This is a genomic window from Microbacterium sp. Root53, from assembly GCF_001426925.1.
GTDB lineage: Bacteria > Actinomycetota > Actinomycetes > Actinomycetales > Microbacteriaceae > Microbacterium.
The window spans coordinates 1-55722 of the sequence record NZ_LMFR01000026.1 but is presented as its reverse complement, the minus strand read 5'-3'; the positions used below and the strand labels follow the sequence as shown (position 1 = coordinate 55722).

The 55722-nt window shown below is 73.1% G+C and carries 53 protein-coding genes, 3 tRNA genes and 1 other RNA gene (1 of these 57 only partly in view); 14 read left to right on the top strand and 43 right to left on the bottom strand.

Features of this window, described 5'->3' with window-relative positions:
• Positions 1-43, bottom strand: the 5' end (the start) of a protein-coding gene (locus ASD19_RS13625; RefSeq protein WP_055993777.1) for a DUF7882 family protein. The gene continues 260 nt to the left of window position 1, outside the view; only the first 43 of its 303 coding nucleotides appear in the window; its start codon is at positions 41-43; its stop codon lies off the left edge, out of view.
• A gap of 229 nt (positions 44-272) precedes the next feature.
• On the opposite strand from ASD19_RS13625, the gene ASD19_RS13620 reads away from it, so the two are divergent.
• Both ASD19_RS13620 and ASD19_RS13615 read left to right on the top strand, forming a co-directional pair.
• Positions 273-698 (top strand): YciI family protein, encoded by a 426-nt coding sequence (locus ASD19_RS13620; RefSeq protein WP_055993775.1) that lies wholly within the window; start codon positions 273-275, stop codon positions 696-698.
• The gene (locus tag ASD19_RS13615) at positions 662-1957 is read left to right on the top strand and encodes an RNA polymerase sigma factor (RefSeq protein WP_082543201.1); all 1296 of its coding nucleotides are present in this window, start codon (positions 662-664) and stop codon (positions 1955-1957) included. Before ASD19_RS13620 ends, ASD19_RS13615 begins: the two co-directional genes overlap by 37 nt.
• 8 nt (positions 1958-1965) lie before the next feature.
• Here ASD19_RS13615 and ASD19_RS13610 read toward each other — a convergent pair whose 3' ends face one another.
• Positions 1966-2778, bottom strand: coding sequence for a transglutaminase-like domain-containing protein (locus tag ASD19_RS13610; protein WP_055993772.1), 813 nt, complete (start codon positions 2776-2778; stop codon positions 1966-1968).
• Positions 2775-3365, bottom strand: a complete 591-nt coding sequence (locus ASD19_RS13605; RefSeq protein WP_055993769.1) for an isochorismatase family protein — start codon at positions 3363-3365, stop codon at positions 2775-2777. The genes ASD19_RS13610 and ASD19_RS13605 overlap by 4 nt, the downstream gene beginning before the upstream one ends.
• Before the next feature lie 107 nt (positions 3366-3472).
• On the opposite strand from ASD19_RS13605, the gene ASD19_RS13600 reads away from it, so the two are divergent.
• Positions 3473-4096 carry a GyrI-like domain-containing protein gene (locus ASD19_RS13600; RefSeq protein WP_055993766.1) on the top strand — a complete coding sequence of 208 codons (624 nt, stop codon included), beginning with the start codon at positions 3473-3475 and terminating at the stop codon, positions 4094-4096.
• On the opposite strand, the gene ASD19_RS13595 is transcribed toward ASD19_RS13600, so the two are convergent.
• Entirely contained in the window at positions 4097-4513 is a 417-nt protein-coding gene (locus ASD19_RS13595; RefSeq protein ID WP_055993763.1) for a hypothetical protein, read from the bottom strand.
• 153 nt (positions 4514-4666) lie between these two features.
• Here ASD19_RS13595 and ASD19_RS13590 point away from each other — a divergent pair, with 153 nt between their 5' ends.
• Positions 4667-5386: a DUF4230 domain-containing protein gene (locus ASD19_RS13590; RefSeq protein ID WP_055993760.1), complete on the top strand. Its 720-nt coding sequence runs from the start codon at positions 4667-4669 to the stop codon at positions 5384-5386.
• On the opposite strand, the gene ASD19_RS13585 is transcribed toward ASD19_RS13590, so the two are convergent.
• The 15 genes from ASD19_RS13585 to ASD19_RS13515 form a co-directional block, all read right to left on the bottom strand.
• Positions 5367-5807 carry a rhodanese-like domain-containing protein gene (locus tag ASD19_RS13585; protein ID WP_055993882.1) on the bottom strand — a complete coding sequence of 147 codons (441 nt, stop codon included), beginning with the start codon at positions 5805-5807 and terminating at the stop codon, positions 5367-5369. The two genes, ASD19_RS13590 and ASD19_RS13585, sit on opposite strands and share 20 nt — an antisense overlap.
• Positions 5808-5946: 139 nt before the next feature.
• Positions 5947-6019 (bottom strand) — tRNA-Thr (locus ASD19_RS13580).
• Positions 6020-6109: 90 nt separating this feature from the next.
• Positions 6110-7672 (bottom strand): alpha/beta hydrolase, encoded by a 1563-nt coding sequence (locus ASD19_RS13575; RefSeq protein ID WP_055993757.1) that lies wholly within the window; start codon positions 7670-7672, stop codon positions 6110-6112.
• Positions 7669-8823, bottom strand: coding sequence for a DNA polymerase III subunit delta' (locus tag ASD19_RS13570; protein WP_055993754.1), 1155 nt, complete (start codon positions 8821-8823; stop codon positions 7669-7671). Before ASD19_RS13570 ends, ASD19_RS13575 begins: the two co-directional genes overlap by 4 nt.
• A 207-nt stretch (positions 8824-9030) precedes the next feature.
• Positions 9031-9672 (bottom strand): dTMP kinase, encoded by a 642-nt coding sequence (gene tmk / locus ASD19_RS13565; protein ID WP_055993751.1) that lies wholly within the window; start codon positions 9670-9672, stop codon positions 9031-9033.
• Complete coding sequence (gene topA / locus ASD19_RS13560) at positions 9669-12515, bottom strand: type I DNA topoisomerase (RefSeq protein WP_055993748.1); 2847 nt, start codon at positions 12513-12515, stop codon at positions 9669-9671. Before topA ends, tmk begins: the two co-directional genes overlap by 4 nt.
• A 137-nt stretch (positions 12516-12652) precedes the next feature.
• Positions 12653-13513: a 3-methyl-2-oxobutanoate hydroxymethyltransferase gene (panB, locus tag ASD19_RS13555; protein WP_055993745.1), complete on the bottom strand. Its 861-nt coding sequence runs from the start codon at positions 13511-13513 to the stop codon at positions 12653-12655.
• A complete protein-coding gene (gene panD / locus ASD19_RS13550) occupies positions 13510-13899 on the bottom strand; it encodes an aspartate 1-decarboxylase (RefSeq protein WP_055993742.1) in 390 nt (129 codons plus the stop codon). Before panD ends, panB begins: the two co-directional genes overlap by 4 nt.
• Positions 13899-14750, bottom strand: a complete 852-nt coding sequence (gene panC / locus ASD19_RS13545; RefSeq protein WP_055993739.1) for a pantoate--beta-alanine ligase — start codon at positions 14748-14750, stop codon at positions 13899-13901. Before panC ends, panD begins: the two co-directional genes overlap by 1 nt.
• Entirely contained in the window at positions 14747-15499 is a 753-nt protein-coding gene (locus ASD19_RS13540; RefSeq protein ID WP_055993736.1) for a DUF2520 domain-containing protein, read from the bottom strand. The genes panC and ASD19_RS13540 overlap by 4 nt, the downstream gene beginning before the upstream one ends.
• Positions 15500-15577: 78 nt before the next feature.
• Positions 15578-15895 carry a hypothetical protein gene (locus ASD19_RS13535; RefSeq protein ID WP_055993733.1) on the bottom strand — a complete coding sequence of 106 codons (318 nt, stop codon included), beginning with the start codon at positions 15893-15895 and terminating at the stop codon, positions 15578-15580.
• 12 nt (positions 15896-15907) lie between these two features.
• Complete coding sequence (locus ASD19_RS13530; RefSeq protein ID WP_230667994.1) at positions 15908-16291, bottom strand: TadE family type IV pilus minor pilin; 384 nt, start codon at positions 16289-16291, stop codon at positions 15908-15910.
• Positions 16288-16488 carry a DUF4244 domain-containing protein gene (locus ASD19_RS13525; RefSeq protein WP_055993730.1) on the bottom strand — a complete coding sequence of 67 codons (201 nt, stop codon included), beginning with the start codon at positions 16486-16488 and terminating at the stop codon, positions 16288-16290. The genes ASD19_RS13530 and ASD19_RS13525 overlap by 4 nt, the downstream gene beginning before the upstream one ends.
• A gap of 35 nt (positions 16489-16523) precedes the next feature.
• On the bottom strand, positions 16524-17441 hold the full coding sequence (locus tag ASD19_RS13520) for a type II secretion system F family protein (protein ID WP_055993727.1): 918 nt from the start codon (positions 17439-17441) through the stop codon (positions 16524-16526).
• Entirely contained in the window at positions 17429-18451 is a 1023-nt protein-coding gene (locus ASD19_RS13515; RefSeq protein ID WP_055993724.1) for a TadA family conjugal transfer-associated ATPase, read from the bottom strand. Before ASD19_RS13515 ends, ASD19_RS13520 begins: the two co-directional genes overlap by 13 nt.
• 230 nt (positions 18452-18681) lie before the next feature.
• Between ASD19_RS13515 and acs the strand changes: the two genes are divergently transcribed.
• Positions 18682-20652 (top strand): acetate--CoA ligase, encoded by a 1971-nt coding sequence (acs, locus tag ASD19_RS13510; RefSeq protein ID WP_055993721.1) that lies wholly within the window; start codon positions 18682-18684, stop codon positions 20650-20652.
• Between the two features lie 146 nt (positions 20653-20798).
• Here acs and ASD19_RS13505 read toward each other — a convergent pair whose 3' ends face one another.
• Both ASD19_RS13505 and ASD19_RS13500 read right to left on the bottom strand, forming a co-directional pair.
• Positions 20799-21266 (bottom strand): RidA family protein, encoded by a 468-nt coding sequence (locus ASD19_RS13505; RefSeq protein WP_055993718.1) that lies wholly within the window; start codon positions 21264-21266, stop codon positions 20799-20801.
• On the bottom strand, positions 21263-21484 hold the full coding sequence (locus ASD19_RS13500; protein ID WP_055993715.1) for a DUF4177 domain-containing protein: 222 nt from the start codon (positions 21482-21484) through the stop codon (positions 21263-21265). The genes ASD19_RS13505 and ASD19_RS13500 overlap by 4 nt, the downstream gene beginning before the upstream one ends.
• Before the next feature lie 114 nt (positions 21485-21598).
• Between ASD19_RS13500 and ASD19_RS13495 the strand changes: the two genes are divergently transcribed.
• The 3 genes from ASD19_RS13495 to ASD19_RS13485 all read left to right on the top strand — a co-directional run bounded on the left by ASD19_RS13495 (position 21599) and on the right by ASD19_RS13485 (position 25797).
• Complete coding sequence (locus tag ASD19_RS13495; protein ID WP_055993713.1) at positions 21599-24223, top strand: transglycosylase domain-containing protein; 2625 nt, start codon at positions 21599-21601, stop codon at positions 24221-24223.
• Positions 24223-25143 (top strand): metallophosphoesterase, encoded by a 921-nt coding sequence (locus tag ASD19_RS13490; RefSeq protein WP_055993710.1) that lies wholly within the window; start codon positions 24223-24225, stop codon positions 25141-25143. The genes ASD19_RS13495 and ASD19_RS13490 overlap by 1 nt, the downstream gene beginning before the upstream one ends.
• Positions 25144-25218: 75 nt before the next feature.
• Positions 25219-25797: a hypothetical protein gene (locus ASD19_RS13485; RefSeq protein ID WP_055993707.1), complete on the top strand. Its 579-nt coding sequence runs from the start codon at positions 25219-25221 to the stop codon at positions 25795-25797.
• A gap of 60 nt (positions 25798-25857) precedes the next feature.
• Here the strand turns inward: ASD19_RS13485 and ASD19_RS13480 are convergent.
• Positions 25858-25934, bottom strand: a tRNA-Pro gene (locus ASD19_RS13480).
• Between the two features lie 112 nt (positions 25935-26046).
• Between ASD19_RS13480 and ASD19_RS13475 the strand changes: the two genes are divergently transcribed.
• Complete coding sequence (locus tag ASD19_RS13475; RefSeq protein WP_055993704.1) at positions 26047-26820, top strand: HAD-IIB family hydrolase; 774 nt, start codon at positions 26047-26049, stop codon at positions 26818-26820.
• A gap of 61 nt (positions 26821-26881) precedes the next feature.
• Here the strand turns inward: ASD19_RS13475 and ASD19_RS13470 are convergent, their stop codons facing one another.
• The 10 genes from ASD19_RS13470 to ASD19_RS13425 all read right to left on the bottom strand — a co-directional run bounded on the left by ASD19_RS13470 (position 26882) and on the right by ASD19_RS13425 (position 37043).
• Positions 26882-28327 carry an alpha-hydroxy acid oxidase gene (locus ASD19_RS13470; protein ID WP_082543200.1) on the bottom strand — a complete coding sequence of 482 codons (1446 nt, stop codon included), beginning with the start codon at positions 28325-28327 and terminating at the stop codon, positions 26882-26884.
• Between the two features lie 22 nt (positions 28328-28349).
• Entirely contained in the window at positions 28350-29096 is a 747-nt protein-coding gene (locus tag ASD19_RS13465; RefSeq protein ID WP_055993701.1) for a FadR/GntR family transcriptional regulator, read from the bottom strand.
• 103 nt (positions 29097-29199) lie between these two features.
• On the bottom strand, positions 29200-30219 hold the full coding sequence (gene galE, locus ASD19_RS13460) for a UDP-glucose 4-epimerase GalE (protein WP_055993698.1): 1020 nt from the start codon (positions 30217-30219) through the stop codon (positions 29200-29202).
• Between the two features lie 184 nt (positions 30220-30403).
• The gene (locus tag ASD19_RS13455; protein ID WP_055993696.1) at positions 30404-31066 is read right to left on the bottom strand and encodes a thymidine kinase; all 663 of its coding nucleotides are present in this window, start codon (positions 31064-31066) and stop codon (positions 30404-30406) included.
• A gap of 21 nt (positions 31067-31087) precedes the next feature.
• A complete protein-coding gene (locus ASD19_RS13450; RefSeq protein WP_055993693.1) occupies positions 31088-31720 on the bottom strand; it encodes a hypothetical protein in 633 nt (210 codons plus the stop codon).
• 79 nt (positions 31721-31799) lie between these two features.
• Positions 31800-32195, bottom strand: coding sequence for an NUDIX hydrolase (locus ASD19_RS13445; protein WP_055993690.1), 396 nt, complete (start codon positions 32193-32195; stop codon positions 31800-31802).
• A 2-nt stretch (positions 32196-32197) separates the two neighbouring features.
• Positions 32198-33604 (bottom strand): malate dehydrogenase (quinone), encoded by a 1407-nt coding sequence (gene mqo, locus ASD19_RS13440; protein WP_230668000.1) that lies wholly within the window; start codon positions 33602-33604, stop codon positions 32198-32200.
• A gap of 145 nt (positions 33605-33749) precedes the next feature.
• A complete protein-coding gene (locus tag ASD19_RS13435; RefSeq protein WP_055993684.1) occupies positions 33750-34826 on the bottom strand; it encodes an aspartate-semialdehyde dehydrogenase in 1077 nt (358 codons plus the stop codon).
• Between the two features lie 398 nt (positions 34827-35224).
• Positions 35225-35731: a GNAT family N-acetyltransferase gene (locus tag ASD19_RS13430; RefSeq protein WP_055993681.1), complete on the bottom strand. Its 507-nt coding sequence runs from the start codon at positions 35729-35731 to the stop codon at positions 35225-35227.
• 4 nt (positions 35732-35735) lie between these two features.
• Positions 35736-37043: an aspartate kinase gene (locus ASD19_RS13425; protein ID WP_055993678.1), complete on the bottom strand. Its 1308-nt coding sequence runs from the start codon at positions 37041-37043 to the stop codon at positions 35736-35738.
• Positions 37044-37251: 208 nt separating this feature from the next.
• Between ASD19_RS13425 and ASD19_RS13420 the strand changes: the two genes are divergently transcribed.
• Positions 37252-37686 carry a hypothetical protein gene (locus ASD19_RS13420; RefSeq protein ID WP_156377216.1) on the top strand — a complete coding sequence of 145 codons (435 nt, stop codon included), beginning with the start codon at positions 37252-37254 and terminating at the stop codon, positions 37684-37686.
• 12 nt (positions 37687-37698) lie between these two features.
• Here ASD19_RS13420 and ASD19_RS13415 read toward each other — a convergent pair whose 3' ends face one another.
• The 9 genes from ASD19_RS13415 to ffs form a co-directional block, all read right to left on the bottom strand.
• Positions 37699-38637 carry a DMT family transporter gene (locus ASD19_RS13415; protein WP_055993673.1) on the bottom strand — a complete coding sequence of 313 codons (939 nt, stop codon included), beginning with the start codon at positions 38635-38637 and terminating at the stop codon, positions 37699-37701.
• Between the two features lie 80 nt (positions 38638-38717).
• Positions 38718-39311: a recombination mediator RecR gene (recR, locus tag ASD19_RS13410; RefSeq protein WP_055993670.1), complete on the bottom strand. Its 594-nt coding sequence runs from the start codon at positions 39309-39311 to the stop codon at positions 38718-38720.
• 24 nt (positions 39312-39335) lie between these two features.
• A complete protein-coding gene (locus tag ASD19_RS13405) occupies positions 39336-41723 on the bottom strand; it encodes a DNA polymerase III subunit gamma and tau (protein WP_055993667.1) in 2388 nt (795 codons plus the stop codon).
• 58 nt (positions 41724-41781) lie between these two features.
• The gene (locus ASD19_RS13400; RefSeq protein ID WP_055993665.1) at positions 41782-42615 is read right to left on the bottom strand and encodes a sulfurtransferase; all 834 of its coding nucleotides are present in this window, start codon (positions 42613-42615) and stop codon (positions 41782-41784) included.
• Complete coding sequence (locus ASD19_RS13395) at positions 42608-45145, bottom strand: glycoside hydrolase family 65 protein (protein WP_055993663.1); 2538 nt, start codon at positions 45143-45145, stop codon at positions 42608-42610. Before ASD19_RS13395 ends, ASD19_RS13400 begins: the two co-directional genes overlap by 8 nt.
• A 124-nt stretch (positions 45146-45269) precedes the next feature.
• A complete protein-coding gene (locus ASD19_RS13390; RefSeq protein ID WP_055993659.1) occupies positions 45270-46016 on the bottom strand; it encodes an HAD family hydrolase in 747 nt (248 codons plus the stop codon).
• A 40-nt stretch (positions 46017-46056) separates the two neighbouring features.
• A complete protein-coding gene (locus ASD19_RS13385; RefSeq protein ID WP_055993655.1) occupies positions 46057-47280 on the bottom strand; it encodes an acetate/propionate family kinase in 1224 nt (407 codons plus the stop codon).
• A 154-nt stretch (positions 47281-47434) separates the two neighbouring features.
• Positions 47435-49543 carry a phosphate acetyltransferase gene (gene pta, locus ASD19_RS13380; RefSeq protein ID WP_055993651.1) on the bottom strand — a complete coding sequence of 703 codons (2109 nt, stop codon included), beginning with the start codon at positions 49541-49543 and terminating at the stop codon, positions 47435-47437.
• Between the two features lie 249 nt (positions 49544-49792).
• An RNA gene (ffs, locus tag ASD19_RS14160) (signal recognition particle sRNA small type) lies at positions 49793-49889 on the bottom strand.
• A 49-nt stretch (positions 49890-49938) separates the two neighbouring features.
• On the opposite strand from ffs, the gene ASD19_RS13375 reads away from it, so the two are divergent.
• Genes ASD19_RS13375 through ASD19_RS13365 form a run of 3 tightly spaced genes read left to right on the top strand, consistent with a single transcriptional unit; the run spans position 49939 to position 54551 of the window.
• Positions 49939-50898 (top strand): AAA family ATPase, encoded by a 960-nt coding sequence (locus ASD19_RS13375; RefSeq protein ID WP_055993876.1) that lies wholly within the window; start codon positions 49939-49941, stop codon positions 50896-50898.
• 4 nt (positions 50899-50902) lie between these two features.
• Positions 50903-52279, top strand: coding sequence for a DUF58 domain-containing protein (locus ASD19_RS13370; RefSeq protein WP_055993648.1), 1377 nt, complete (start codon positions 50903-50905; stop codon positions 52277-52279).
• Positions 52266-54551: a transglutaminase family protein gene (locus ASD19_RS13365; RefSeq protein ID WP_055993645.1), complete on the top strand. Its 2286-nt coding sequence runs from the start codon at positions 52266-52268 to the stop codon at positions 54549-54551. The genes ASD19_RS13370 and ASD19_RS13365 overlap by 14 nt, the downstream gene beginning before the upstream one ends.
• 185 nt (positions 54552-54736) lie before the next feature.
• Here the strand turns inward: ASD19_RS13365 and ASD19_RS13360 are convergent.
• A tRNA-Ser gene (locus tag ASD19_RS13360) sits at positions 54737-54825 on the bottom strand.
• A 132-nt stretch (positions 54826-54957) separates the two neighbouring features.
• Between ASD19_RS13360 and ASD19_RS13355 the strand changes: the two genes are divergently transcribed.
• Complete coding sequence (locus ASD19_RS13355; protein ID WP_055993641.1) at positions 54958-55356, top strand: DUF1622 domain-containing protein; 399 nt, start codon at positions 54958-54960, stop codon at positions 55354-55356.
• 14 nt (positions 55357-55370) lie between these two features.
• Here the strand turns inward: ASD19_RS13355 and ASD19_RS14560 are convergent.
• On the bottom strand, positions 55371-55722 hold a 352-nt coding region (locus ASD19_RS14560; RefSeq protein WP_200941125.1), incomplete at its 5' end, for an HNH endonuclease signature motif containing protein.

Genomic DNA, 55722 nt, shown 5'->3' with positions numbered 1-55722 from the left:
TGAGGATCGGCGGGTCGACGCTGTCGTAGATGAGGGTGCCCATGACCGGACGCTACGCCCCCTGGGGACCCCGCGGAACGGAGATTCCGTGGGCCTCCCGGCCATCGGGAGGCCCACGTGGACGGCGCCGGGAGACGGTCCGCCATGACGCGCGGAAGAACTTCTCGCGAGGATGTCGATCGGCGGTTCCGCCGCACGACGTATGGGTGAAAGGGTCGGAATCACGGCCCACTGAGGCGGCGCCGGAGGCGCCCAGGATCAAGGAGGACGACATGGCCAAGTACATGCTCATCATGCGCGCGACGGACGAGGCGGTCGCCGCGTACAGCGAGGTGCCGTTCGAGGAGGTGATCGCCGCGATGGGCGCGTTCAACGAGTCCATGATGAAGGCCGGCGTGATGGTCGGCGGCGACGGCCTCGCGCCCGAGCCGGGCCTCGTGGTGGACTTCTCGGCGACGCCGCCGGTGGTGACCGACGGCCCGTACGGCGAGACCAAGGAGCTGTTCAACGGGTTCTGGGTGCTCGAGGTGCCCACCATCGAGGAGGCGGCGGAGTGGGCCAAGCGCGCCCCGCTCACGCCCGGAAACAAGATCGAGATCCGCCGTGTGACGGGCCCCGAGGACTTCCCCGCCGACAACGAGTGGATCCAGAAGGAAGAGGGATGGCGCGAGGAGCAGGCCGCGCGCCAGCAGCAGTGAACGACGCCCCGATCGCCTCGACGGCCTCCCCGGATTCGGTGAGACGCGCCGTCGAGGCGGTCTGGCGCATCGAGTCCGCGCGCATCGTCGCGACGCTCACCCGCGTGACCGGGGACTTCTCCCTCGCCGAGGACGTGGCGCAGGAGGCCCTGGCCGAGGCGCTGGGCTCGTGGCCCGCGTCGGGCGTGCCTGCGAACCCCGGGGCGTGGCTGGTCGCGGTGGGCAAGCGCCGGGCGATCGACCACTGGCGGCGGCAGGCGCGGCAGGACGAGCGCTACGCGCAGCTCGCGCGGGATCTCGACGAGGTCGACTCGCCCGCCTGGGATCCGGATCAGATCGAGGACGACGTCCTGCGCCTGATCTTCGTGGCGTGCCACCCCGTGCTCTCCCGCGAGGCGAGCATCGCGCTCACGCTGCGGGTCGTGGGCGGCCTCACGACCGAGGAGATCGCGCGGGCCTTCCTGGTGCCGGTCGCGACCATGCAGCAGCGCATCGTCCGGGCCAAGAAGACCCTCGCCGCGGCGGCCATCCCATTCGAGGTGCCCACGCCCGACGAGCACCCCGCGCGACTGTCGGCCGTGCTCAGCGTGCTGTACCTCATCTTCAACGAGGGCTACGCGGCGAACGCGGGCGCGACGTGGATGCGCACCGACCTGAGCCGCGAGGCGCTGCGGCTCGCGCGCGTGCTGGCGGGCCTCGCGCCGCGGGAGCCGGAGGCGCACGGACTCGTGGCCCTCATGGCGCTGAGCGCCGCGCGCTTCCCCGCGCGGCTGGACGCGGCCGGCGAGCCGGTGCTGCTCGCCGACCAGGACCGGACCCGCTGGGACCGCGGCCTGATCGCCCTGGGCCGGGACGCGCTCGCCCGCGGCGACGCCCTCGGTCGCGGCCGGGGCCCGTACGCGCTGCAGGCGGCCATCGCCGAGTGCCACGACGTGGCGACGTCGGTGGAGGACACGGACTGGGAGCGCATCTCGGTGCTGTACGAGGCCCTGGGCCGGATCGCTCCGTCCCCCGTGGTGGAGCTGAACCGCGCGGTGGCCGTGTCGATGTCCGAGGGCCCGGCGACCGCGCTGCGCATCGTGGACGGGCTCGGGCCGGCGCTGGCGGGCTACGCCCAGCTGCCCGGCGTGCGCGCCGAGCTGCTCATCCGGCTGGGCCGCATCGACGAGGCCCGCGCCGAGCTCGAGACCGCCGCGCGGCTGACCGCCAACGAGGGCGAGCGCGCGGTGTTCGAGCGCAAGCTGCGCGCCCTCGGCTGATCCGCTCGCTACGGCAGGCGCACGAGGCCCGCGCCGTCGTCGACGGCCAGGTCGCCGCGCACGGTCGCGAGGATCCGGTACGAGCGCAGCAGGATTGATCCGCCGTGGTTGTCGAGGAACGCGGTGTCGGCGGCGTCCCGGCCGGTCGCGATGCGCACGAGGCTCTGGCGCGGCGCGAGGCGGGTGGCGTCGAGAACCACCCACTCGCCGTCGATCAGCGCCTCGGCCACCGCGTGGAAGTCCATGGGACTGAGTCCGGGCGCGTACACCGCGGCGAGCCGGGCCGGGATGTTCAGCGCGCGCAGGATGGCGATCGTCAGGTGCGCGTAGTCGCGGCACACCCCCGCCCCGTCGAGCAGCGTGTCGATCGCGCTGTCGTTGACGTCGCTGACGCCGGGCACGTACCGCAGCCGCGAGGCCACGAAGCCGACGACCTCGCGGGCGAGCTCGGCGGCCGGCAGCGACCGGTCGAACTGAGACCCGACCAGGGCGAAGAAGCGGTCGGACTCGGCGTAGCGGCTCGGACGCAGGTAGACGGAGCGGTCGTGCGGCGTGACGGGCGTCGCTCCCCCGCCGGTCTCGACCGCGGCGCGGTACGAGACCTCGAGGTCCCCGGGCGTCAGCTGCATGCGGTGGATGCGCGCCCCGAGCGGATCCACCAGCTCCTCGAGTTCGACGGGCTCCCCGTCGAGCGTGACGGCGAGCTCCTCGTCGAGGCGGATGCCGGGCACGCGCGCGACCGCGATCTGCATCTCGAGCTCGGTGGGGGTCTGCACCTCGATGTCGAGGCCGACGGAGATGTCGCGCGCGGCGGCCGTCATGCGCGCTCGACCAGCTCAGCGCCGGCGTGGGCGAGCTCGGCCAGCGCGGCCTCGCTCGACTCGGCGCCGACCCCGGCGACGAGGTCGAGCAGGACGCGCACGTGCTGGCCGTGCTCGATCGCGTCGAGCGCCGTGGCCCGCACGCAGTGGTCGGTCGCGATGCCGACGACGTCGACCGTCTCGATTCCCCGATCGGCGAGGAGCTGCGCGACGGTCTCGCCGTCGTCGGTCGCGCCTTCGAACATCGAGTACGCCGGGCGCCCCTGGCCCTTCTTGACGTGGTGCGTGACCGCCGACGTTTCGAAGCCGGGGTCGTACTCCGCACCCTCGGTGCCCGCCACGCAGTGCGGCGGCCACGTGTCGACGAAGTCGGGCTGACCGGTGGCGCCGCCGAACGCGAAGTGGCCGCCGTTGTCGCCCTCCGCGTCATGCCAGTCGCGCGACGCGACGACCATCGCGTAGTCCGCGCCGCGCTCGGCCAGCAGACGCGTGACCCCCTCGGCGACGGCGTGGCCGCCCGTCACGCCGAGCACGCCGCCCTCGGTGAAGTCGTTCTGCACATCCACGATGAGAAGCGCCCTGGTCATATCTCGAGCGTACGCCGCACCCCGGCGGGCGGGGAGGCGGCGTGGGCGGTCGGCGGGCAGAATGAGGGCGTCGGATGACGGATGTCCCGGTCCCTGGGAGCGAGTGGATGAGCGAGAAGATCGACTTCAAGCGGACCCTTGACGCCTACCGCGCCCGGCGGGGCGACTTCCGGGTTGTCGACGTGCCGCCGCTGCAGTACCTGATGGTCGACGGGCACGGCGATCCGAACTCGTCGCCGGACTTCGCCGCGGCGGTCGAGGCCCTGTACCCCGTGGCCTATAGGCTCAAGTTCGCGAGCCGCGACCTCGGCCGGGACCACGTCGTGATGCCGCTCGAGGGCACGTGGTGGGCCGAGGACATGACGGCGTTCACCAGCGAGCGGGACAAGTCGCGCTGGAGCTGGACCCTCATGATCATGACGCCCGACTGGATCGACCCGGCGATGCTCGACGCCGCAGTCGCGACCGTGGCAGAGACGACGGCGCCTGCGCGCCTGGCGGACGTCCGGCTGGAGACGCTCGCCGAGGGCCGCTGCGTGCAGACGCTGCACGTCGGCTCGTTCGACGACGAGGGACCCGTGCTGGCGCGCATGCACGACGACGTGATCCCCGGCCTCGGGCTGCGCATGACGGGCCGCCATCACGAGATCTACCTGAGCGACTTCCGCCGGGTGCCGCCCGAGCGGCGCCGCACGATCCTGCGGCAGCCCGTGGGCCCCGCGGAGGCGTGATCACCCGGCGGCGAACATCGCCGCGATCTGCGCGACCAGGGCGAGCAGGCCCACGCCGCCGCTCGCGAGCGCTACCCCGCCCAGCAGGCGCGGCCACGGCGAGTGCGCATCGAGCCTCACGTCGTCCCGGCTGCCCACGCGGTGATGCAGCATCACCTCGTCGCCCTCGGCCGCCGCGCGCAGCTCGGCGGTCAGGGGCGCCTCGTGGACGCCGTCCTCCCCGAACCAGCGGACGACCTCGCGCGCTGAGGGATCCGCGGCATCCGGGTCGCCGATGATGACCGCCCGCACGGGGAGCCACGTCCCGTCCGCGAGCTTGACGATCAGCGCCGCGGCGCCGAACACCGCCGCCGCGCCGAGGCCGGCCCACGTCAGTATCTCCGTGATCGCGGCGAACGCCGCGCCCGCGCCGTTCATGCCGTGCGCGGCATGCGGCGGTCGCCTCGGACCCCTGCCGTCGCCGTCGCACTCACCGGACCAGTCTCTCAGGTGCCGGGCTCCCGCTGCGTCAGGATGTCGCGCGGCGCGACCGGCGTCCCGAGGAGGCGCCGCCGTGACTAGGCTTCCGGCATGGCCGACGCGACGCGCCCCCGACGCCGGATGCCCGCGTGGCTGGCCGGCGCCATCGGCTTCGTGCTCGCGCTGGTCCTCGTCGTGGGGATGGTCGCCGGCGTCGTCGGCGGGATGCGCGAGGGTGTGCGCGACGCGTTCCTCGGCGCCCTGCTGGATGACCTGAACCCCTTCTCCCGCAGCGAGCTGGAACGGTCGACCGAGCCCGTCCTCACGTCGCTGCGCGACCTCGCGCGCTTCGTGGCCGCCGAGGCCGAGTACGAGGTGCTGGTGGATCTGGAGTCGGATGTCGAGCACCTGCCGGCGTGGCTCGCCGGCGAGCGCCTCAGCCTGGTCGCGCACGGCACCGTCGAGGCCTTCGTGGACTTCGAGACGCTCGACGCCCGCGCCATCCGGATCTCGCCCGACGGCGACGCCGTGACCGTCACGGTGCCCGAGCCGGAGCTCACCGAGCCGAGCATCGATCTGGATGCGAGCCACGTGCTCTCGCACGAGCGGGGGCTCATCGACCGGGTGGGCGATCTGCTCGCACCCGACACCGACGCGCGGCAGGAGGCGCTCGCGAAGGGCCGGGACGAGATCGCCGCCGCCGCGGCGGAGTCGGACCTGGCCGGGCGCGCGAAGGAGAACACGGCGCGGACGCTGGAGACGCTGCTCGCGTCGCTCGGCTACGCGCGCGTCACGGTCGAGTTCGGTCCGGTCAGCCCACCGGCGCGGTGAGCGGGTCGATCGGCCGGCGCGTGCGGCCGTCGGCGGTCTGCACCGCGAGACCCTCGCGCGCCCAGTACTCGAAGCCGCCGATCATCTCCTTGACGACGTAGCCGAGCCGGCTCAGCTCGAGAGCAGCCTTGGTGGCGCCGTTGCACGCGGGGCCCCAGCAGTAGACGACGAGGTTCGGAAGGCCCGCGAGCTCGGTGTGGCGCTGCGGGATCTCTCGGGCCGGCATGTGGATCGCCCCGGGCACGTGGCCCTGGTCGAACGAGGCCTGGGATCGCACGTCGACGATCGTGAGGGGCTCCCCCGCCGCGCGGGCGGCGGCGACGTCGGAGGGGTCGGTCTCGTGGCGGAGCCTGCGCGCGAAGTGCTCGACCGCCGAGGCGGTGTTGACGCCGTGCTGTGCGACGGTGGCGGATTCGGTCATGCGACCATCCCATCCGCTCGCGACGCGACCCGCGAGGCGCGCGACGGACATCCGCCGCCGAGATGCGGCCATCCAGGCCCGGGCCTCCGGGGCCGGGAAAACGAGAAGGCCCCCGGAGTGGAGTCCGGGGGCCTTGTCGAGCCGCCTGTCGGAATCGAACCGACGACCTATTCATTACGAGTGAATCGCTCTGCCGACTGAGCTAAGGCGGCGTGTGCGCGCTCACGCGGCACGATGAACCATCATACCCGATCCGGGACCGTGCTCCGAACCGCGGCGGGCGCCCGGGAGCGTCGGCTGGTTCAGCGGCAGGTGAGCCCGTCCTGCGGGACGGTGCCGTCGACGAAGAACGCGTCGACGGCCCGGTCGATGCACTCGCTCTGGCCGTTGTAGGCGGTGTGGCCCTCGCCCTCGAACGTCATCATCACGCCGCTCGAGAGCTGGTCCGCGAGCGACACGGCCCACTCGTACGGTGTGGCCGGGTCGCCCGTGGTCCCGATCACGACGATGGGCGGGGCCCCCTCCGCCGCGATCGGCTCGCGCACGCCCGTCGGCTCGAACGGCCACACCTCGCACAGGCCGGGTCCCGACCAGTACGGCGCGATGGTGGGGGCCTCGCGGGCGATCAGGGCGTCGGCCGCGTCCAGCTCCTCCTGCGTCTCGTCCAGCGGGTAGTCCATGCAGTTGTACGCGTGGAACGCCTCGGTCGAGTTGTCGGCGTACTGCCCGTTCTCGCGGCCGTTGTAGAAGTCGGCCAGCATGAACGCGGTGGCCGGGTCGCCCTGCAGCACGCCCGTCAGCGCCTCGGTCAGATACGGCCAGTTCACCTCCGCGTACAGCGCGGCGATGATCGTCGTCATCAGCGTGTCGGCGCCGAGCTCACGCCCGTCGGCGGCCGGGATGGGCGCGCGGTCCACGGCGGCCAGCAGGGCCGCGAGATCGGCCATCGCCTGGTCGACTGTGCCGTCGAACGGGCATCCCTCGGCCGCGAGACACGAGCCCATGTACGTGCGCAGCGCCCGCTCGAAGCCGAGAGCCTGCGTCGTGCCGACATCCGTTCCCGATACCGAGGGGTCGATCGCGCCGTCGAGCACGAGCCGGCCGACGCGGTCCGGGAAGAGCTTGGCGTAGGTGGCCCCGAGGAACGTCCCGTACGAGTAGCCGAGGTACGTGAGCTTCTCGTCGCCCAGCACGCCGCGCAGCAGGTCCATGTCGCGCGCCGACTGCTCCGTCGTGATGAACTCCAGCACGCCGCCGCTGTTCGCCTCGCAGGCCTCGGCGAAGCGCGTGTTGCGCTCCTCGAGCTCGCGCTCCCATTCCGGGGTGTCCCGCCTGTTCTCGGGCACGGAGTAGAGGAACTCGTCCATCGCGGGCGCGTCGAGGCAGCGCACGGCGGTCGATCCGCCCACCCCGCGCGGGTCGAAGCCGATGATGTCGTAGTTCTCCTGGAGCTCCTCGCTCACGGCGAAGTCGATGGTCTCGGCGATGAAGTCGACCCCGCCGCGGCCCGGGCCTCCCGGGTTCACCAGCAGCGATCCGAGCGGCTCGCCGCCGGTCGCCGGCTGGCGCACGATCGCCAGCTCGATCTCGCCCGCCTCGGGATCCGACCAGTCCAGGGGCGCGGTGACCGTGGCCTTCTCGAAGCCCGCGCCGCAGTCGGTCCAGTCGATCTGCTGCTCGTAGAACGGGCGCAGGTCGGCCGCGACGTCCGCCCCGACCTCGGGCTCGGCGACGCACGGACCGCCGGCCTCGCGCGGGATCTGGGAGTACAGGCACCCCGAGAGCGTGAGGGCGCCTGCGACGAGCAGCGCGAGCGCGGACAGGGGACGACGGATGGCGCGAGGGCCCCGGGGTGAGCGCGTCACGGCTTCCTTCCGCTGACGACCGTCACGAGGAGCGACTCGAGCGCGAGCGTGGGCTGCACGTTCTGCTCGAGCGCCTCGCGCGTCTCGGCGATGTGATCGAGGACGGTCAGGGTGCGCTCGGCCGACCACGCGGCGGCCAGCGCGCGCAGGTCGTCGACGAGCTCGAGGTTGATGATGCCCTCGTCGCGCCGGAACTGGAGCATGACCACGTCGCGGTAGAGCGACTGCAGGTCGGTCAGCACCCGGTCGAGGCCGTCGCGCAGGCTGCGGGTGGCGCGGCGCTTCTGCTCGTCCTCAAGGGCCGACAGCTGGGCTCGGACCGCGGGCGGGATCTTCGACCCGTCCGGGATCCCGACCGTGCGCAGCAGCGACGCCCGCTCGGACTCGTCCCGCTCGGCGGTGAGGGCCTTGACGTCGTCCGTGGCCGCCTGCACGATCTGCCCCGCGACCTCGACCACGTCGGCGATGCCGCGCACGCGCAGGACGGCCCGCAGGGTCTCGTCGCGGCGGCGGCGCGACGCCTCGTCGGTCGCGAGCCGCTGGGCCATGCCGATGTGGCGCTGCGCGTGCCGGGCCGCCTGCTCGGCAACGGCCGGGTCGGCTCCCGTGCGGGCCGTGATGAGCGCCGCGACCTGCTCGACCTCCGGCTCGCGCAGCCGCAGCACGCGCACCCGCGAGCGGATGGTCGGCAGCAGGTCGGCGTCGCTCGGCGCGCACAGGATCCAGACCGTGTCGGCGGGTGGCTCCTCGAGCGCCTTGAGCAGCACGTTCGACGTGCGCTCGGTCATCCGGTCGGCGTCCTCCATCAGCATCACGCGATAGCGCCCCGCGGACGGGGCGAGGTAGGAGCGGGCGGCCATGGCGCGCGCATCCTCGATCCGGATGATCACGCCCTCCGTGCGCAGCGCGGTGAGATCCGGATGGGTGCCCGCGAGCACCTGGCGCATGCCGTGCTCGTCGTCGGGCCCCGCGATCAGGGCCGCGGCGAACGCGCGCGCGAGGGGCGCGCGTCCCGAACCGGGAGGGCCGGTGATGAGCCACGCGTGCGCGAGCGCACCGGGATCGGCGGCCGCGGCGCGGAGGGTCTCGACGGCCTCGTCCTGCCCCCACACCTCGCCCCACGGCAGGGAGGGCGCGGCCACGGTGGTCATGCGCTCCAGCCTAACGGCGGCATGGGACGTTCTCTTCTAGAAGCGTCTCGCACGCTGCGGGGCCGCAAGCGGCACCCTTGCGAGCGAGGAACGTCGCTTCGCTCCGTTCGGCAGCGCTTCGCGCTGCGATTGGCCGCTCCGCGGCACGCTCGCTTCGCTCGCACGACAGACATGCCGACGGCGCCGTCGAGCGGCGGTGCACAGGGGTCAGAGCAGCGGGGTGACGCGGGCGCGGATGTCGGCGGCGAGGTCGGTGATCGGGCGGGAGGCGTCGAGCACCAGGAAGCGGTCGGGCTCGGCGGCGGCGAGCGCGAGGAAGGCCTCGCGCACGCGCGTGTGGAACTCCGCCTTCTCGGCCTCGAGCCGGTCGAAGGGCTTGTCGTCGGCGTCGAGCCGGGCGCGCGCGGCCGCCGGATCCAGGTCGAGCAGCACGGTCACGTCCGGGAGCGCGCCGTCGGTCGCCCACAGCGACAGGTCGCGCACCTCGGCGGGGTCGAGCACGCGGCCCGCGCCCTGGTACGCGACGGACGAGTCGAGGTAGCGATCCTGGATCACGACCTCGCCGCGCTCGAGCGCCGGCTTCACCAGCGACGCCACGTGGTGCGCGCGGTCCGCGGCGAACAGCAGCGCCTCGGCGCGCGGGCCGATGTCGCTCGTGCCGTCGGCGGCCCGGTGGTGCAGCACGAGCTCGCGCAGCGTGCGCCCGACGTCGGTGCCGCCCGGCTCGCGCGTGCGCACGACCGTACGGCCCGTGCTCTCGATCCACTCCTGCAGCAGACGAGCCTGCGTGGTCTTCCCGGAGCCGTCGCCGCCCTCGAACGTGATCCAGAGCCCGGCGGACTCGGTCACTGGCCCTCCGCCGCCTTCTTCGCGCGGTTGGCGGCGCGCGTGGCCGCGGCCTTCTTGGCCGCCTCCGACCGCGAGGACGCCGTCGTGCCCGTCGTCTTCTTCGCCGCGGTCGTCTTCTTCGCCGTGGTCGTCTTCTTGGCCGCGGGGGCCTTCGCCGTGGTCTTCGCCGCCGCGCGACCGCGCTTGGGGGCGGGGCCCTTGGCGCGCTTCTCGGCGAGCATCTCGACCGCGCGCTCGAACGTCACGTCGTCCACGCTGGTGCCGCGCGGGATCGTCACGTTCGTCTCGCCGTCCGTGACGTACGGGCCGAACCGGCCGTCGCGCACGCGGATCGGCTTGCCGCTGACCGGATCCGCGTCGAACTCCTTGAGCGCGCTGGACGCCGTGCGACGGGCGCCGTACTTGGGCTGCTTGTAGATCTCGATCGCCTGCTCGAGCGTGACGTCGAAGATCTGGCTCTCGCTCTCGAGCGAGCGCGAGTCGGCGCCCTTCTTCAGGTACGGGCCGTAGCGGCCGTTCTGGGCCGTGATCTCCTCGCCCGTCTCGGGGTCGGCGCCCACGACGCGGGGCAGCGACAGGAGCTTGAGCGCCGTGTCGAGGTCGATCGTCTCGGGCGACATGGACTTGAACAGCGACGCCGTGCGGGGCTTGGGAGCGGCGGCCTTCTTGGCCGTGCGCTTCTTCGGCACCTCGTCGGCGACCTCGCCGGTCTCCTCGTCCACGGCGTCGGGGTCCACCGGATCCTGCTCCTGCACGTACGGACCGAAGCGGCCGTCCTTCACGACCACGAGCTTGCCGTTCTCGGGGTTCTCCCCCAGCACGCGGTCTCCGGCCACGGGCGCATCGATGAGCTCCTGCACCTTCTGGGCGGTGAGCTCGTCGGGCGCGAGGTCCTCGGGCACGTTGACGATGCGCGGCTTCTCGTCGGGCTTGGCCGGGTCGACGACCTCGATGTACGGACCGTACTTGCCGAACCGCAGCGTGGCGGTGTCGGTGAGGGGCGTGGCGTTCAGGGCGCGCGCGTCGATCTCGCCGAGGTTGTCGACGATGTTGCGCAGGCCTGGGTGCTCGCCGGATCCGAAGTAGAACGAGCGCAGCCACTCGACGCGCTTCTGCTCGCCGCGCGCGATCGCGTCGAGGTCGTCCTCGAGGGCGGCCGTGAAGTCGTAGTCGACCAGCTCGGCGAAGTGCTGCTCGAGCAGCCGCACGACGCTGAACGCCAGCCACGACGGCACGAGCGCCTGACCCCGCTTGGTCGCGTAGCCGCGGTCCAGGATCACGCCGATGATGCTCGCGAAGGTCGACGGGCGGCCGATGCCCTTCTCCTCGAGCGCCTTGACCAGGCTCGCCTCGGTGTAGCGAGGCGGCGGGGTGGTCGAGTGGCCCTTGGGGTCCGCGTCCGTGAGCGTGAGCGCGTCGCCCGCGGCCACCTTCGGCAGGGACTGGTTCTCGGCCTCGTCCGCGTCGCCGCGGCGCTCGTCGCGGCCCTCCTCGTACGCCTCGAGGAAGCCCTTGAACGTGTACACGGTGCCCGAGGCCGTGAACTCGGCCGTCTTGCCGTCCACCTGCGCCGCGAGCGTGACGGTCGTGGTCTCGAACTCGGCGTCGGACATCTGGCTCGCGACCGTGCGCTTCCAGATCAGGTCGTACATCCGCAGCTCGTCGCGGCCCAGCTCGCCCGCGACCTGCTTGGGCGTGCGGAACTGCTCGCCCGACGGGCGGATCGCCTCGTGCGCCTCCTGCGCGTTCTTGCTCTTGGACGCGTACACACGGGGCTTCAGCGGCACCGCGCGCTCGCCGTACAGCGCGACGGCCTGCTCGCGCGCGGCCTTGATCGCCTGCGCGCTGAGGTTCGTCGAGTCGGTGCGCATGTAGGTGATGTAGCCGCGCTCGTACAGGCTCTGCGCGACCGACATCGTGTTCTTCGCCGACAGGCCGAGCTTGCGGCCCGCCTCCTGCTGCAGCGTCGAGGTCGTGAACGGCGCGTACGGGCGACGCTTGCCCGGCTTGGCCTCGACCTTGGTGACGGTCGCCGTGCCGGCGGCCTCGATCGCCGCGGCGAGCGCGCGCGCATCCTGCTCGTTCAGCACGACGACGGCGCGCTTGAGCTGACCGCGGTCGTCGAAGTCGCGGCCGACGGCGAGCGAGGCGCCGTCCAGGCGGACCAGGCGCACCGTGAAGCCCTCGGCGTCGCGCGCGGCCCGCGCCTCGATGCCCCAGTAGTCCGCCGAGACGAACGCCATGCGCTCGCGCTCGCGGTCGACGATCAGGCGCGTCGCGGCGGACTGCACGCGGCCGGCGCTGAGCGCCTGGCCGCTGGCGCCGGTGCCGACCTTGCGCCACAGCACGGGCGACACGTCCCAGCCGTACAGGCGGTCCAGGATGCGCCGGGTCTCCTGCGCGTCGACGAGCGCGAGGTCGAGATCGCGCGTGCGCTCGACGGCGGCGCGGATGGCGTCCTTGGTGATCTCGTGGAACACCATGCGCTTGACCGGCACCTTGGGCTTGAGCGTCTCGAGCAGGTGCCACGCGATGGCCTCGCCCTCGCGGTCCTCATCGGTGGCGAGCAGGACCTCCGACGCGTTCTTCACCGCCCGCTTGAGCTCGGAGACCGTCTTGGTCTTGCGGTCGCTGACGACGTAATAGGGGTCGAAGCCGTTGTCGATGTCGATCGAGTACTTGCCGTACGCGGCGCGATCCTTCTCGGGGATGTCGCGCTTGTCCGCGAGGTCACGGATGTGCCCCACGGAGCTGAGCACCTCGTATTCGTCGCCGAGGTAGCCCTGGATCGACCTCATCTTCGTCGGGGACTCGACGATGACGAGCTTCTTGCCTGATGACAACGGGTGTCCTTTCGTCGTTGCACACAATACATACAGCGCGCCTGAGCGCCGACTCAGGGGGATCCGCCCATGAGGCGGCGGATGCGGCGCCGCGGCGGTCCGTGTGCGGACGGCGGGATCGGGGCCGGTGCCCCGGATCAGAGGAGCTCGCGGAGCCGCTCAGCCTCGCCCGCGGCCATCGCATAGCCGTGCTCGGGCGCCGGATAGCGGCGCGACCGGACGTCGTCGGCGTAGGCCGCGACGCCGGCGACCATGTCGGCGCGCAGGTCGGCGTAGCGCTTCACGAACCGCGCAGGGCGGCCCTCCGAGATGCCGAGCAGATCGTGGAAGACGAGCACCTGCCCGTCCGTCCCGGGGCCGGCGCCGATCCCGATCACGGGGATGCGGAGCCCGGGCATGACCGCCTCGGTGACGTCGCCCGGGATCGCCTCGAACACGAGCGCGAAGCACCCCGCGTCCTGCAGCGCGAGCGCCGCGTCGCGGATGTCGCGCGCGGCCTCCGCCGTGCGGCCCTGCGCGCGGAAGTCCACCGCGGTCTGGGGCGTGAGGCCGACGTGCCCCATCACGGGGATGCCGGCGGCGACGATCGCGTGAGCCCGGTCGACGATCGCCCCGCCGCCCTCGATCTTGACCGCGTCGCATCCGGTGCTCTCGGCGAACCGTCGGGCGGTGGCGACGGCCTGCTCGTCCGAGTCCTCGTACGAGCCGAACGGCAGGTCGGCGACCATCAGGGGCGACGTGAGCCCGCGGCGGACGGCGGCGGCGAGCATGATCATCTCGTCCGCCGTGATCGGCACGGTGCTGTCGTAGCCGAGCACCGTCATGGCGGCCGAGTCGCCGACCAGCACGACGTCGACGCCGGCGGCGTCCGCGGCGCGCGCGCTCGGGTGGTCGTACGCGGTCACCATCACGATGGGCTCGCGTCGCGCCTTGCGCTCGGCGAGCCTCTCGATGGTCACGCGCGGGCGGGGCGCCCCCGCGTCCGGGGCGTCGCTCATGCCGGCACGCCCCGCAGCTCGGCCACCGCGGCGTCGACGCCGATGACCCCGTTGGCGCGGTCGACGTGCACCACGGTCGGGATGTAGGCGTCGAGTTCGGTCTCGTCGTACTCCGCGTAGGAGATGACGATCACGGTGTCGCCCTGGTGGACGAGCCGCGCGGCCGCGCCGTTCACCTGCACGGCCCCGGAGCCCCGCTCGCCGGCGATCGTGTAGGTGACGAACCGGGAGCCGTTGTCGACGTCCACCACGTGCACCTGCTCGTGCTCGAGGATGTCGGCGGCGTCGAGCAGGTCGGCGTCGATCGTGATCGACCCGACGTAGTTCAGGTCGCTCCCCGTCACCGTCGCGCGGTGGATCTTCGACTTCAGCAGCGTGCGTCGCATCAGCGGTTCGCCTCCAGGATCCGGTTGTCGATGAGCCGCGCCGCGCCCACGCGCGCGGCCACGGCGAGGAGCGCGGCGCCGTCGACGCGGTCCAGCGGCCGCAGGTCGTCGGCGGAGCGCAGCTCCAGGTACTCGGGCTCGATGCCCTCGGCCGCGAGCTCGTCGCGGGCGGCCGACAGCAGGGCCGCGGCCGACGTCTCGCCCCCGGCGAACGCCCGCTCGGCGGCGGTGAGCGCGCGGTTCAGGGCGGTCGCCCGGCGGCGCGACTCGGCGTCGAGGTACACGTTGCGCGAGCTCATGGCCAGGCCGTCCGGCTCGCGGACGATCGGGCAGGCCACGATGCGGACCGGCAGGTCGAGGTCGCGCACCAGGCGGCGCACGACCAGCACCTGCTGCGCGTCCTTCTGCCCGAAGAACGCGACATCCGGGGTGACGATGGCGAAGAGCTTCGTCACGACCGTCGCGACGCCGTCGAAGTGGTGCGGGCCGCGGCTCGCGCCGCAGAGCACGTCGGTCAGTCCCGACACGTGGATGGTCGTCGCGAACCCGCTCGGGTACATCTCCTCGACCGAGGGCGCGAACACGATGTCGGCGCCGGCCTCGCGGGCCAGCTCGACGTCGCGCGCCTCGTCGCGCGGGTACGCGGCGAGGTCCTCGCTCGGCCCGAACTGCGTCGGGTTCACGAAGATCGACACGACCACGAGGTCGCTCTCGATCCGCGCCTGCCGGATGAGCGACAGGTGCCCCTCGTGGAAGGCGCCCATGGTGGGCACGAGGCCGACGACGTGGCCGTGGCTGCGCGCCTCGCCGACGGCGGCGCGGACCTCGGCGACGGTGCGGACGATCCTCATGGGGTGTCCTCCTTCTGCGCGGCCAGCGCGCGCGTGCGGTCGACGAGCACGTCGAACAGGGGTATCAACTCCGGGGCGGCCTCCGCGATTCCCTCGCGCTGGCGCTCGACCGTGCCCTCGTCGCCGCGCGCGACCGGGCCGGTGAGCGCGGCGGCGGGGCCGTGCGCGGCCCAGTTCTCCACGGTGGCCCGCACGAGCGGCGCGAGCAGGGCGCGCGCGTCCTCGGGCGCAAGTCCCGCCGCCCCCGCGACCTGCTCCGCGGCGGCCTGCAGCGTGACGAGGAAGTTCGACGCGATGGACGCGGCGGCGTGGTACGCCGCCCGCCGCGCGTCGTCGATGGGGAATGGCGTCGCGCCCAGGGCCTCGGCGAGGGCGCGGGCGGCGTCGAGCGCCTCGGGGGTCCGGCCCGCGACCGCGCAGCCGATCCCTCGGAACGCCCCACGGCCCTCGTCGCCCACGAACGCGCGCAGCGGATGCAGGCCGAAGTCGACGCCCGCGATCGGCGTCGCCCCGGACGTGTGCCCCACGAGACGCGCGGTGCCGGGCAGCGCGGCCGCCGCGTTCGCGATCTCCGCGTCGGGCACGCACAGCAGCACGACGTCGGCGTCGGGCACGGCCTCGCCCCGGGCGGTCGGGCCATGGACCTCGAAGCCCGATTCGGCGAGAGCGCGCGAGATCGCGCGGCCGAGGCGACCCGCCCCGACGACGGCGACCGTGCGGACGGCGGGCTGGGGTTCCGGGAGTGTCATCGTGGATGCGCGGAGGGGAAAGGGTCCGCTTGACCATTCTCACACAACCGCACCGGGTCCAGGATCGCGGCCCCGGGGTCAGGGCGGCGGGCCCGCTCGAGCGGTCGCGTGCACCGGCAGCCCGGCGAACCGGGCGGATGCCGTGACGGTCGCGATGAGCCCGTCGACCGCGCATGCGGTGATCGTCGCGCCCTGCGCGCCGGCGACCTCGGCCGCGCGGGCGCACGGGTCGCCCGGCACGGCGCCGCTCGCCGCGTCGGCCGCGGCGAGCGCGCTCGCGTCGGCGACGCCCGCGATCCGCTGGCTCTCGGCGGCGGCCGCACCGGACGCCGCGAGTCCCAGCATCAGCACGGCCGCGGCGCCGGCGGCGCCCGCCGCGAGCGCGGAGCCGGCCATGGCCTCTCCCCTCTAGAGTCCGCCGCCGAGCGCGCAGCTGGCCGCGCGGAGCGGGATCGGGACGCCGGCAACGCGCGCGTCGACCGACGCCGTGACGCACACGAGGTCGCCGCGCCGAGACGTCGCGGCGCGGGCTCCCGGGACCGCCTGCGCCACGACGCCGCTCGCGCGCCCCTCGGGCTCGCCGCGGGCCACGAGCCGGGCGGCGTCGGCCGCGACGTCCTGCAGCCGCACCTGGGTGGAGGCCGCCATGAGGGCGCCCACGCCGAGCAGGATCACGACCACGACGGCGGGCAGCGCGACCGCGAGCTCGGCGGCGACCGACCCGCGCTCCCCCGCGCCCTGCCCGCCGTCGGGGCCGCCCAGGCGGCGCCGCTGTGCGACGCGCCGGATCACGCGACCGTCAGCGCCCGGCGGACGAGGTCGGTGAGGATCTCGCGCACCTCGCCGGACCGCATGATCACGACGAGCACGCCCGCGAACGCGACCGCGGCCATCGTGACGATCGCGTACTCGGCGGTCGAGGCGCCGGTGTCGTCCGCGAGCAGGCCCCCGATGGTCGGGCGCGCGGAGGTGGGGATGGGTTCGGACATGACTCCTTCTTCCTGTCGGTGTCGGTTTCTTCGGGTCACCCGGCGAGCGCCGGGAGCGGGGTGGCGGCCAGCACGCCGAGCAGCATGGGGGCGACGCCGAGGCACAGGAACGCGGGCAGCGTGCACACGCCGAGCGGGAGCAGGAGCCGGGTGGCGAGGCGCGCGGCGCGGATCCGCCCCTCCGTCCGCGCGGCCTGCCGCTCGTGCGCGGCGGTGGCCCGCAGCAGCTCGACTCCCGGGATGCCGGCGTCGCGGGACAGGGCGAGCACCGCCGCGGTCTCGTCGCCGCCCGGCCGCGCTCCGCCCGGGGCCTGCGCCACGAGGCGCGCCGCGCGATCGATCGAGACGCCGCCGCTGAGGGCGATCGCGGTGAGCTCGGCGTGCATGCCCGGCGTCCCGGGCGGCGGCTGCGCGGCCCGCACCAGGCGGCGGGTCCACGCCCGCGCGACCAGCAGCAGCGCGCCGCCCGAGGCGAGGCAGCCGATCCCGATCGGAGAGGCGAAGAGGACGCCGAGCATGTCGAAGCCGAGCGCGGCGCCGATCGCCAGTCCCGCGAGCGGCAGCCAGGTCATGAGCCGGGCGGTTCCCGCGGGCTCGGTCAGGGCGATCCGCACGTCGTCCTGCGCCTCGCGGGCGTCGCGCAGCGCGGCAGCCATCGACCGCAGACAGTCGGCGAGGGGCGCGCCCACCGTGGCGGCGATCTCCCACGCGGCCGCGACGTCGCGCCACACCTCGGCGCCCCGGTCGCCGCGCTCGGCTTCGGCCTCGATCGCCTGGACCAGGGGCTCGCCCGCCGCGTGGCGCTCGGCGATCCGCCCCGCCGCGGCGTCGCCGCCGGCCTCCCCCAGGTGCCGCCATGCGGCGTCGGGCGTCGCGCCGGCCTGCAGCAGCACGGCGAGCTTCAGCACGGTCGCGCCGGCCGCCGCGCCGGCGTCCGGCGTCACGCGCGCCACGGCGTCACCTCCTCGATGCCGAGCCGCCCGCCGGCGTCGGTGAACCGGCCCACGCGCGCGAGGCGGCGCGATCCGTCGGGGCGGCGCTCGAGGTGCAGTACGAAGCCGATCGCACTGCACACCTGCCGCGTGACGGCGTGGTCGTCCATGCCCGCCAGCGCGCCAAGCGCCTCCAGCCGCGCGGGCACCTCCGCCAGGCCGCTCGCGTGCAGCGTGCCGGCTCCGCCGTCGTGGCCCGTGTTGAGCGCCGTGAGCAGCTCGCGGACCTCCTCGCCGCGGCACTCGCCCACCACGATCCGGTCGGGCCGCATCCGGAGCGACTCGCGCACGAGCCGCGCGAGGTCGACGCCGCCCGCGCCCTCGAGGTTCGGCTGCCGCGCCTCGAGGGAGACGTGGTGCGGGTGGGCGATCCGCAGCTCGGCCACGTCCTCGATCGTGACGATGCGCTCGTGCCCGGGTGCGTGCGCGAGCAGCGCGCCGAGCAGCGTGGTCTTGCCGGTGCCCGCGGCGCCCGTGACCAGCAGGTTCTCGCGCTCGCGCACGATCCGCACGAGCCAGCGCCGGGCGTCGTCCCCGAACGAGCCGCCCCGGCACAGCGCGTCGAGGTCGGCTCCGCGCAGGCGCGGGATCCGGATGGACAGGGCCGTGCCGCTCGTGGCGATGGGCGGCAGGACCGCGTGCACCCGGATCCCGTCCTGCAGCCGCACGTCCACGCACGGCGTCGCGTCGTCGATGTGCCGCCCGCCCCGGGCGATCAGCGCCGTGGCGAGCTCGCGCACCTCGCGCTCGGACGCGCGCCAGGCCGGATCCGGCCGCGGGCCGTCCCCTCGATCGACGAACACCCCGGACGCCCCGTTCACGAACACGTCGGTCACGGCGGGGTCGCGCAGGTACGCGCTCAGCGGCCCCAGCGCATCCTGCGATGCCTCAGGGCGCTCGTCCGGCACGGCAGGCGAGCCGCGCCCGGCGGGCTGCGCGCCCCGCGGCTGCACGATGAACGGCTCGGTCATGCCCCGACGCTAGGCAGGCGGCGCCCTCGCGCGGAGCGGCGGACGCCCGACCGCACGAACACCGGCGGCGGGTGCGCGCTGTGGACGAGCGCCGGTACTCCCTTTAGTGGGTACCGACCCTCCGGAGCCCGGGGCTACATTCGCCGTGCGGGGCTTCCCGCACGGGCGCCGCCGCGCCCGGGGCCGCACGGATGCGGCCTGGCACCACGTCGCAAAGGAGCGCGCAGCTGATGAGCACCCAGATCGACCACCTCCTCAACGAGAGCCGGCGCTTCGCGCCCTCGGCCGAGTTCGCCGCGAACGCGGTGGCCGGCGCGGATCTGTACGAGAAGGCGGACACCGACCGTGAGGGCTTCTGGGCCGAGCAGTCCCGTGAGCTCCTGCACTGGGAGAAGCCGTACACGCAGGTGCTCGACTGGTCGAACCCGCCGTTCGCGAAGTGGTTCGCCGACGGCGCCCTGAACGTCGCCTACAACTGCCTCGACCGCCACGTCGAGGCCGGAAACGGCGACCGCGTCGCCCTGCTGTGGGAGGGCGAGCCCGGCGACGAGCGCCGCGTCACGTACGCAGAGCTGACCGACGAGGTCAAGCGCCTCGCGAACGTGCTGACCGAGCTCGGCGTGGGCCAGGGCGACCGCGTCGCGATCTACCTGCCCATGATCCCCGAGGCCGTCGCCTCGATGCTCGCGGTCGCGCGCCTGGGCGCCATCCACTCGGTCATCTTCGGCGGCTTCAGCGCCGACAGCCTGCGCTCGCGCATCGATGACGCGGGCGCCAAGCTCGTGATCACGGCCGACGGCGGATGGCGCAAGGGCAAGGTGTCGCCGCTCAAGCCCGCCGTGGACCAGGCGCTCGCCGACCGCAACGGCCTCGGCGAGCAGGAGACGGTCGAGCACGTCCTCGTCGTCAAGCGCGGCGAGAACGACGTCGACTGGACCCCCGGCCGCGACATCTGGTACCACGACGTCGTGCCGCAGGCCTCGGCCGAGCACGAGCCGCAGGCCTTCGAGGCCGAGAACCCGCTGTTCATCCTGTACACGTCGGGAACGACCGGGAAGCCCAAGGGCATCCTGCACACGTCGGGCGGCTACCTGACGCAGGCGGCGTTCACGCACCGCAACGTCTTCGACCTGCACCCCGAGAGCGACGTGTACTGGTGCACGGCCGACATCGGATGGATCACCGGCCACTCCTACGTCGTCTACGGCCCGCTCGCGAACGGCGCCACGCAGGTGCTGTACGAGGGCACGCCGGATCACCCGGAGCCCGGCCGCTGGTGGGACGTCATCGAGAAGTACGGCGTGACGATCTTCTATACGGCGCCCACGGCCATCCGCGGCTTCATGAAGCAGGGCCGCCAGATCCCCCAGTCGCGCGATCTGTCGAGCCTGCGCGTGCTCGGCTCGGTGGGCGAGCCCATCAACCCCGAGGCGTGGGTCTGGTACCGCGAGGTCATCGGGGCCGGCAAGACCCCGATCGTCGACACGTGGTGGCAGACCGAGACCGGCGCGATCATGGTCTCGGCCCTGCCCGGCGTGACCGAGACCAAGCCCGGCTCCGCGCAGGTGCCGCTGCCCGGCATCTCGATCGACGTCGTCACCGAGGAGGGCGAGCCCGTGGGCAACGACGCGGGCGGGCTGCTCGTGATCACGGAGCCGTGGCCCAGCATGCTGCGGGGCATCTGGGGCGACCCGGAGCGCTTCAAGGAGACGTACTGGGAGAAGTTCGCGGCGCAGGGCTACTACTTCGCGGGCGACGGCGCGCGCCTCGACGAGGACGGCGACATCTGGCTGCTGGGCCGCGTCGACGACGTCATGAACGTGTCGGGCCACCGCCTGTCGACGGCCGAGATCGAGTCGGCGCTCGTGGCGCACGAGGCGACCGCCGAGGCGGCCGTCGTCGGGGCGTCGGACGAGACGACCGGCCAGGCCGTGGTCGCGTTCGTGATCCTCAAGGAGAGCTACCTCAAGGAGCACGGCCCCGAGGGACTCGCGCAGCAGCTGCGCGCGTGGGTCGGCGAGCAGATCGGACCGATCGCCCGCCCCCGCGACGTCTACATCGTGGGCGAGCTCCCGAAGACCCGCTCGGGCAAGATCATGCGCCGCCTGCTGCGCGACGTGGCCGAGGGCCGCGAGGTCGGCGACACCACGACCCTCGCGGACACCGCGGTCATGAGCGTCATCTCGGCCCAGGTGAAGTGACCTGAACAGCGGAACGGCCCCGTCGGATCATCCGACGGGGCCGTTCTCTCTCACCACGATGGCGTCGACTGGTCTTCGGCGGCGAGACTGGTCTCGCCGACACCAGTCTCGCCGCCCGGGACCAGTCGAAGCCCGAGGACAGCGACTCACGCGAACGTGAAGGCGACCTCGACCTCGACGGGCGAGTCGAGCGGCAGCACGGGCACGCCCACGGCGGAGCGCGAGTGGCGGCCGGCCTCGCCGAAGATCTCGCCGAGCACCTCGCTCGCGCCGTTGATCACACCGGGCTGGCCGGTGAACGCCGGGTCGGACGCGACGAAGCCCGTGACCTTCAGCACGCCGGTGAGGCGGTCGACGCCGCCGATCGCGTCCGCGGCCGCCGCGATCGCGTTCAGGGCGCAGCGGCGCGCGAGGTGCTTGGCGGTCGCGGCGTCGACGAAGCCGTCGCCCTCGCCGACCTTGCCGGTGGCGGGCAGCGCGCCGTCCACCATGGGCAGCTGACCCGAGGTCTGCACGACGTCGCCGTGCGCCTTGGCGGGGATGTACGCCGCGAGGGGCGGCACGACCGCGGGCAGCTCGATGCCGAGCTCGGCCAGGCGGGCGGCGACGCTCACGCCTGCTCCCCCTCGAACTGCTTGGCGGCCTCCTGCGCGGCCGAGAGGCCCGCGTTGGCGGCGCCCCCGCCGACGGGGCGCTTGAGGTACGCGACCAGGCCGCCCTCGCTGTTCGGCACGACCTGCACGAGCTCCCAGCCCTGCTTGCCCCAATTGTTCAGGATGGCGGCGGTGTTGTGGATCAGCAGAGGCGTGGTGAGGTACTCCCACGTGGTCATGGAGCGTCCTTCCGGTTCGGGAGGCGGCGACGCGGCGCCGGGATCTGGGATGGGCCGGCCTGACGCGCCCAGCATCCGGAGGGCGTGTCCAGGCTGACGGCTTACGATCACCCTATGCCTCTTGCGAAAAGGACGGCCAGCGGTGTGCTCGGTGGCGTGCTCGGCCTCGTCGGTCTGAGCGCGGTCGCCGGTGTCCTCGTCACCGCCACGGTCACCCCGGCCATCGCCGTGTCGGGCTACGCCGCGTCGAGCGCGATCTCGCTGTTCGACAGCCTGCCGAGCTACCTCGAGGTCGACCAGCCCATGCTGCCGACCACGATCTACGTCGACGACCCCAACAGCGACGAGCCGTACCCGCTCGCGTCGTTCTACGACCAGAACCGCGTGCCCGTGGAGTACGACGAGGTCTCGACGATCATGTACGACGCGATCCTGTCGAGTGAGGACCCCCGCTACTACGAGCACGGCGGCGTCGACCTGATCGGCACGACGCGCGCGCTGATCAACAACGCCACGAGCAGCAGCACGCAGGGCGGCTCCTCCATCAGCCAGCAGTACGTCAAGAACGTGCTGATCCAGCAGTGCGAGAAGGATGCGCAGTCCGACGAGGAGAAGCAGGCCTGCTTCATCGAGGCGACCCAGGCCAAGGGCACCGAGGGCTATGCGCGCAAGCTGCAGGAGATGCGGTACGCGATCGCCATCGAGAAGGAGTACTCGAAGAACGACATCCTGCTCGGCTACCTCAACATCGCCAACTTCGGCGGTGTGACGTACGGCATCGAGGCCGCCGCCGAGTACTACTTCGACACCACGGCCAAGGACCTCACGATCGCGCAGGCGGCGACGCTCGCCGGCATCGTGCAGAACCCGAACTACTACCGGATCGATCAGCCCGACCGCGAGGACAACGGCGAGGCGAACGGCTACGCCGCGGCCAAGGACCGCCGCAACTACGTGCTGACGCGCCTGTTCGAAGACGGCAAGATCACCGAGGACGAGTACAAGGAGGCGCACGCCTCCGAGGTCGAGCCGAACATCCAGCCGCGCGAGCAGGGCTGCGTCGCGGCCGGCGGATCGGCGTACTTCTGCCAGTACGTCAAGAGCATCATCGAGAACGACCCGGCCTTCGGCGAGACGCCCGAGGAGCGCCGCGAGCTGCTGCGCCGCGGCGGCCTGAGCGTGCACACCACGCTCGACCTGCGGGTGCAGCTGCCCGCCGAGCAGGCGATGCGCGACTACGCCCCGGCGCACGTCGAGGGCATGGAGTTCGGCGCGACCGCCGTCACGCTCGAGGCCGACACCGGCAAGGTCCTCGCGATGGCGCAGAACACGCGCTTCAGCGAGAACCCCTCCGTGATCGAGTCGGAGCCCGGCTACTCGTCGCTCGTGTACGCGAGCGACCGCACGCACGGCGGCTCGAACGGCTTCTCGGTGGGATCGACGTTCAAGGTGTTCACGCTGCTCGACTGGCTCGAGAAGGACCACTCGATCAACGAGGTGCTCAACGGCGTGAACCGCACGTCGTTCCCCGGCTTCAACTGCGACGGCAACCCGATCCCGCAGACGTCGAAGATCGGCAACTTCAACAACGTCGGCGGGTACACCGGCACGGTGCAGAGCTTCACGCGCGACTCGCTGAACTCGGGCTACCTGGCGATGGCGTCGCGCCTGAACCTGTGCGACATCATGCGCGTGGCCGACCGCCTGAACGTGAAGACCGGAGACGGCCAGCAGATCTCGACCATCGAGGGCCACCCCGTGCCCTTCGACATCCTCGGGTCGTTCAACATCGCCCCGATGGCGATGGCGTCGGTGTACGCGACGATCGCCAACAACGGCATGCAGTGCCCGCCGAAGGCGATCGAGAAGGTCGTCGACGCCAACGGCGAGGAGATGCCGCTGCCCCAGTCGAAGTGCGAGCAGAAGCTCTCCCCCGAGGTGGCCGCGACCGCGGCGTCGGCCCTGTCCGCCGTGATGAACAGCGGCGGCACCGGCACCCCTGCCCGCGCGGCCGACGGCGTCCCCGTGATCGGCAAGACCGGTACGCACGAGAAGTGGCAGACGTCGATGATCCAGTCGTCCACCAAGGCCACGACGGCGGTGTGGGTCGGCAACGCCCGCGGCGAGGTCGACGTGTTCCGCACGTGGGTCAACGGCTGGCAGATGTCGCAGCTGCGCTTCCAGATCTCCCGGGCCGTGCAGGGCGCCGCGAACGCGGCCTACCCCGGCGGCGAGTTCCCGCCGGCCGACCCGAACCTGACGCGCCGCATCCTCGTGACGCTGCCGAACGTGGTCGGCATGTCGGTCGCCGACGCCGAGCGGACGCTGCGCGCGGCCGGCTTCGGCGTCAGCGTGGGCGCCCCGGTCCCGGGTTCGCGCCCGGCCGGCGTCGTCGAGACGCAGGATCCGCCCTCGGGCCGCGTCGCGAGCGGCACGACCGTGACGATCTCGCCGAGCAACGGCCAGGGCGCGCAGGTGCCCGATGTGCGCGGCCAGGCGCCGAGCGCGGCGGTCGCCGCGATCCAGGGGGCCGGCTTCGCGAACGTGTCGCTCGGCCCGTGTCGAGACAACGACCAGGCCGGGGCGGGCCGGGCGATCGGCACGGATCCCGCCGCCGGGACCGTGACGAACCGCTCGACCGCGGTCGTCGTGCACTACGAAGCCGCCGACTGCGGCGGCGGCGGCGAGGGCGGCGGCAACGGGAACGGCAACGGCGGTGGCAACGGGAACGACGACTAGTGGCGTCGGCCTCGCGGAGCGCGCTCACGGCGCTGGCCGCCGTCGGCGCGGCCGGTGCCGCGGCCGCCGTCTGGGGCGTCGGCATCGAGCGTCAGCTGTTCACGGTCCGGCGCCACGTGGTGCGGCTCCTGGACCGCGGCGCGACGCCCATCCGGATCCTGCACATCTCGGACGCCCACATGGCTCCCTGGCAGCGCCGCAAGCGGCAGTGGATGGCCGGACTGGTCGCCCTGCGCCCCGATCTCGTGATCAGCACGGGCGACAGCCTCGGTCACGCCGATGGCATCGCCGGCATCCGTGAGGCCCTCGCGCCGCTCCGGGGCGTGCCCGGGGTGTTCGTGCACGGCTCGAACGACTACTGGGGCCCCGGTCCCCGCAACCCGTTCCACTACTTCCGCGGCCCGTCCCAGCGCGCCCCCAAGGCGGTCCGGCTCGACACCGAGGCCCTCGACGGGTTCATGACGGACGAACTCGGCTGGGTCGGCATCGACAACGGCGCGACGACGATCACGGTGCGCGGCAGCCGCATCCGGTTCGTGGGCGTCGCCGACGCCCACCACGACTCGGACGACCTGGACGCCGCCGCGGCCGCGCTGTCCGACGAGCCGGACGCCCCGCTCACGCTCGGCGTCGCGCACGCCCCCTACCGTCGCGTGCTCGACGGCTTCACCGCCCTCGGCGCCGACATGCTCTTCGCGGGGCACACGCACGGCGGACAGGTGCGCGTGCCGTTCTACGGCGCGCTCGTGGCGAACTGCGACATCCCGCTGCGCCAGGCCCGCGGCCTGTCGATGTGGACGCACCGCGGACGCATCGTGCCGCTGAACGTCAGCGCCGGCCTCGGCCACTCGATCTACGCCCCGGTGCGCTTCGCGTGCCGCCCCGAGGTCTCCCTCATCACCCTCGCGCCCCGCGCGTAGACCCCGACGCCCGTTCGGCGACGAGCCGTCCGAGGTGCCCGGAGCCGCCGAGGACCGCTGGCAGGATGGGCGGCGATGATTCCCGTCGAGATCAAGCCCGTCGCGCTGCCGCAGAGCCTGGACGTCCCCGGCGCGCGGGACTTCCGCGACTACGCCGAGATCGTGGGCGTCGTGACCAACGAGCAGACCGGCGGGGGCGCTCCCCTGAGCACGGCCGACGAGCTGCTCGCCGAGCTGCAGGACGAGCACGACGCGCTCCGCACGGCGCTGCTGGCGCGCAGCGGGACGCGGGCGGTCGGCGCGGCCCACATCGCCGCGCCCCGCGGGGGCCTGCACGCCGACGTCGCGGTGTACGTGCCCCGGCGCAGCGCCGGCCTGGAGGGCCTGCTCATCGCGGCGGCCGAGGACCAGGCGCGTCGCTACGGGCGCGTCCGGGTGCGCGCGGTCACCCTGCACCGCTCGGATCTCGGCGGCGACGCGATCGTCGCGGTGGGCGGCGAGGGCGCCGTGCCGCGCGACCCCCAGGCGCGGGCCCACGCCGAGGCCGGCTACGCCCTGCGCGGCGTGCTGCACCACGACGCGGGCGACGGCCTCGCCGACACCGGCGGAACGGACTACCTCACCGCCGCGTGGCTGCGCACGCTCACCGTCTGAGCGAGCCGGCCACGCCCGCAGACGAGAAAGGGACCCGCCTCTCGGCGGGTCCCTTCTGCGTGGTCGGGGTGACAGGATTTGAACCTGCGGCCTCTTCGTCCCGAACGAAGCGCGCTACCAAGCTGCGCCACACCCCGTTTTGCAACCCTGCAAGTCTACCTGATGCCGGGCGGTGCCACGAACCGCGCCCGGCCCCCGCGCGCCGCCGGGATTCGGGCCCCCTCAGGGCGACGTCGTAGGCTGGAGGCCATGACCTTCGCGCCCCGGGTCGTCGCCTTCGATCTCGACGACACCCTCGCCCCCTCGAAGAGCCCGATCGATCCGCGCATCGGCGAGCTGCTGATCGCACTGGCCGACCGGGTCGAGGTCGCGATCATCTCGGGCGGGCAGATCGTGCAGTTCCGCACCCAGGTGGTCGAGCGGCTGCCGGAGGCGCCGTCCGAGACGCTGTCGCACATCCACCTGCTGCCCACGTGCGGCACGCAGTACTTCCGCTTCCAGGGCGACGAGCTCGTCATGCTCTACGCGCAGGACCTGACGCCGGACGAGAAAAGGCGCGCGCTGACCGCCGTCGAGGAGGAGGCCAAGCGCCTCGGCCTGTGGGAGTCGCAGACCTGGGGCGACATCCTCGAGGACCGCGGCTCGCAGATCACGTTCTCGGCGCTCGGCCAGGCCGCGCCGGTCGACGCCAAGAAGGCGTGGGACCCCACGGGCGAGCGCAAGTCCGCCCTCCGCGACGCCGTGGCCCTGCGCGTGCCCGACCTCGAGGTGCGCTCCGGCGGGTCCACGTCGGTCGACATCACCCGCAAGGGCATCGACAAGGCCTACGGAATGCGCCGCCTGGCCGAGGAGACGGGCATCTCGCTCGCCGACATGCTGTTCTACGGCGACCGCCTGGACCCGGACGGCAACGACTTCCCCGTGCTCGCCATGGGCGAGGTCGAGTGCGTCTCGGTCGAGGGCTGGGAGGACACGGCCGACAAGCTCGACGCGCTCATCCCGACGCTCGGCGTGCGCGTCTGACGCGAGCTTCCACGCGAACGGGGCCCCGGATCATCCGGGGCCCCGTTCGCGTCTGAGGGCGTCAGTCGGCGACGGCCTTCTCGGCGGCCTCCACGGCCTCCGAGGACTGCTCGACCGCCTCGAGCGGCGTCGTGCCGGCCTCGGCGGCCGTCTCGGCCGCGGGGGTCTTCGCGGCGGCCTTGGTGCGGGGCTTCGCGGCCGCCTTGCTCGTGGCCCGCGGCGTGCGGACGGGCGCGGACGTCGGGGCGAGCGCCTCGGCGGCCTCACCGTAGGCCACGGGCACGGGCAGCACGCGCGTCAGCTGCGTCACGTGGCGCGGCTCGAGCTCCTCGAGCGACTGCACGCCGAGCAGCTTCATGGTCCGCTCGATCTCGCTGCGCAGGATGGCGATCGTGCGGTCCACGCCCGCGCGGCCGCCGGCCATCAGGCCGTACAGGTACGCGCGGCCGATGAGCGTGAACTTCGCGCCCAGCGCCACCGAGGCGACGATGTCGGCGCCGTTCATGATGCCGGTGTCGATCATCACCGTGGCGTCCCTGCCGACCTCGCGCACCACACGCGGCAGCAGGTGGAACGGGATCGGCGCACGGTCCAGCTGGCGGCCGCCGTGGTTCGAGAGCACCAGCCCGTCGACGCCCATGTCGATGAGCTTCACGGCGTCCGGCACGTTCTGCACGCCCTTGATCACGATCTTGCCGGGCCACAGCTCGCGGATGGTGGCGAGGTCCTCGTAGCTGATGGTCGGGTCCATGGCCTGGCCGATCAGGTCGCCGACCGTGCCGCCGGTCGACTTCAGCGAGGCGAACTCGAGCTTGGGCGTCGTGAGGAAGTCGAACCACCACCACGGCCGCGGCAGCGTGTCGAGCACGGTCTTGACGGTCAGCTGCGGGGGGATCGAGAAGCCGTTGCGGTAGTCGCGCATGCGGTTGCCCGCGACGGGAGTGTCGACCGTGAAGTGCAGCGTGTCGAAGCCGGCCGCGGCCGCGCGCTCGACGAGGCCGTAGGACACCTCGCGGTCGCGCAGCACGTACAGCTGGAACCAGTTGCGGCCGTCAGGGTTGGCGGCCTTGACGTCCTCGATCGAGGTCGTGCCGAGCGTCGACAGGGTGAACGGGATGCCCGCCGCCCCCGCCGCGCCGGCGCCGGCGATCTCGCCCTCGGTCTGCATCAGGCGGGTGAAGCCGGTCGGCGCGATGCCGAACGGCATGGCGCTGGGGCCGCCCAGGATCTCCGTCGATGTGTCGACGTCCTCGGCGGGGCGCAGGATGTCCGGGTGGAACTCGATGTCCTCGAACGCCTGGCGCGCGCGCAGGATCGACAGCTCGCCCTCGGCGGCTCCGTCGGTGTAGTCGAACGCGGCCGCCGGCGTGCGCCGCTTCGCGATCGCGCGCAGGTCGTAGATCGTCAGGGCGTCCTGCAGGCGGCGCTGCCTGCCGTTGAACGTGGGCTTCTTGAACTGGACGTACTCGAAGATGTCCTTCGGGTTGGGGAGCTGGCGCTTGACCATGGGGATCCTCTCTCGGGTCGGGTCACGCGTCCGCGCCGGCGGGAGCTCCGCCGAGCGCGTGCGTGCGCGTGTAGAAGCCGGTGATGTGGGTGCGGATGCGCTCGCGCGCGAGCTCCGGATCGCCGGAGCGCACGGCGTCCAGGACGGCCGCGTGCTCGGCGCGCAGCCCGGCCACCAGCGCGGGCCAGTCGGGCACGGCGGCGGCGCCCTCGCGCGCGTAGGACTCGATCGCGGTGCGCAGGCCCGCCATGACGGCCACGACGACCGCGTTGCCGGACGCCTCGGCGAGCGACAGGTGGAAGCGCGCGTCGAGCGCGAGGAAGTCGTCGGGGTCGAGCCCGTCGGCGGCCATGGCCGCGAGCAGGCTGTCGGGCTCGGCGAGGTCGAGCACCTCGCCTTCGCGCGCGCGTGCGGCGAGCGCCTCGACGACCGAGGCCTCGAGCACGGCGCGGGTCGCCACCACGTCGGCGAACGGGAAGCCCTGCGCCGCGAGCTGCAGGCGCAGCAGGGTCGCGAGCCCGCCCTGCGGGGCCGCGACGATCATGGCGCCGGCGGACGGGCCCGATCCGGTCGCCGTGCGCACGAGCCCCATCGACTCCAGCACCCGCAGCGCCTCGCGGACGCTCGAGCGGCCGACGCCGAGCTTCGCGGCGAGGTCGCGCTCGCCGGGCAGGCGGTCGCCCGGCGCGAGGCGCCCCTCCAGCAGGTCCGCCTCGATCCGCTCGAGCACGGAGCGCCACGCGCGCGGCGAGATCTCGTCCTGCGCCATGACACCCCCTTCGCTGTGGTCCGACCACACTACCGCGGTGTGGTCAGACCACGCAAGGGGCCCGCCCCGCGGGTGCGGGACGGGCTCCGTGAGAGGCCGGGGCTCAGCCCTCGTAGCCGCCGGGGTTGTTCTGCTGCCAGTGCCAGACGTCGCGGGTCATGTCATCGATCGTCAGGCGCGCCTTCCAGCCCAGCTCGCGCTCGGCCTTGCCCGGGTCGCAGTAGGTCGCGGCGAGGTCGCCCGGGCGACGCGGCGCGATCTGCTTGGGCAGCTCGCGACCGATCGCCTTCTCGAACGACGCGATCAGCTCGAGCACGCTGACCGGGCGGCCCGTGCCGAGGTTGTACGCCTCGAAGCCGGGCTTCGCCTTCTCGAGCGCCGCGACGTGCCCCTCGGCCAGGTCGACGACGTGGATGTAGTCGCGCTGGCCCGTGCCGTCCGGGGTGTCGTAGTCGTCGCCGAAGACGTTGATCACGTCGAGGCGGCCGACCGCCACGCGCGCCACGAAGGGCATGAGGTTGTTCGGGATGCCCTGCGGGTCCTCGCCGATCAGGCCCGACTCGTGCGCGCCGACCGGGTTGAAGTAGCGCAGCGACGTGATGCTCACCTCGGGGTTCACGCGCTGGACGTCCTGCAGCACGACCTCGTTCATGAGCTTGGTCTTGGAGTACGGGTTCGACAGCTCGACGAGGTCGCGCGTGGCCTCCTCGGTGAACGGCAGGTCGGCCGGGTCGGAGTAAACGGTGCCGGTGCTCGAGAACACGAACGACCGGATGCCGCGCGCCAGCCCGACGCGCAGCAGCGCGAACGTCGAGTCGAGGTTGTTCGCGTAGTAGTCGAGCGGCCGCTGGGTCGACTCCCCCACCGCCTTGTGCGCGGCGAAGTGGATGATCGCGTCGAACGGGCCGTGCTCCGTGAACGCCTGCTCGACGATCTCATCGTCGGCCGCGTCCCCGATCACGAGGGGAGCCTTCTTGCCGGTGATCTGCTCGATCCGCTGCTCGACGACCGCACTGGTGTTGTCGAGGTTGTCGAGCAGGATCACCTCGTGGCCCGCGTCCAGCAGGGAGACGGCCGTGTGGGCGCCGATGTACCCGGCGCCGCCGGCAAGGAGAACCTTCATGGCTCCATCCTTTCAGAACCGGATCGCCCCGAGGTGCCGCGTCTCGACCCGCCACCCTGCGAGCGCAGCGAGCGTGGAGCGAAGCGACCCCCGCGGCGCGAAGCGCTGCCGAACGGAGCGAAGCGACGTTCCTCGCTCGCGAGTGTCCGGCGCGGAGCGTCGGCGCGAGCGTGCGAGACGCTTCTCAAGAAGAAGGCGCGAGCACTCCGCCCGATTCCTGCAGGTAACACGCACCGCAGAGCGACTCGTACGTGACGAAGTGCTCGTCGCGCACCGCGGCGGTGGCGGCATCGATCGCGACCTGGTCGCCGTCGAACACGAACCGGCCGCCGATCACGCGGCCGTTGAACAGCGCCTTGCGCCCGCAGCGGCAGATGGTCTTGAGCTCCTCCAGCGAGTGCGCGATCTCCAGCAGCCGGCGCGATCCGGGGAACGCCTCGGTGCGGAAGTCGGTGCGGATGCCGTAGGCCATGACGGGGATGCCGTCCTCGACCGCGATCCGGAAGACGTCGTCGACCTGCGCGGGGGTCAGGAACTGCGCCTCGTCGATCAGCAGGCACGCGACGTCGGCGGGGGCCTCTCCGGGGATCAGCGCGCCCTCCTCGGCGCGCACGCGCTCCCGGTGCGCGCGGAACAGCTCGCGCGCGGAGTCGCCCGGCCGGATGAGGAAGTCGACCTTGCGCGTCATGCCGAGCCGCGACTCGACCTGGTCGGCGCCCTTGGTGTCGATCGCGGGCTTGGCCAGCAGCACGCGCTGCCCGCGCTCCTCGTAGTTGTAGGCGGCCTGCAGCAGCGCGGTGGACTTCCCCGAGTTCATCGCGCCGTAGCGGAAGTACAGTTTGGCCACGGATCCAGCCTAGGGCCGGCCTCAGCCGAGCCCGAGCAGCGGGGCGACGAGGCTCCAGGCGCCGTACAGCGCCAGCGAGCCGCCGCCCACCGCGGCCGTCACGATGCCCGTGCGGCGCAGGCTCCGCGATCCGGGTGCCCGGCGCAGCCGCCCGCGGCGCACGATGGGCTCGACCGCCGTGACCGCCTGGGTGGCGGCCGCCGTGCTGCGCAGCTCGATCGGCGCGAGGGGCGAGCCCGTCCACTTCTCGACGCCCCACGCGGCGGCCTTGACGGCGTGCACGCGCAGCGCGCTGCCGGGCTTCGCGGGGGCGCTCAGGTGCCGCGCGGTCTTGGACACGTGCTCCGCGTCACGCAGCCCGGCCTCGGCGACCGACACGGCGAGCGCGTGCAGTCGCCTGCGGGCGCCCTTGCGGAGCATGGGGTCGCTCGCGCGCGCGTCGATCCGGTGCATGGTCGCCCGCACGTCATCGAGCACGGCGTGGGCGTCGGCCACGTACCGCGCGGCCTGGCGGTTGTCGCCCAGCGCGAGGAAGCCGGCCTCCTCGCCGATGCGGTCCACCGCCTGGTCGAATGCGAACACCACGTGACGCGGGTCGGACGCGAGCGGGTCGAGCGGGCCGGTGCGCGGCAGGCGGGGATCGGGCGCGGTCATCCGGATCTCCTCCCGTCGCGTGGCTCGCCCTCCAGGATACGAGGATGCACCGACAGCGGACCCGGGGAATCCGCCGGGATCAGGCGAGCTGGACGAGCAGCGGGAACACCAGGTCGAGGTTGAGCGGCGCCTGCGCGTCGTCCGGGTCGGCCGGATCGGCCCAGCGCAGGTCGTCGATCTCGGCCTGCGCCACCGGATCCACGGGCTCCCGCGTCACGAACACGGTCGCCCGCAGCGCGTGGCCCGCCTCGTTCGCGGCGTGCGAGTCGAACTCGCCGAGCGGCCGCAGCGCATCCGGCCCGATCTCGATGCCGAGCTCCTCGCGCACCTCGCGCACGGCGGTGTCGATCGCGCGCTCCCCCGCCTCGGGCTTGCCGCCGGGCAGCATGTACCGCTGCGTGCCGCGCTTGCGCACGGTGAGCACACGGCCGTCGTCGCGCAGGAACGCGATCGCCGAGACCGTGATCGACGGCACGATCAGGCCGTGATGCCGAGCGCCTGCGCGGTCGCCTGCGTGTTGGCGGCGGCCTTCGCGGGGTCGTCGTTGAGGAAGTCACCGTAGCTCGGGATGAGCTCGCGCAGCTTCGGCTCCCACTCGCCGAGGCGATCCGGGAAGCACGACTTGATCAGGTTGAGCATGATCGTCGCCGCGGTCGAGGCGCCCGGCGAGGCGCCCAGCAGGCCCGCGATGGACCCGTCGGCGGCGGCGACCACCTCGGTGCCGAACTGGAGCTTGCCGCCCTTCATGACCTGGGCGCGCTGGCCGGCCTGGATGAGCTCCCAGTCCTCGTCCTTCGCGGTGGGCATGAACTCGCGCAGGCTCTCGAGCTTCTTCGCGCGGCTCTTGAGCAGCTCGCTGACCAGGTACTTCACGAGGTCGAGGTTCGTCGCGCCGACCTTGAGCATCGAGCCCAGGTTGTGGGCGCGGACCTGCGTGACGATGTCGAGCAGCGACCCGTCCTTGAGGAACTTGGGGCTGAACGTCGCGAACGGGCCGAACATGAGCGATCCCTCGCCGTCGACCATGCGCGCGTCAAGGTGCGGCACCGACATGGGCGGCGCGCCCACGGCGGCCTGCGAGTACACCTTGGCCCGGTGCTGCGCCACGACCGCCGGATTGGACGTCTTGAGGAACTGGCCGCCGATCGGGAACACGCCGTAGCCGCGGATCTCGCGGATGCCCGCGCCCTGCAGCAGCTTGATGGCCCAGCCGCCGGCGCCGACGAACACGAAGCGCGCGCGCAGCTCGCCCGGGGTCTTGCCGACCTTGTGGCGGTACTTCACGAGCCACGTGCCGTCCTTCTGGCGGCGGAGCTTGCGCACCTCGTGGTTGAGGCGCAGGTCGAGACCGTTCTCGGTGAGGTGGTCGAACAGCTGGCGGGTGAGCGCGCCGAAGTCGACGTCGGTGCCGGACGGCGCGCGCGTGGCCGCAAACGGCTCGTCCTTCTTGAGGCGCTTCTGCATGAGCAGCGGCGCCCACTGGTTGATGACGCGCGAGTCCTCGGAGTACTCGATGCCCGCGAACAGCGGCTGGTCCTTCAGGACCTCGTAGCGGCGGCGCAGGTACGCGACGTCCTTCTCACCGCGCACGAACGTCATGTGCGGGGTGGCGTTGATGAAGGTCTTCGGCTCGTCGAGCACGCCCTTGGCGATCAGCGACGCCCACAGCTGGCGGCTCTGCTGGAACTGCTCATTGATCTGGATCGCCTTGGAGGGGTCCTCGGCGTTCGGCATGTAGTTCAGCTCGCACAGCGCGGCGTGACCGGTTCCGGCGTTGTTCCACGCGTTGGAGCTCTCCTGCGCGACCTCGCCCTGTCGCTCGAACGCGACGATGTTCCAGTCGGGCTGAAGTTCTTTGAGGAGGGTGCCCAGGGTGGCGCTCATGATTCCGCCACCGATGAGCACGACGTCGACGGTTTCGCTCACCGGACCAGTCTAGGCGGCGCGAAGAGGGCGCCCTGACCACTCAGGGCCGCAAGAACCGGGGTTCTTGCGGCCCTGTGAACGGGGTCGCCGGGGCGTCCGAGACTCAGACGGCGGCGCGGGCCTGCAGGTCGGCCGCGACGAGCTCGGCGATCTGCACGGCGTTGAGCGCGGCGCCCTTGCGGAGGTTGTCGTTCGAGACGAACAGCGCCAGGCCCTTGCCGTCCGGCGCCGACAGGTCGGGCCGGATGCGGCCGACGTAGCTCGGGTCCTTGCCGGCGGCCTCGAGCGGGGTCGGGACCTCCTCGAGCGCGACGCCGGGGGCGTCGGCGAGCAGCTCGCGGGCGCGCTCGGGCGTGATCTCGCGCGCGAACTCGGCGTTGATGCTGAGCGAGTGGCCCGTGAAGACGGGGACGCGGACGCACGTGCCCGAGACGCGGAGCTCGGGGAGCTCGAGGATCTTGCGGCTCTCGTTGCGGAGCTTCTTCTCCTCGTCGGTCTCGTTGAGGCCGTCCTCGACGAGGTTGCCGGCGAACGGCACGACGTCGAACGCGATGGGCGCGACGTACTTCTCCGGGGCCGGGAACTCGACGGCCGAGCCGTCGTGCACGAGACCGAGGACGTCGTCCTGCGCGAGCACGGCCTTGGCCTGGCCGTACAGCTCGTTGGCGCCGGCGAGGCCCGAGCCGGACACGGCCTGGTAGGTGCTGACGACGAGACGCTCGAGGCCGGCCTCGGCATCGAGCACCTTCAGCACGGGCATGGCGGCCATGGTGGTGCAGTTCGGGTTCGCGATGATGCCCTTCTGGGCCTCGGCGATCGCATGAGGGTTGACCTCGCTGACGACGAGCGGCACCTCGGGGTCCATGCGCCACGCGCTGGAGTTGTCGATCACGACCGCGCCGGCCTCGGCGAAGCGGGGCGCGTGCGCGCGGCTGCCGGTGGCGCCGGCGGAGAAGAGGGCGATGTCGATGCCGGACGGGTCGGCGGTCGCGACGTCCTCGACCACGACGTCGACGCCCTGGAACTCGATGGTCGTGCCGGCCGAGCGCTCGGTGGCGAACAGGCGCAGCTCGCGGATCGGGAAGCCCCGCTCGACGAGGATCTCGCGCATGACGGTGCCGACCTGTCCGGTGGCGCCGACGACGGCGAGGGAGATTCCTGATTCTGCGATGCGGGTCATGACGGATCCTTGATGATGCGGGTGGGGTTGGTCGATTCTACCGGCGCTCGGCTGCGCCCCCGCCCGCTGTGACGCCTCCCGCCTCGGGAGCGGCAGGATCCGCACGTCGGATGTCCGGATGCCGCCGCCCAGCGGCATCCACCCCCGGTCGTTGAGCGGAGGCGCGCCGGCGCCGGAGCCGAAACGCCGCCGGCCCTCCCCGACCGGCCGGGCCGCTCCACCACGTTTCGACTCCTCGCTGGCGCTCGTCGCTCAACGACCACAGGGCAGCCCGCTTCGCTCCGCTCAAAGACAGGCACTCACCCCCGGTCGTTGAGCGGAGGCGCGCCAGCGCCGGAGCCGAAACGTCGCCGAGCCTCCCCGACCGGCCGGGACGCTTGTGCCCCCGGCCATCCTTCTCAGAGCGAGAGCTTGAAACCGACGTGCGAGGGCGCGTAGCCGAGGCGCTCGTAGAAGCGGTGGGCGTCGATCCGGGCGGCGTCGGACGTGAGCTGGATCATGCGCGCGCCGAGCGCGGGCGCCGCGACCTCCGAGACCCAGCGCATCATGGCGCCGCCGATGCCGGCGGAGCGAAGGTCGTCGCGCACGCGGACGGTCTCGACCTGCAGGCGCAGGGCGCCGCGGCGCGCGAGACCGGGGATGAGCGTCAGCTGCAGGGTCGCGATGACCCCTCCGTCGCGCTCCGCCACCAGCTGCAAGTTGCGCGGATCCTCCTGGATCGCCTCGAGCGCGCCCACGTACGCGTCGCGGTCGGCCGCGGAAGCCACGTCCCCGCGGGCCGCGCTGATCGGGTCGCTCGAGATCAGCGCGATGAGCGCGTCGGCGTCGCTCGGCTCGGCCGCGCGCAGGATGAAGGCGCCGTCGCGCGCGCTCAGGCCGGCGGGCAGCTCGAGCGCGGTGAGCACGATCTCAGCGCCCGGTGCCGGCGTAGACCGTTGCCTCGATCTCGCTGTCGAGGCCGTAGGCCGAGTGCACGACGCGGGCGGCCTCGTGCACGTCGTCGTTGCGGACGACGACCGAGATGCGGATCTCGCTGGTCGAGATCATCTCGATGTTGATGCCGGCCTTGCTGAGCGCCTCGAACAACGTCAGCGAGACGCCCGAGTGCGTGCGCATGCCGGCGCCCACGACGGACAGCTTGCCGATCTGGTCGTCGTGCACGACGTTCTCGTAACCGAGCGTCTCCTTCTCGGCCGTGAGCACCTTGAGCACCTCGGCGGCCGAGGGCTTCGGCAGCGTGAACGAGATGTCGGTGCGGCCGGGCGACGCGCTCTGCACGTTCTGCACGATCATGTCGATGTTCGCGCCCGTCTTGGCGACGAGGGCGAAGATCGCGGCGGCCGATCCGGGGACGTCCGGCACGCCGACGACCGTGATCTTGGCCTGGCTCTGGTCGATCGCGACGCCCGCGACGACGGGCTCCTCCATGCCGGTGACGTCGGTCACGTCGGTCTCCTTCTTCGCGTGGCGGGGGTGGGCCATGCCCTCCCCCAGGACGTAGGTTCCCTCGTTCGCCGTGAACGTGGAGCGCGCGTGGATGAGCACGCCGTGGCGGCGCGCGTACTCGACGGCGCGGATGTAGAGCACCTTGGCGCCGTTGGCGGCGAGCTCGAGCATCTCCTCGGCCGAGACGTGGTCGAGCTTGCGCGCGAGCGGCACGACGCGCGGGTCGGCGGTGAAGATGCCGTCCACGTCGCTGTAGATCTCGCAGACGTCGGCCTCGAGCGCCGCCGCGAGGGCGACGGCCGTGGTGTCCGAGCCGCCGCGGCCGAGCGTGGTGATGTCCTTGGTGTCCCGGTTGAAGCCCTGGAAGCCGGCCACGATGACGATCGCGCCCTCGTCGAGCGCCTCGCGCACGCGGACCGGGGTGACGTCGACGATGCGCGCCGAGCCGTGGTCCGCGGTCGTGATCATGCCGGCCTGGCTGCCCGTGAACGAGCGGGCCTCGTAGCCCATCGAGTGGATCGCCATGGCGAGCAGCGCCATCGAGATGCGCTCGCCGCTCGAGAGCAGCATGTCGAGTTCGCGCGGCGCCGGGAGGGGCGCGACCTGCGAGGCGAGGTCGAGCAGCTCGTCGGTGGTGTCGCCCATGGCGCTGACGGCCACGACCACGTCGTTGCCGGCGCGGCGGGTGTCGACGATGCGCTTCGCGACGCGCTTGATGCTCTCGGCGTCGGCGACCGACGAGCCGCCGAACTTCTGCACGATCAGTGCCACTGCTGCTCGCTCCAGAGGGGTGGGGACCGGACGCCGCGGGTTCGGCGCCCTGCTGACATCTTAGGAGCGCGCCCGAGTGCTCCCCGACGATGTGACATCCCGCCCTTCCGCTCGCTCACGGCGCGTGCGTCCTGCGCGCGCGGGCCCTTATGGATTGCGCAGTTCGGGCATATCCTGCGACCACCGCTTTCGCGCGAAGGGGACGACGATGACGACGAGCTCTGTGGCACAGGCCCCGCTCGGGGTCAGGGTCGCGTACACGCTGGCGGTCGGGTTCGGCTGGGCCGGCGGCATCCTGCTGGCGGGCGGTCTGCTGACCGGCGGGCTGCTCGGCGACCTCGGCGCGGTGGGCGGGCTGCTGCTGCTCGCGGTCGTGCTGCTCGTGGCCGCGGCGGTGCTCCGGATGGCGGTGCGCACTACCGCGCGTCGCGCCCGCTCCCGCGCTCTCGCCGGCATGGATCCGACGGTCGCGACCACGGCCGTGGTGGCCGCCACGGCCGTGAACATCGGATGGTGGGACGCCTTCGTCGGCGGGACGGGCTTCTTCGGCGACCGCTCCGGCTCCGGCGGGTGGGACGGCGGCGGCTCGTCCGGCGGCGGCTGGGGCGGCGGGTTCGGCGGAGACGGCGGCGGCGGGTTCTGACCGGCCCCGGCCTCAGCGCACGGCAGCCGCGGGCACCTCGACCGCGGGGGCGACCGCGCTCGGCTTCTGGCCGCGCGTGAAGACGCCGGCCGCGAGCAGGCAGCCCGCGAGGACGATGGGGAACCCGACGATCAGGCCGAGCGTGAGCGGCTCGCCGCGCACGAGCATCCCGAGCACAATCGCCACCACGGGGTGCAGGTACGTCATGAGCGGTGCCTTGACGGGACCGACCTCGGCGATCAGGGCGAAGAACGCGATGAACGCCACGGCGGTGCACAGCACGGTCAGGAGCGCCATGCCGGTCAGGCTCCTCACCGTCGGGGGCTCCGTCGTGGTCACGATGCCGATCGGCAGGTAGACGATGCCCACGGCGGCCATCGACAGCGTGATCACCCCGAGCGACGGCACGTCGGGCAGGTGACGGGCGACGATGAACGGTGCGATCGCGTAGCAGACCGCGACCAGCAGCACCTCGCCGATCGCGAGCAGGCTGATCTCGCCGTCGAGCGCGCCGCTGCCGAGCGCGACCACCGCGACGCCCGCGAAGCCGAGCGCGAGCCCGACCGCGCGCGAGGGACGCAGCGCGCCCCGGTCGCCGCGCGCCACGGCGATCGCCGTCGCGAACAGCGGCACCGTCGCGACGAACAGGCCGGTGAGGCCCGAGGCGAGGGTCTGCTCGGCGTGCGCCAGGAGCACGAACGGGCCGGCCATCTCGACCGCGCCGAAGGCGAGCACCCACGGCCAGTGCTTGAGCGCCGGCTTCAGCGCCCCCTGCTTCAGAGCGAACGGCAGCAGCAGGAGCGCAGCGCCGAACGTGCGGATGCCGACCACCGCCGCGGGAGAGAACGTCTCCACCGCCTCGGCGATGAAGAGGTACGGCATGCCCCACACGAGCGCGAGCAGCGCGAACAGGGCCCACCCCTTCGGGGTGAAGTGAGTCGACGATGGCACGGGACGATCCTGGCACGCACCACCGACATCCGGATCGGACGGCGGACCACCTGTCCGTCAACGGATGAAGGTTGGCAGGGTCAGATGGCCCGGCGGCCCTCGAAGGCCCGGCCGAGCGTGACCTCGTCGGCGTACTCCAGGTCGCCGCCCACGGGGAGGCCGGACGCGAGGCGCGACACCGTGATCTGCAGCGTCGTGAGCAGCCGGCTGAGGTAGGTCGCGGTCGCCTCGCCCTCGAGGTTGGGGTTCGTGGCGAGGATGACCTCCTGCACCGTGCCGTCGGCCAGGCGCGACATCAGCTGCTGGATGCGCAGATCGTCGGGGCCCACGCCCGCGATGGGGCTGATCGCGCCGCCGAGCACGTGGTACAGCCCGCGGAACTCGCGCGTGCGCTCGATCGCCGCGACGTCCTTGGCGTCCTCGACCACGCAGATGAGGGCGGGGTTGCGGCGCGGGTCGCGGCAGATCGCGCAGGTCTCCTGCTCGGAGACGTTGCCGCAGATCTCGCAGAACTTCACGCGCTCGCGCACCTCGCGCAGCAGCTCGGACAGGCGCGAGACGTCGAACGTGGGGGTCTGCAGGATGTGGAACGCGATGCGCTGGGCCGACTTCGGGCCGATGCCGGGCAGGCGGCCGAGCTCGTCGATCAGCTCCTGGACGATGCCGTCGTACATGTGGGGGCTCTCTTGCTGGGGCCGCTACTGGAAGCGGGTCGGCGGCTCGTACGGCTCCTCGTGGAGGAACCGCGCCTCGAGGATCTGACGCACGACGGCCTCGCCGTAGCGCTGCACCCCGTCGGTCTGGATGACGCGGCGCTGCACGACGACGCTCGGGGTCTGGATGACCGGCGGCGCGGGGGCGGCGGCCTCCGGCTCGTCGTCGGTCTCGGGCTCGTCGTCCGCGTCCACCGGGACCTCGGTGGGGATGACGTCGCCGTCGCGCTCGAGCGTCGCCACGCGCGCGGCGACCGGCACGGCCGCCTCCTCGGGATCGTCGTCCACCGCGAGCGCCACCGGGGCCTCGCTGTTCGGGATGGGCGCGACCGCCCACTCCGTCACGGGCGCAGCGGCGTACGAGGCCGGCGCGGGCGCGGTGCGCACGGGCTCCGGCTCGCGCGCGGGGCTGACCCGCTCGGGCCGGGCCGCGGCCGGGCGCACCGGCTCGGGACGCGGGGCGGGCTGCCGCGCGGCGGGCGGGCCGTACGGGTCCTCACCCGCGTAGGGGTCGCCCGGCTCGTCGGGGTACGGGTAGTCCGGCTCGGGAGGGAGGTCGTCGTACGGCGCGGGCGCCGGCTCCGCGGGGCGTGCGGCCCGGGCCGGGTCGGGGTCGGGCGCCGGCTCGGCAGCCGGGCGGGCGCCGCCGCCCTGCTCGCGAGCGCCCTGCTCGCGCGCGGTGGCGTCGAGGTGCGCGAGGTACTTCACGCGCACGCCGAGCACGCCGAGGATCGCGGTGCGCAGGTCCTCGCTCACGCCGCCCTGGGGCGTGCGCGTCTTGAACCTGCCGAGGTCGCCCTCGTTCGGGAAGCCGAGCACGAGCACGTCGTCGGGGCGGACGTCCACGACGCGCGCGCCGCTCACGACGAGCCAGCTGGTGCGGCTGATGCCCTGGAGGCGCTCGAGCACCTGCTCCCACGCGGCCGTGATGCCCTCGAGCGTGAGCGGACCGGACGGGACGGGGGGCTGCGGCTCGGGGGCCGGCGCGGCCGCGGCCGGCGCGGCGGACGCCGGCGCCGTAGCGGGGGCGCTGCCCGGCGCGACGGTGGCCCAGCCCGCGGCGGGCACGTCGTCGGCCGGGGCGGACGGCGCCGGGCGCTCGGCGGGGGCGGGCTGGTCTCGGCTCGCTGCGCTCGCTCGACCCGTTTCGTCTCCGCTCGCTGCGCTCGCTCCGCTCAACGACCGGGGCTCGGCCGCAGCGGGAGCGGCGGCGGGCGCAGGCGCGGCGGCAGGAACCGGGGCCGCGCCGGGCGTCGCCGCGGCCGCGGGAGCGAGGGCGCCGGCGAGCACGCGCGCGATCATGAGCTCGAGCTGCAGGCGGGGCGAGGTCGCACCCGTCATGGCGTCGAGCGCGGCGCTCACGATGTCGGCGGTGCGCGACAGGCGCTCGGCGCCGAGGCGCTGCGCCTGACCGGTCATCCGCTCGAGCTCGTCGGCGGGGATGCCGCGCAGCACGGCGGAGGCGCCGGCGCCGGTCGCGGCGATCACGATCAGGTCGCGCAGGCGCTCGAGCAGGTCGTCCACGAAGCGGCGTGGATCCTGCCCCGTCTGCACGACGCGGTCCACGGCGCCGAACGCGGCCGCGGCGTCGCCCGCGGCGAACGCGTCGACCACGCCGTCCAGCAGCTCGCCGTGCGTGTAGCCGAGCAGCGCGACCGCGCGCTCGTAGCCGACCTGACCGCCCTCGGAGCCCGCGATCAGCTGGTCCAGGATGGAGAGCGTGTCGCGGGGCGATCCGCCGCCCGCGCGCACCACGAGGGGCAGCACGCCGGTGTCGACCTTCACGCCCTCCTGGTCGCACAGCGACTGGACGTAGTCGAGCATCGCCGCCGGGGGCACCAGGCGGAACGGGTAGTGGTGCGTGCGCGACCGGATGGTGCCGATGACCTTGTCGGGCTCGGTCGTCGCGAAGATGAACTTGACGTGCGCCGGGGGCTCCTCGACGAGCTTCAGCAGCGCGTTGAAGCCCTGCGGCGTCACCATGTGCGCCTCGTCGAGGATGAAGATCTTGAACCGGTCGCGGGCCGGGGCGAACACGGCGCGCTCGCGCAGGTCGCGCGCGTCGTCGACGCCGTTGTGGCTCGCGGCGTCGATTTCGACGACGTCGAGCGATCCGCCGCCCGCGCGGGACAGCTCGACGCAGCTGTCGCACGTGCCGCACGGGGTGTCGGTCGGGCCCTCGGCGCAGTTGAGGCAGCGCGCCAGGATGCGCGCCGACGTGGTCTTGCCGCAGCCTCGGGGACCCGAGAACAGGTAGGCGTGCCCGATCCGGTCGCTGCGCAGTGCGGTCATCAGCGGCTCGGTGACCTGCGACTGCCCGATCATCTCCCCGAAGGTCTCGGGCCGGTAGCGGCGATACAGGGCGGTGGTCACGCGAACAGCCTACGGGAGGGGTGGGACATCCGAGCCGGGGCCTCCCCAGGGTGGGAGGCTACGGCTGGTCGCCCGTGGCGACGGGACGGTCCTGGTTCGACCACTGGCTCCACGACCCCGGGTACAGGGCGCCGGGCACGCCCGCCGCGGCGAGCGCGAGCAGGGTGTGCGCGGCCGTGACGCCCGAGCCGCAGTACACGCCGATCGGCGCGGACAGGTCGACGCCGAGCTCCTGGAAGCGGGCCCGGATGGAGCCCGGCTCGAGGAACCCGCCCGACGCGTCGATGTTGCCCGTGGCGGGCGCCGACACGGCGCCGGGGATGTGCCCGGCGCGGGGATCGATCGGCTCCGCCTCGCCGCGGTAGCGCTCCGGCGCGCGGGCGTCGAGCAGCGTGCCGACGCGCGGGAACGCCGCGGCCTGGTCGGCCGTCAGCACCGGCAGCGCACCGTACGCCAGCTCGATGTCGCCGGGCTCGGCGCGCACCTCCCCCGCCTCGAGCGGATGCCCCGCCGTGGTCCAGGCCGACAGGGCGCCGTCGAGCACGCGCACGTCGGAGACGCCCGCGTGCCGCAGCAGCCACCACGCGCGCGCGGCGGCCATCCCGGAGCTGTCGTCGTAGACCACCACGGGCCGGCCGGTGCGGACGCCCCAGGCCCGCGCGGACTCCTGCAGCCGCTCGACGGGCGGCAGCGGGTGGCGTCCCTCGGTCGCGGGCTGCGACGGATCCGCCAGCTCGTGGTGCAGGTCGACGAACACGGCGCCCGGGATGTGCCCGGCCAGGTACGCGGGGCGGCCCGCATCCGGATCCGCGAGGGTCCAGCGGACGTCCAGCAGCGTGACCTCGCCGAGCCGCTCGGCGAGCTCCGCGGCGGAGATCAGGACGTCACTCACCGCGCGATCCGACGGTCTCGCCGACGATCGGGATCGCCGACGTGGTGACCGGCACGGACGCCGTGATCGGCACGGTCGGCTCCATCGCGGTGCCGTCCTCGCGGCGCATCTCGCTGAACGGCTTGAGCGTCGGGCGGCCCGGCAGCACGGGGCCCTGGTCGGCCAGCGGCACGACGGCCGGCTGGTCCACCGACGCGACGTACGCGTGTCCGCGCACCGTGAACCGCACCGGATCGCCCGAGCGCACCGTGACGGTCATCTCCTCGCGGCGCAGCACGACGTCGGCGACGGCGCCCTGCCACTGCAGCGTGTAGGCCAGCTCGGGCCACTCCTCGGGCAGGCGCGGGTCGAACGACAGCTCGCCCAGGTGGTCGCGCATGCCGCCGAAGCCGCTGACGAGCGCGGTCCACACTCCGCCCGCCGACGCGACGTGCACGCCGTCGGCCGCGTTGTGGTGCAGGTCGCCGAGGTCGACGAAGATCGCCTCCTCGAAGTACTCGTGCGCGAGGTCCTGGTACCCGACCTCGGCCGCGAGGATCGACTGCACGACCGCCGACAGGGTCGAGTCGCCCGTGGTCAGCGGGTCGTAGTAGTCGAAGTCGGCGCGCTTCTCCTCGGGCGAGAAGTGGTTGCCCTGCAGGAACAGCGCGAGCACGACGTCCGCCTGCTTGAGCACCTGGAAGCGGTAGATCACGAGCGGGTGGAAGTGCAGCAGCAGCGGCCGCTGCTCGGCCGGCGTGTGCTCCAGGTCCCAGACCTCGCGCTCGAGGAACAGCGAGTCCTGCGGGTGGATGCCGAAGTTCTCGCTGTAGGGGATGTGCATGGCGTCGGCCGCGCGCTCCCACGCCTCGGGCTCGCTGGCGTCCAGCGCGACGCGGTCGGACAGCAGGCGGAACGCGCCCGGGTTGGTCTCGGCCATCTCGCGCACCACGCGCGCGGCGGCGCGCAGGTTGAACCGCGCCATCACGTTCGTGAAGAGGTTGTCGTTGACGACGGTCGTGTACTCGTCCGGGCCGGTCACGCCGTGGATGTGGAACGACTCGACGCCCTCGTGCGAGCGCCAGAACCCGAGCGTGGCCCACAGGCGCGCGGTCTCGACGAGCACGTCGGCGCCCTCGCGCTCCATGAAGTCGTGGTCGCCCGTGGCGCGCACGTATTTGACGAGCGCATACGCGACGTCCGCGTTGATGTGGTACTGCGCCGTGCCGGCGGCGTAGTAGGCGGACGCCTCCTCGCCGTTGATCGTGCGCCACGGGAACAGCGCCCCGGCCTCGTTCAGCTGCGCGGCGCGGCGGCGCGCGGCGGGCAGCATCATGGTGCGCATCCGCATGGCGTTCCGCGCCCAGAGCGGGTTCGTGTACGCCAGGAACGGCAGCACGTAGATCTCGGTGTCCCAGAAGTAGTGGCCCGAGTAGCCCGAGCCCGTGACGCCCTTGGCGGGGACGCCGAAGCCGTCCGCGCGGGCCGCGGCCTGCGCGAGCTGGAACAGGCACCACCGGGTCGCCTGCTGCAGGCTGTCCTGCGCGGCGATCCGGACATCCGACGTGGACCAGAACGCGTCCATCCAGGCGCGCTGGCGACGGTAGACGTCCTCGGCGCCCGACACGGCGATCCGGTCGAGCGTGCGGCGGCAGCGCTCGACGAGCTCGCGCGGGGGCACGCCGCGCGACGTGTGGTAGCTGACGACCTTGGTGATCGTGATCGGCACGCCCGCCTTGGCGCGCACGCGGAACACGTGCTTGGCGATGTCGGGCTCGACCAGGTGCCGCATGTCGTACTCGTTGGCGGTGTCGATCGAGTGGTCGGCCGCGACCGCGATCGTCATGCCCGACTCGGTGACGCGGTACGACAGCGCCGAGCGCAGCTCGTCCGTCCAGTACTCCTGCGGCTGCAGCACCCGCTCGCCGATCTTCTCGCTCTTGCGCGGGTCGAACGTCGCGCCGCGGCCGGCGGCTTTCGCGGCCGCCATCGACGGCGTGCCGCCGTAGACGTTCTCGCCGTCCTGGCGGTTGACGATCTGCGAGCTGATGGTCACGGGGGCGTCCGTGTCGAGCACCGTGACGGTCATCCGCATGACGGCGACGTGGCGCTCCTCGAACGAGACGACGCGGTCGTCCTCGATCAGCACGTCCTTGCCCGACGGCGTGCGCCACAGCAGCCGTCGGCGGTACACGCCCTCGCGCATGTCGAGCACGCGCTCGTACTCGCGCATCTCGGCGATGTCGAGCGACAGCGGCTCGTCGTCGACGTACACGCGCATGACCTTGGCGTCGGGCGCGTTGATGATGGTCTGGCCGACCTCGGCGAAGCCGTAGGCCTGCTCGGCGTGGCGGATGGGCCAGGTCTCGTGGAAGCCGTTGATGAAGGTGCCGTGCTCGTGCGCGTGGCGGCCCTCGGGGTGGTTTCCGCGCAGGCCGAGGTAGCCGTTGCCGACCGAGAAGATGGTCTCGGTCACGCCCGCGTCGTCGCCCGAGTAGCGCGTTTCGATCAGGCGCCAGGGGTCGACGGGAAAGCGGTCGCGGTCGATCATTCGGGCTCCGTGTGGGGTCGGGATGTGAGGAAAGCGGGAAACGGGGACGGAACAGGATCGCACGGGATCGCCGGGAACCGCCACAGAGTCGGGCGGTATTCCGCGGCGCAGCGCTTTTCGGGTGTCAGCGGGAGGTCGCGTCGTGCGCGTCGGCGAACTCGGCGAGGTCGGAGACGATCACGTGCGCGCCGGCGTTCTCGAGCGCGTGCGCGCCCGCCCCGCGGTCGACGCCGACGACCAGTCCGAAGCCGCCGGCGACGGCGGACTGCACGCCCGAGATGGCGTCCTCGACCGCGGCGGTGCGCGCCGGGTCCACGCCGGCCATCTCCGCGGCACGGAGGAAGACGTCGGGCGCGGGCTTGGACGGCAGGTGCTCGCGCTCGGCGACGACGCCGTCCATCACGACCGGGAAGCGGTCGCGGATGCCCGCGGCCGCGAGCACGTCCTCGGCGTTCTTCGAGCTGGACACGACGGCGGACGGGACGCCGGCCGCGTCGAGGATGTCGAGCAGGCGCATGGTGCCGGGGTACGGCTGTATGCCCTCCTCGCGCAGCACGCGCGAGAACACGATGTTCTTGCGGTTGCCGATGCCGCACACGGTGTCGGCCTCCGGCGGGTCGGAGGGGTCGCCCCACGGCACCTCGACATCGCGGCTGCGCAGTATGGACGCGACGCCGTCGTACCGCTTCTTGCCGTCGAGATGGTCGAAGTAGTCGGTGTCGGTGTACGGCGGCGTGATGTCCCAGTCGGCGAACAGCTGCTCGAACATCGCGCGCCAGGCGTGCATGTGCACCTCGGCGGTCGGCGTGATGACGCCGTCGAGATCGAACAGCACGGCGTCGTAGGCGGTCAGGTCGGGCAGGCTGCTCACGCCGCCCAGCGTAGTCCCACGCACCGGGCCGACGGCAGGGTCAGACGGCCGCCAGGGTCTGGCGCGCGATCTCGAGCTCCTCGGCCGTGGGGACCACCAGCACGGTCACGGCGGAGTCGTCGGTCGAGATGACGCGCGGGCCGCGCTCGCGCGCCTGGTTGCGCTCGGGGTCGATCTCCAGCCCCAGGAAGCCGAGCGTCTCGAGGGCCGCCGCGCGGATGGCTGCGTCGTTCTCCCCGACGCCGGCCGTGAACGAGATCACGTCGACCCCGCCGAGCTGCGCGGTGTAGGCGCCCGCGTAGGCGCGCAGGCGGTGGATGTACACGTCGAACGCGAGCTGCGCGGCCTCGTCGCCCTCGGCGCGGCGGGCGGCGAGATCCCGCATGTCGGTCACGCCGGCCAGCCCCAGGACCCCGCTGCGCTTGTTGAGCAGGCGGTCCAGGTCGTCGGTCGACATCGACGCGCGCCGCGCCAGGTGCAGCAGCACGGCCGGGTCGAGGTCGCCCGAGCGGGTGCCCATCACGAGCCCCTCGAGCGGGGTCAGGCCCATGGACGTCTCGACCGACCGGCCGCCGTCGACCGCCGTGACGGACGCGCCGTTGCCGAGGTGGAAGACGATCTGCTTCAGGCTCGCGAGGTCGCGTCCGAGGAACTCGGCGGCCTTGGCGCTGACGTACTGGTGGCTGGTGCCGTGGAAGCCGTACCGGCGGATCCGGTGCTTCGCGGCGACCTCGCGGTCGATCGCGTAGGTGTAGGCCGCGGGCGGCAGCGTCTGGTGGAACGCGGTGTCGAACACCGCGACGTGCGGGATGCCGGCGAACGCCGCGCGCGCGGCGCGGATGCCCTGCAGCGCGCCCGGGTTGTGCAGCGGCGCGAGCACCGAGAGGTCGTCGATGTTGATCTCGACCAGGTCGGTGATCACGGTCGCCTCGAAGAACCGCGCGCCGCCGTGCACCACGCGGTGGCCGACCGCGACCGGCGGGTGCTCGTCGAGCGACGGTCCGTGCTGCGCGAACGCGTCGAGCATCGCCGCGAAGCCGGCGGTGTGATCCGGGATGGGGCGCTCGATCCGGTGCGTCGCGTCGAGGACGGCGGGGGCGGGCTCCCCCGGCTCGGCGTGGAAGCGCACCGTGTGGGTTGCGACGCCGGTGGCCTCGCCGATCCGCTCCACGAGCCCGGAGGCGAGAACCTGCTCCCGCGCCATGTCGAGCAGCTGGTACTTGAACGACGACGACCCGCTGTTGACGACCAGTACGATGCTCATGCGCGGCTCCTCACGATTTCCCGGTCGTTGTCCATCCCGTGCTCGTTGAGCGAGGGAGCGAAGCGACCGAGTCGAAACGTCACGAAGCTCCCCATGGCACTCACCACCCCCCGGTCGTTGAGCGGAGTGAGCGCCAGCGAACGGAGTCGAAACGTCACGAAGCGCTCCCCTGCGCCTGGATCGCGGTGATCGCGACCGTGTTGACGATGTCCTGCACGAGCGCGCCGCGCGACAGGTCGTTGATCGGCTTGTTGAGGCCCTGCAGCACGGGTCCGATCGCGACGGCGCCCGCCGAGCGCTGCACGGCCTTGTACGTGTTGTTTCCGGTGTTGAGGTCGGGGAACACGAACACCGTCGCGCGGCCCGCGACCGCGGACTGCGGCAGCTTGGCCTTCGCGACCGCCGCGTCGGCGGCGGCGTCGTACTGGATGGGTCCCTCGATCGGCAGCTCGGGCGCGCGCTCGCGGGCCAGCTGGGTCGCGAGGCGCACCTTGTCGACATCCGCGCCCGATCCGGACTCGCCGGTCGAGTACGACAGCATCGCGACGCGCGGCTCGACCCCGAACTGCGCGGCCGTGGCGGCCGACGAGATCGCGATGTCGGCGAGCTGCTCGGCCGTCGGGTCGGGGATCACGGCGCAGTCGCCGTAGACCAGCACGCGGTCGGCGAGCGCCATCAGGAAGACGCTCGAGACGACCGACACCCCCGGCTTGGTCTTGATGATCTCGAACGCCGGGCGGATCGTGTGCGCGGTCGTGTGGGCGGCACCCGACACCATGCCGTCGGCCAGGCCCAGGTGCACCATCATCGTGCCGAAGTACGACACGTCCGTGACGGTGTCGGCGGCCTTCTCGTACGTGACGCCCTTGTGCGCGCGCAGCCGCGCGTACTCGGTGGCGAAGCGCTCGACGAGTTCCGGGTCGAACGGGCTGACCAGGTGCGCGTCGCCCAGGTCGAGGCCCAGCTCGGTCGCGCGGGCGGCGATCGCGCCGGGGTCGCCGAGGATGGTCAGCTCGGCCACCTCGCGCTTGAGCAGCGACGCAGCCGCGCGCAGCACGCGGTCGTCGCCGCCCTCCGGCAGCACGATGTGGCGGCGGTCGGCGCGGGCGCGCTCGAGCAGGCCGTACTCGAACATCAGGGGCGTCACGACGGTCGCACGGGCGACGCCCAGCACGCGCGTGAGCTCGGCGATGTCGACGTGCTTCTCGAACAGCGCGAGGGCCGTGTCGTAGCGCCGGCCGGATCCGGTCGCGCGCCCGCGCGTCGACATCACGCGCACCGCGGTGTCGTACGTGCCGAGGTCGGTGGTCACGATCGGCAGGGTGGATCCGAGGCCGTCGATCAGGCGCAGCACGTCGTCCGGGATCGGGAACGGCCCGTTCAGGATGATGCCCGCCAGCGACGGGAACGTGCCCGACTGGTTCGCGAGCAGCGCCGCGACCAGCACCTCGGTGCGGTCGGCGGGGATGACCACGACCGCGCTCTCGGCGAGGCGCGGCAGCACGTTGACCATCGACATGCCGGCGATCACGACGCCCAGCGCCTCGCGCGTGAGCAGCTGGTCGTCCCCCTTCAGCAGGGTGCCGTCGACCGCGCGCAGGATGTCCGCCATGGAGGGCGCCACGAGCAGGCGGTCCTCGGGCAGGGCCCAGACCGGCCCGGCGCCCACGGCCTGCGCCACCTGGGCGACGATGTCGTCGAGGTGCTCGGGGTCGGCGCGGTTGACCACCGTGGCGGCGAGCTCGGCGCGGCCGCGCCGCAGCTCGGGGATCGCCAGGCGCGCGATCTGCGCCATCTCCTCGGGCGTGCGCGGAGTCGTGGTGCCGAGCTGCTCGGCCTGCCCCTGGTGCGCGCGGCCGCCCAGCACGAGCAGGACCGGCGTGCCGAGATTCGCGGCGACGCGGGCGTTGTAGGCGAGCTCGGCGGGGCTGCCGACGTCGGTGTAGTCGGTTCCGACCACGACCACCGCGTCGCACTGCGCCTCGACGGCCTTGAACCGCCCGACGATCGTGGCGAGCGCGGCATCCGGATCGGCGCGCACGTCGTCGTACGTGACGCCCACGCACTCGTCGTAGTCGAGGTCGACGCCGTCGTGACCGAGCAGCATCTCGAGGACGTAGTCGCGCTCGGCGGTCGACCGCGCGATGGGCCGGAACACCCCCACCCTCGGCGTCGCCCGGCTGAGCGCGTCGAGCACGCCCAGCGCCACGGTGGACTTGCCGGAGTGCCCCTCCGCGGAGGTGATGTAGATGCTCCTCGCCACGCGCCCAGCCTATGCGCGCATCCATCGTGGAGGCGGGGCTTGACCCCGAGCAGGTTCAGCGACCGAGCGCCAGCTCCCCCTGTGCTGGTTGAGCGACCGAGCGCCAGCGAGGGAGTCGAAACCCCCAAACCGCCACCGGCCCCACCCCCGAGCACCGAGCACCGAGCACCGAGCAGCGAGCACCGACCATCCACATCGACAGTCGTGCGAGCGAAGCGGGCGCCCGAACACGTGAGACCGCTTCTAAAAAGAAAAGACTCTCCGCGTACCCGACAGAGCCCGGTTACCCTTGCTACGTTTCCGTCCTGGGGGAGTTGGCCTGGATGTCGCCACGCGGAGAGCTGTCCCCAGTCTAACTGAATCCCCGAACCGAGGAGTCGCCGGTGACCGAGCCCATGTCCCCCGAGCGGTTCCAGCACGCGACGGACGGGATCATCCGATCCGTGTCGTCGGTGATCGACGGGAAGCCGCAGGCGGTGCGCAGCGCGCTCGTGGCGCTGCTGGCCGAGGGGCACCTGCTGATCGAGGACGTGCCGGGCGTCGGCAAGACTGTGCTGGCGCGGGCGCTGGCGGCGTCGATCCAGGCGCGGGTGCGGCGCATCCAGTTCACTCCCGATCTGCTCCCGAGCGACGTGACGGGCGTGTCGGTGTTCAACCCGGCGTCGCGGGAGTTCTCGTTCACGCCGGGCGCGGTGTTCGCGAACATCGTGATCGCCGATGAGATCAACCGCTCCTCCCCCAAGACGCAGTCGGCGCTGCTGGAGGCGATGGAGGAGCGTCAGGTCACGGTCGACGGCACGTCGCACCGACTGCCGGATCCGTTCCTCGTGGTCGCGACCCAGAATCCGCTCGAGATGGAGGGCACCTATCCCCTGCCCGAGGCGCAGCGCGACCGGTTCATCCTGCGCATCTCGATGGGCTACCCCGACGCGGCGGCCGAGGCGCTCATGCTGCGCCAGCGCGACACCGAGAACCCGCTCGCGGCGGTGCGGCCGGTGGTCACGGTCGAGGAGGTCAGCGAGCTGATCCGCTTCGCGCGCGCGGTGCACGTCGCGCCCGTGATGGAGGAGTACGCCGTGGCGCTCGCGCAGGCGACGCGCGTGCACCCCGACCTGCGCCTGGGTGCGAGCCCGCGTGCCACGCTGCAGCTGGTGCGGGCCGCGAAGGTGTGGGCCGCGCTCGACGGGCGCGACTTCGTGATCCCCGACGACGTCACGGCGCTGCTCGAGCCGGTGCTCGCGCATCGCCTCATCCCCACGCGGAGCGCCGCCGGCGTGCACCGCGCGAGCGACCCGGTGCCGCAGATCCTGGAGCGGATCGCGGGATCGGTGCGCGTGCCTCTGGCCGTGCGGTGACGCGATGTCCGGCCGGTCGTCCTCGCGCGCGCGGGGCGGCGCCGCGCCCCGCGCGGGCGCACCCGCACCGGGCGTCCGCGCGCTGAGCCGCGCGCCGCTGACCGCCCGCGGGCTCGCCGCCGTGCTCCTGGGCGTCGGGCTGCTGGTCGCGGCCAACACGCTGGGGCGGATCGAGCTGGTGGTGTTCGGCCTGACGCTGATGCTGCTTACGACCGCGGCGTTCGTGACGCTGCGCCTCGCGGGCCGGGTGACGGATGTGGAGCGCACGCTGTCGACGGACGTCGCGAGCGTCGGCGGCATCTCGCAGGTGCGCGCGGTGCTCGTGCTGTCGACGCGGCCCGTGCCGGGCGGGCGCTGGCACGACGCGCTGCCGCCGGCCCTGCGCGCGGTCGTGACGGAGGACGAGCCGAACGGCCCGATCGGCGATCTGCCGCCCGGCGGGCGCGGCGTTCTGCCGGTGTCCTATGCCGTGATGGGCATGAAGCGGGGCCGGCACGCGATCGGCCCGCTCGAGACCGCGGCGATCGACCCGTTCGGGCTCGCCCGGCGACGTGCGAGCGCGGGCGGACGGACGCCCGTGACGATCGTGCCCGCGGTGGTGCCGCTGCGCGCGCTGCCCGGCGCACCGGGCGCGACCGGCGGCGCGCAGGCGACCACCGACCGGCACGGGCAGGGGGCCGACAACCTCATCCCGCGGCCGTACGCCCCTAGCGACTCGATGCGGCGCATCCACTGGCGCGCGTCGGCGCACCACGGCTCGTTCATGGTGCGCGAGGAGGAGCGCGAGACGACCCCGCGCGCGATCGTGGTGTTCGACCGGGGCGCGCGCCGATGGAGCCCGGATGCTGCGCGCGGCGACGACGAGGGATTCGAGGCGGCCGTGACGCTCGTGGTGTCGGCGACGTGGAGCCTGGTGCGCGACGGGTATGCCGTCGAGGTGATGGACAGCGACGGCGCGCCCATCTCGCTCGTCGAGACGCAGGACGACCGGCGCGAGCTGCTCGTCACGTTCGCCTCGGTGGGCCCGCGCGGCGAGGACACGCTCGACCGCCTGCCGACCGGCATCGGCAACTGGGCGTCGGCGCCCGTGATCCTCGTGACGGGCCGCCTCACGGGCGAGGACGTCGCCGGGCTCGCGCCCGTCGCGACGCAGGCCTCGCGCGCGGTGCTGCTGAGCGTCGACCCGCGGGGCGACGCGCTCGAGCGGGCGGCCCGGCAGGGCTGGCACGCCGCGCGGCTCGGGACCGACATCGAGGCGGGATGGCTCGCGGCCACGCGGCCCCACGACGACACACCCGCGTTCGGGTCCCGCGCGTTCGCGGCGGACGCATTCGACCTCCGCCTGGACTCGGGAGCGGGGGCCGGCCATGGCCGTCCTTGAGGCCCCGCACCGCACCGCTCCCCCGCCCTCGGGGCACGGCCCCTGGACGTACCCGCTCGATCCGACGCCGCCGGTGCGGGGGCTGCGCGGCGACCTGTCGATGACGCTCGGCGCGGGCGTCGGCACGATCGCGGCCATGCTGCCGATCGGGCGCCTCCTCGTTCCCACGTGGCTGTGGGGCGCCATCCTGCTGATCGCGGTCGTGCTGCTCACGGGGTGGCTGCTGCGTCGCGTCGGCGTGCCCCGGGTGCTGGCTGCGATCGCCGAGCTGCTGGCGTGGGTGCTGGGCGCGACGTACGCGCTGCGGCACGACGAGGCCGTGCTGGGGGTGATCCCGACCGTCGACCTGGTGCGCGACCTGCCGCGCCTGTTCGCGGACGTCAGCGTCGAGATCGTCGAGGGCGTCGCCCCCATGGAGCCGAGCCGGGCGCTCAGCTGGGTGCTGATCGCGGCGGGCGGCCTGCTCGCATTCTTCGTCGGGCATATCGTGCGCGCCACGCGCCTGCCGCTGCTCGCGGCGATCGTGCTGATCACGGTGTTCGTGATCCCGCAGCTCGCTGTGCCGGGCGATCCCGACCTGGTCGCGGCGGTCATCCTGACGGCGGCGATCCTGTGGCTCGCCCGCGCCGAGCTGCGCGCGCGGCGGCCCGGCATGGAGGCGGGCCCGGTGGCCTCGATGTGGGCGGCGGTGCTGGGCGTCGGCTCGCTCGTCGCGGCCGTGATCGTCGCGCCGTCCGCGCCGCTGGGCACCCCCATCGGCGGCGGCGTGGGCCGCACCGCGACGATCTCGGCATCGCTCGACCTGGGCGACGACCTGCGCCGACCCGCGGACGTCGAGGTGCTGCGGCTGAGCACCGACGCCACCGGCGGCGCGCCGTACCTGCGGGTCGCGACGCTGACGGCGTTCAACGGGCGGACGTGGCAGCCGGACGGCGCGGGCCGCAACGAGCTGTCGTTCGGCCCGGTGGAGTCGACTGCCGAGGCGGTCGAGGCGACCACGACGATCGAGATCACGCGCCTGACGAGCGAGTACCTGCCGGTGCCGTACCCGGCGGTGGAGGTCAGGGGCGCGGTGGGGGCGTGGTCGGCGAACCCGTTCAACCGCACGGTCCGCAGCGACTCGACGACCTCGCTCGGGCAGTCCTATGTTGTGCGCACCCAGGTGCCGCAGCCGACCCGGGAGCAGGCGCAGGCGGCCGTGCCCGCGACGGGCGGCGGCGCGTTCTGGCACGCGCTGGACGACGGGATGGCGCAGGAGTCGCTCCTGCTGCCGGATGGCGCCGCCGAGCTCGTCGAACCGATCGCGCGCGAGGTGACCGCGGGCTCGGGCAGCGCGTACGACGCGCTGGTCGCGATGCAGGCCTGGTTCCGGGGCGGCGAGTTCCGGTACTCGCTCGAGGCGCCGGTCGAGGAGGGCTTCGACGGCTCGGGGATGGACGCGATCCAGGGGTTCCTGGACGTCCGCAGCGGGTACTGCGTGCACTTCGCGTCGACGTTCGCGGTGATGGCGCGCTCGCTCGGCATCCCGGCGCGGGTCGTGGTGGGCTTCCTGCCGGGCGTCGCGACGGACCAGCAGATGGACGGCCAGACCGTGTACTCCGTGCTGGGCTCGCAGCTGCACGCGTGGCCGGAGGCGTACCTGGACGGCATCGGATGGGTGCCGTTCGAGCCGACCGCGACGCTCGGCACCCCGACGCTGCTGCGCTCGGAGGCGGCGCCGAGCGCGGGCCCGTCGGCGGCCCCGACCGATCCGTCGGCGCCGACGCCCACGCCGTCGGTGTCGCGCGACGTGGACCGCGGCGACATCGAGGGCGGGGGAACGCAGGCGACGGGCTTCGACGTGCGGGCGCTGGTGCGCGGTCTCGGCGTCGCGCTGGGGCTGCTCGTGCTGCTGGCCGTGCCGGCCGTGGTGCGGGCGGTGCGGTGGAGCGTGCGCCTCGCGGCCGCGCGCCGCGGTGACGCTGTGGCGGCCTGGCGCGAGCTGCAGAATGTCGCGATCGACGCGGGCATCGCGGTCGACGAGAGCGACTCGCCGCGCGCGTTCGCGGACCTGCTGTCGACCAAGCACGGGGTGCCGGCCTCGGCGCTGGCGCCGCTGGTGGCCGGCATCGAGCGCGCGAGCTTCGCGCGCGACGGCGCCCCGCCTGCGCCGGGCCTCGCGCGCGCCCTCTCGCAGACCCGCGTCGCGCTCCTGCCCGCCGGCCGCGAGCGGCTGCGGGCCTCGCTCATCCCGCGCTCGCTGCTCGTGCGCCCCCGCGTCCAGGGTCACTGACGCCCCCGGTCGTCGAGCGGAGCGAGCGCCACCCCGCCCCCGGTCGTTGAGCGGAGCGAGCGCCACCCCGCCCCCGGTCGTTGAGCGGAGCGAGCGCCAGCGAGCGGAGTCGAAACGGCCCAAGCCTCCCCGCGGCTCCCGGCGACGAAGAAGCCCCGCACCGAGATCGGTGCGGGGCTTCGGAGCGGAAGCGACAGGATTTGAACCTGCGAGACGAGTTACCCCGCCTACATGGATTCCAGCCATGCTCCTTCGGCCGCTCGGACACGCTTCCAAAGGGCGACTTTATCACGCGGCCCTGGGCCCGAAGCCGACGGTCCCCTTACCCCACGCCCCGTCCCTCGGTCGAGGCCCGCGCGAGGGCGCCGCGTCGCTCCTACGCTGGGCGCGACGAGGAGGCGACACCATGGACTTCCAGGAGATCATCGAGACCGTCGGCAAGGCGGTGGATGCCGCGGGCGTGGTCGCGATCGTGCTCGGCGCGCTGGCCGCCACGGCGTCCGCGACCCGGCGCCTGTTCCGCCGCGAGCCGGATGTCTACGACCGGTACCGACGGTTCCTCGGCCGCTCCATCCTGCTCGGCCTGGAGCTGCTCGTCGCCGCGGACATCATCCGCACGGTCGCGCTCGAGCCGACGCTCGACAACATCGCGGTGCTGGCGATCATCGTCGTGATCCGGACGTTCCTCAGCTGGTCCCTCGAGCTCGAGATCTCGGGCCGCTGGCCCTGGCAGAAGCGCACCGCGGAGCTCGACGACCCTGCGACCGCCGCCGACGAGCGCGCCGAGCGCCGCCCCGCCGACTGACGGCCCGCCCTGCGTCAGGCGGCGCGCGGTGGCGGATCCCAGAGCCACCGCAGCGGTGATCTGGAATGCAGCGGAACCGGTTCCCCGCCGGGCGGGTGCAGGACGAACGGCCCACCCCGCTCTCGGGTGATCCGGTGGCCGTGGTGGTGCAGGTTCATGTGATGGAACCTGCACAGCAGGATGCCCCGATCGATGTCGGTGCGCCCCTCGTGGGCGGCCCATTCGTCGATGTGGTGGGCTTCGCAGTAGGAGGCGGGCATGCCGCAGCCGTGCCACATGCATCCGCCGTCGCGGACGGCGAGGGCGATGCGCTGTTTCGGGGTGAACAGCCGCTGTTCCCGGCCGACGTCGAGCGGGTTCCCGCAC

What these genes read in the sequence shown, in the direction of transcription:
- ASD19_RS13435 (WP_055993684.1), bottom strand. Translation starts at nt 34,826, where the DNA reads ATGACCCGCATCGCAGAATCAGGAATCTCCCTCGCCGTCGTCGGCGCC.
- panD (WP_055993742.1), bottom strand. Translation starts at nt 13,899, where the DNA reads ATGCGACGCACGCTGCTGAAGTCGAAGATCCACCGCGCGACGGTGACG.
- acs (WP_055993721.1), top strand. Translation starts at nt 18,682, where the DNA reads ATGAGCACCCAGATCGACCACCTCCTCAACGAGAGCCGGCGCTTCGCG.
- ASD19_RS13495 (WP_055993713.1), top strand. Translation starts at nt 21,599, where the DNA reads ATGCCTCTTGCGAAAAGGACGGCCAGCGGTGTGCTCGGTGGCGTGCTC.
- ASD19_RS13525 (WP_055993730.1), bottom strand. Translation starts at nt 16,488, where the DNA reads ATGTCCGAACCCATCCCCACCTCCGCGCGCCCGACCATCGGGGGCCTG.
- ASD19_RS13375 (WP_055993876.1), top strand. Translation starts at nt 49,939, where the DNA reads ATGTCCCCCGAGCGGTTCCAGCACGCGACGGACGGGATCATCCGATCC.
- ASD19_RS13370 (WP_055993648.1), top strand. Translation starts at nt 50,903, where the DNA reads ATGTCCGGCCGGTCGTCCTCGCGCGCGCGGGGCGGCGCCGCGCCCCGC.
- galE (WP_055993698.1), bottom strand. Translation starts at nt 30,219, where the DNA reads ATGAAGGTTCTCCTTGCCGGCGGCGCCGGGTACATCGGCGCCCACACG.
- ASD19_RS13395 (WP_055993663.1), bottom strand. Translation starts at nt 45,145, where the DNA reads ATGATCGACCGCGACCGCTTTCCCGTCGACCCCTGGCGCCTGATCGAA.
- ASD19_RS13595 (WP_055993763.1), bottom strand. Translation starts at nt 4,513, where the DNA reads ATGAACGGCGCGGGCGCGGCGTTCGCCGCGATCACGGAGATACTGACG.
- ASD19_RS13485 (WP_055993707.1), top strand. Translation starts at nt 25,219, where the DNA reads ATGATTCCCGTCGAGATCAAGCCCGTCGCGCTGCCGCAGAGCCTGGAC.
- ASD19_RS13605 (WP_055993769.1), bottom strand. Translation starts at nt 3,365, where the DNA reads ATGACCAGGGCGCTTCTCATCGTGGATGTGCAGAACGACTTCACCGAG.
- ASD19_RS13500 (WP_055993715.1), bottom strand. Translation starts at nt 21,484, where the DNA reads ATGACCACGTGGGAGTACCTCACCACGCCTCTGCTGATCCACAACACC.
- panB (WP_055993745.1), bottom strand. Translation starts at nt 13,513, where the DNA reads ATGAGCGACGCCCCGGACGCGGGGGCGCCCCGCCCGCGCGTGACCATC.
- ASD19_RS13365 (WP_055993645.1), top strand. Translation starts at nt 52,266, where the DNA reads ATGGCCGTCCTTGAGGCCCCGCACCGCACCGCTCCCCCGCCCTCGGGG.
- ASD19_RS13540 (WP_055993736.1), bottom strand. Translation starts at nt 15,499, where the DNA reads ATGACACTCCCGGAACCCCAGCCCGCCGTCCGCACGGTCGCCGTCGTC.
- ASD19_RS13450 (WP_055993693.1), bottom strand. Translation starts at nt 31,720, where the DNA reads ATGACCGCGCCCGATCCCCGCCTGCCGCGCACCGGCCCGCTCGACCCG.
- recR (WP_055993670.1), bottom strand. Translation starts at nt 39,311, where the DNA reads ATGTACGACGGCATCGTCCAGGAGCTGATCGACGAGCTCGGCCGCCTG.
- ASD19_RS13620 (WP_055993775.1), top strand. Translation starts at nt 273, where the DNA reads ATGGCCAAGTACATGCTCATCATGCGCGCGACGGACGAGGCGGTCGCC.
- ASD19_RS13475 (WP_055993704.1), top strand. Translation starts at nt 26,047, where the DNA reads ATGACCTTCGCGCCCCGGGTCGTCGCCTTCGATCTCGACGACACCCTC.
- ASD19_RS13585 (WP_055993882.1), bottom strand. Translation starts at nt 5,807, where the DNA reads ATGACCGAATCCGCCACCGTCGCACAGCACGGCGTCAACACCGCCTCG.
- ASD19_RS13610 (WP_055993772.1), bottom strand. Translation starts at nt 2,778, where the DNA reads ATGACGGCCGCCGCGCGCGACATCTCCGTCGGCCTCGACATCGAGGTG.
- ASD19_RS13590 (WP_055993760.1), top strand. Translation starts at nt 4,667, where the DNA reads ATGGCCGACGCGACGCGCCCCCGACGCCGGATGCCCGCGTGGCTGGCC.
- ASD19_RS13385 (WP_055993655.1), bottom strand. Translation starts at nt 47,280, where the DNA reads ATGAGCATCGTACTGGTCGTCAACAGCGGGTCGTCGTCGTTCAAGTAC.
- ASD19_RS13535 (WP_055993733.1), bottom strand. Translation starts at nt 15,895, where the DNA reads ATGGCCGGCTCCGCGCTCGCGGCGGGCGCCGCCGGCGCCGCGGCCGTG.
- ASD19_RS13515 (WP_055993724.1), bottom strand. Translation starts at nt 18,451, where the DNA reads ATGACCGAGCCGTTCATCGTGCAGCCGCGGGGCGCGCAGCCCGCCGGG.
- ASD19_RS13570 (WP_055993754.1), bottom strand. Translation starts at nt 8,823, where the DNA reads ATGACCACCGTGGCCGCGCCCTCCCTGCCGTGGGGCGAGGTGTGGGGG.
- ASD19_RS13355 (WP_055993641.1), top strand. Translation starts at nt 54,958, where the DNA reads ATGGACTTCCAGGAGATCATCGAGACCGTCGGCAAGGCGGTGGATGCC.
- ASD19_RS13615 (WP_082543201.1), top strand. Translation starts at nt 662, where the DNA reads ATGGCGCGAGGAGCAGGCCGCGCGCCAGCAGCAGTGAACGACGCCCCG.
- panC (WP_055993739.1), bottom strand. Translation starts at nt 14,750, where the DNA reads ATGAGGATCGTCCGCACCGTCGCCGAGGTCCGCGCCGCCGTCGGCGAG.
- ASD19_RS13420 (WP_156377216.1), top strand. Translation starts at nt 37,252, where the DNA reads ATGACGACGAGCTCTGTGGCACAGGCCCCGCTCGGGGTCAGGGTCGCG.
- ASD19_RS13465 (WP_055993701.1), bottom strand. Translation starts at nt 29,096, where the DNA reads ATGGCGCAGGACGAGATCTCGCCGCGCGCGTGGCGCTCCGTGCTCGAG.
- ASD19_RS13600 (WP_055993766.1), top strand. Translation starts at nt 3,473, where the DNA reads ATGAGCGAGAAGATCGACTTCAAGCGGACCCTTGACGCCTACCGCGCC.
- mqo (WP_230668000.1), bottom strand. Translation starts at nt 33,604, where the DNA reads ATGAGCGCCACCCTGGGCACCCTCCTCAAAGAACTTCAGCCCGACTGG.
- ASD19_RS13470 (WP_082543200.1), bottom strand. Translation starts at nt 28,327, where the DNA reads ATGGTCAAGCGCCAGCTCCCCAACCCGAAGGACATCTTCGAGTACGTC.